Below are 56,454 nucleotides of genomic sequence, written 5' to 3' on the forward strand. Positions count from 1 at the left end.
TGACTCCCAGCTGAACAGAGACGCTTCGCCGCTGGGCGCGTTGGTCATCGCCTCGCTTCGCATCGGTGGGGTGCGGTCGGTTTGGGCTGTGCCTCGGAGGTGTTGGCGCTGGGGTTTTTTGGCTTCGCGGGTGACTCCCGGCTGAACGGAGGTGCTTCGCCGCTGGGCGTGGTGGTGGCGTTTTGCTTCGCATTGGTGGGGTGGGGTCGGTTTGGGCTGTGCCTCGGAGGTGTTGGCGCTGGGCTTTTTTCGCTTCGCGGGCGGCTTGCGGCCGGGGCGGGGACTTTCCTGTTGTGCGGCGTTGGTGTTTCGGCTCGCTTAGGCGGGCTTTCGGTGTTCGAAGCGGTCTCGGTGTGTGGTCGGGGCTCGGCCTTCAGGCGTATGGCGCAGGTGCCGGTGGGGTGGGGTTTCGGCGGCTAGCATCGGGATGTGAGTTCGGGGCAGGAGGGCGCGGTGGGGCCGGGGTTCGTTGTGTGCGGGGATAATCCGCTGGTTTATCAGTTGGCGTTGCGGCTGGTGACGCGGTTCGCGGGGGCCTCGGTGACGGTCGTGGTGCCGAATCTGGAGGGAAGTTACATCCCGCAGCTCGAACGGCTCGAGCGGGTGCGGATCCAGTGCGCGGCGCGGATCGACGAGAAGACGTTGCGGGCCGCCGGAGTCGCCGAGGCGCGGGCGTTGGCGCTGGTCGATCAGGCGGATGTGGACAACTTCCACGCCGCGCTGCGGGCGAACGAGCTGAACCCGGGGATCCGGTTGGTGATCCGGATGTTCAATACCGGCTTGGGTTTTCGCATCCGGACGTTGTTCGCCGACTGCGTGGTGCTGTCGATGTCGGAGATGGCGGCGCCCTCGTTCATCGCGGCGGCGGCCACCGAGACCGCCTTCGACTATCTGCGGCTCGCCGATCGCACGCTCTACGTGGGGAATTCGGCCGATACGCCGGCGGATCGGGTGGTGTGCGGACTTGTGGAGGGGCCCGGTTCGGAGATCGCGTTGACGCCCGTCGCGCCGGCTGCCGGACGGGTGCTGGCGCTGTCGGGGCGCGAACCGTATTCGCCAGGGGCGCCGCGAGTCTGGATGAGCCTGATCCGATATCTGGTCCGGCACGACCTGATTCGGCTGCTGATGGGATTGATCGCGCTGATCGCACTCGGCTGCTGTCTGCTGGTCTTGGTCGGAAGTGGCTGGGGCGCAGCGGTATACGAGACGATGCTGGATGCGGCGGGTTCGGCCGCGCCGGAGCCGGAGAAGACCGCCACGTTCAAGGCGGTGCAGCTGGGCATCACCTTCCTGGGCCTGGCGATGACGCCGGTCGTCACCGCGCTCGTGGTGGGCGGGGTGTTGCGGGCGCAGTTGTCCGATATCACCGTGCCCGATCCGGCTCGTTTCACCGATCACGTCATCGTGGCCGGGCTCGGCAACGTCGGCAGGCGCGTGCTCGAGCAGCTCAGCGACCTCGGTGTCCGGGTGGTCGGACTGGATCACGACGAGAACGCGCGCGGCGTCGCGCAGGCGCGGGCGCTCGGGGTGCCGGTCGTCATCGGCCAGGCCACCTGGGACGACACGCTACAGGCTGCGGGAGTTTCGCGGGCGCGCGCACTCGTGCTGGCCACCAGCAGCGATGCGGTGAATCTCGAGGCCGCCATGCTCGGCCAGTCCTATCGCGACGATCTGCGCGTGGTGCTGCGCCTTTCCGACGACGACCTCGCCGACCGGGTGCAGCGCAGTCTGCAGAAAGCGGTGGTGCGCAGTGTCTTCCAGCTCGCCGCCGACGGTTTTGCCGCGGCGATGAGCGAGCGCCGGGTGATCGCGACACTCGCGGTCGGCGCGGCCACCCTGATGGTCGCCGAGCTCCCGGTACAACCGGGTTCGGACCTGGTCGGCAAGCCGCTGGACACCGCGGACCTGCCCGAACACACCCGGGTCATCGCCATGCAGCGCAGCGGGGGCGCGGGCCTCGAGTGGCAGCCGGCCCCGGATACCGAACTCGCGGAGGGCAACCAGATCGTCGTGGTCACGACCCGCACCGGACTGGGAGAGTTGTTGCAACGCAGCGAAAGCGCCGAGGGGGATACGCCCGAGCCTGACATCCTCAGCGCGTAAACCCTTCGCGCACTGCGATATTCGGCATGTCCGGCCGGATTCGCCGACCATGATCCGCCCGGCCCCGGCTGCTGATTGTGGCCGTCCGCTGGACCCCGCCGACGGAAACGGCGAAGGTTGCTCGCCGGGTATCGCCACACGTGTGGTCCGTTTCCCATCATCCTGTCGATGGGAACAGCGCAGGTCGCTGCTCCGGCGTTTTCGCGCGGGTGGCTGGTTTTCGGTTTTCGGGTGGGCTTGTCGGTGGGGTGGTGGCGGAGGCTGGTTGTCCGACATCGTCGCAGGTGCGGGTTGTTTTCCGATTGGCCTGTCGATGGGGTGACAGCGAAGGCTGCTTGCCCGGCGTCGTCGTACGTCGGTGCGCTCGTGCCTCGGTTGGGGCCGAAGGCGCGAGCGCGCGGGAGCGGAGAGGTTGGACCGCTCGCGCGGTAGCGTGCCCGCATGGAGACTGTTCCGATTCAGGTGCCCGATGGTAGTACCGTGCCGGTGCGGTTGATCGCGGCGCGAGGGCAGCACCGGCATCCGATCACGCCGGACGCGCCTCGGGCCGTGGTGGTGATCATCCCCGGGCTCGGGGTGCCGGGGATCTATTACGGCGATTTCGCCCGTGAGCTGGCCGGGCGCGGGGTCGACGTGGCGATCGGGGAGCTGCGCGGCAACGGCGACAGCCGCCCGAAACCGGACGCGGGCAGCAGCTACGGTTACCACGAACTCGTCTCGGTGGACTTCCCGGCGATCTTCGAGGTGGTCCGCGAACGTTTCCCGGACAGCACTCCGATCCTGCTGGGGCACAGCATGGGCGGGCAACTCGGTGTGATGTACGCCGCGCGGATCCGCGGACGCCTGGGCGGGCTGATCCTGATCGCTTCGGGCACACCGTATTTCCGCGGATACAGCGGCGTGTTCCGATCCGGAATGCTACTGGGCCCGGCGGCCATCTCGCTCACCGCCAACCTCGCCGGCTTCTGGCCCGGCGACCGCATCACCGCCGGTGGATTCGGCCGCCAGTCCAAGGTGCTCATCTCCGATTGGGCCCGCCTGGCCCGCACCGGCCGCTTCGTCCCCGTCGGCGCGGATATCGACTACGAGGAACGCATCTCGCGGCTGAAACTTCCGGTGTTGTCGATCACCGTCGAGGGTGACGATCTCACCCCGCGCGGCTCGGCCGCACATCTGCTGGAGAAGTTGCCGAACGCCGCGGTGACCACCTGGCACGAGCCGAAACCGTTGGGGCACAACGGATGGATCACCGACCCGCGCAGCACGGTCGACCGGATCGAAACCTGGCTGCGGGACCGGTGATTCGGCCGCGCACGATGATCTGCGTGAAGAACTCGTAGATCAGTGCGCGACTGATGCAGTGCCATCTGCTTGTTGCTCCATGAGGATCTGCGTGAAGAACTCGTAGATCAGCGCGGCCTGGAACGCCATCTGCTTGTTGTCGGCCGCGCCGCCGTGTCCGCCCTCGATGTTCTCGTGGTACCAGACGGTGTGGCCCTGTTCCTCGAGCAGCGCGGCCATCTTGCGGGCGTGCCCGGGGTGGACGCGGTCGTCGCGGGTGGAGGTGGTCAGCAGGATCGGCGGATAGGGCCGGTCGGCGCGGGCATTCTGGTAGGGGGAGTACTCGCTGATGTACTCCCACTGCTCCGGATCGTCCGGATCGCCGTATTCGGCCACCCAGGATGCCCCGGCAAGCAGCAGGTGGTAGCGCCGCATATCCAGCAGCGGCACCTGGCAGACGATCGCGCCGAACAGTTCGGGATACCGGGTCAGCATGACGCCCATCAACAGCCCGCCATTGCTGCCGCCCACCGCGCCCAGCTGCGGCGCGGTCGTAATACCGCGTGCCACAAGGTCTTTCGCGATCGAGGAGAAATCCTCGTAGACCCGGTGCCGATCGGCCTTGAGGGCCTGGGTGTGCCACTGCGGCCCGTATTCGCCGCCGCCGCGGATATTCGTCATCACCCAGGTACCGCCGCGCTCGAGCCAGCCCATCCCGGACGCGCCGTTGTAACCCGGCGTGCGCGAGATCTCGAAGCCGCCGTAGCCGGACATCACCGTCGGCCCGGCCTGCCCGCGCCGGTCGCGATGCCGAATCACGAAGTAGGGCACCATCGTTCCGTCATCGGACCGGGCGAAGAACTGTTCGGTCTCGATGCCCTCGGCATCGAAGTAGCCGGGCTCCTGTTTGAGCAGCGTGGTCGGCCCGCCCACCGACCCGGACAGCAGCGTGGCGGGCGTGGTGAAACCGCTGGAGGTGAGCATGAATTCGTCGCCGCCCTCGAGCGGATCGAGATTCATCACGTTGGTGGTCGCCATCGGGGGGACGTCGGCGAGGGATTCGCGCGTCCAGCCGTCCTCGCTCGGCGTGAGGACGTAGAGCCTGGTCTGCACGTCCTCGAGGGTGATCAGCAGCAGATGGTTCTCGGTCCAGCCGTAGCCGTGCAGCGCGGTGTGCTCGTCGGGGGTGAAGATGGTCTCGAAATTCCTTGCCCCATCGAGGAATTCGTTCAGGCCCAGAGTGATCAGCGCGCCGGCGGGATAGGTCGTGCCGCCCACCTCCCATGGTGTCTTCAGCCGCAGCAGCAGCCAGTCCCGGTACCAGGACACCGATGCGTCGGTGGGCGTGTCCAGGCGGCGGAGTCGATGGCGGTGTTCGCGGGGCCCTTCGTGGTTACGCAGGCTGCCTCCTTCGGGCCCTGACGCGCCCACCGCGGGGGTGCCGTCGTCCTCGATCAGATAGGCGATCTCGTTGTAGAAATCCGTTGCGCGAGAGACGAAATGGCGTTCGTATCCGGGAGTCCGGTCGTATCCGGCCGAGACCGCGACATCGCTCGCCTCGCCCTCCAGGATGGTGTGCGCATCCGCCAGCGGGGTGCCGCGCCGCCAGCGCTTGGCGATTCGCGGATAGCCGGAGTCGGTGAGCGAGCCGGGACCGAAATCCGTTCCGACATAGACCGAGTCGGCATCGATCCAGCTCAGCTGCGATTTGGCCTCGGGGAGGTAGAAGCCGCCGTCCTCGGGTGCGCGGAACTGCTTGGTGCGCAGATCGAATTCCCGGACCACCTTGGCGTCCGCGCCGCCGCGGGACAGGCTGATCAGCGCCAGGGACTGCGCGGGCCGCAGCACCGCCGCGCCGGCCCATACCCAGTTCTCCTCCTCGGCCGCGGCCAGGGCGTCCAGATCGATCAGCACCTCCCAGTCCGGGCGCTCGGTCGCGTACTCGGCGAAGCTGGTTCGCCGCCACAGGCCCTTGGGATGTTCCGCATCACGCCAGAAGTTGTAGAGCCAGTGCGCGCGCCGGGTCGGATACGGGATGCGAGTGTCGGTGTCGAGCATGTCCAGGATGCGATGCTCGAGTTCGTTGAACCGGTCGGTGGTGGCGAACCGCTCCACGACCACATCGTTGTGCGCGCGGGCGAAATCCAGCGCCCGATCGCCCGTCACCTCCTCGAGCCAGAGGTAGGGATCGGTCTGCTGTTCCTGCGCGCCACTCATAGCTGACATTCTGGCAGGCAAATGGGGCGAACTTGCCCCCGGATCCCTACCAGATCCCGCTTCTTCGAGGAATCCGCGGTGCTGGGAGATCTGCTGCGCCGATTGCATCGGCTCGAACGCCCGCCCGGTGTGGACCTACCGGTGTGGACGCCGTTCGCGCATGTCGCGGCACGGCTGGCCAAGGCGCCGATCCCGGCCGCGGATGCGGAGTTCTTGCGGCACAAGGTGAGTGAACTCGAGCAGGACATCGAGCGGCTGCAGTTCCGGTGGCCTGCAGGGCCGTTGCATGGGGACGCGCACATCCAGAACGTCATGATCGCGGACGGTGAGCCGCCGGTGCTGATCGATCTGGAGGCGTTCGCGTGGGGGATCCCGGGGTGGGATCTGGCCAAGACCGCCGCCGAGGCCAGCATGGGGATGTACAGCGACCGCGACTACGCCGCGTTCACCGCCGCGTACGGATACGACCTGACCACCTGGAGCGGCTTCCCGGTCGTGCAGGCGGTGATGCAGGTGAAGATGGTGACCTGGATGGGGTAGAACGTCGACCATTCGACCATTCCCCCCACGTGCGCGCCGAGTACGACAAACGGATCCGTACCCTTCGCACCGGCGTGCTTACCGAGCCCTGGCGCCCAGTCCGACCCTCCCCCGCGGTTGACATCGAGCATCGACACTGATGCACCACAACCGATTTCGAATTGATCCGGTCAGGGGTATGTCGGCCCGCCGCCAGTGGATGTGGACGTTCATGGAACCGATTGGTCGCTCGATGCGTCCTAGGGAATGCGTGATCCACGCACAAAGGACCACCGGTCAGTTTTCGGCGGTAGCGGGCCGGCCTACCTCGAGGTTCTGGCGTGCGCATGGTCACCGTTGGCCATCCCACGCACGAACCAGGAAGCGCTTTTTGGATCTCACAGAGCGGTACCCGCATGCTGGTCGATGTCATCGGCTCCAACGAGTAGGAGGCACACCCCATGCCCGACGCGGCCGCGCCCACGTTCGCGATGGTGCCCGAAACGGTGCGCTCAGCAGGCGCATTCGTCCAGCAGACCGCCGAGGCCCTGGTATCGGGTGTGCACTCCGCAGATACCGAGGTCCAGGGCCTCACGGCAAACCTGGAAGGGTGCCGCGGCCGACGCTTATCTTGCGGCCTGGGAGGACACCCGTAAGGCCGCGGTGGAGGTGCTGGAAGCCCTGCACACCATGGCGGACCTGTTGGGCGTGACCGCCGCGAGCATCACCGGCCAGGACACCGCCCGCGCGGCGGCCACGACGGCGCGCGTTTCCTCCCTCGACCTGCCGTAAGGAGCATCCCCATGAGTGATCCCAAGCGCGGATACAGTGTCGACCTCGAGCACCTGGATGCGGTCACCGCCCGCATCGGCGGCCTGCACGGTTTCATCACCGATTCCCTGGCGGGCCTGGATTCCAGAATCGCCGCCGCACACCAGGATTGGACCGGCGCGGCGGCGGACAAGCACACCGAGGCCCACCGCGAATGGGCCAAAGCCGCCACCGAGGCCGCCGCCGGCATCGCCGCGATGCGCGCCGCCGCCCAGACCGCGCACACCGCCTACAGCGACGCCATCACCGCCAACCACAAAACCCTCGGAATCTGACGCGTGACCACGATCGACGTGCAACCGTCCATCTACTACACCGCCGCCTCGGCCCTGCACACCTCGGCGGTGAACCTGTACAACGCGTTCAACGGCCGGGCCGATGCGCTGGACGGGTGCGCGTCCATGGCTGGGTCCTACGACGAGGCCAAATCGTGGGCGGCCGGGTACGACGCCAACGCCCACCAGGCCCTCGATTCGATGTTCACTCTCGCCGAGACGATGGATGCCTACGCGGGCGCGTTGCGCACCATCGGCTATAACCACCAGCTCGCGGACTGGAACGCCACCACAGGCGACAAGGGCGCCGCGCCGGTCAAACCTGCCGATCCGCTTCCGGCGGTGCTCTCGTGCCGCAAACCCGCACCCTCGGCGGGCGGGCCCGGCAACGGCCTGTCCGACGCGATCCACCTCGCCGAGAAGGTCGGCATCACCATTCCGGACGGTGACCTGGACAAACTCGCCGCGATCGCGGGCACCTGGGCCGCCCTGCAGAACGATCGCGCCATCGGTGCCCTGGCCGATGGGATCGGCCGCGTCATCTCCTCGGTATCGCTGGTCAAGTCCCCCGAGGCCGCCCAGGTGGTCGAAGACCTGCAAGGGATGAAGCTTTCGGCGAGCACGATCGCGGGCGCGTGCGGCGAGATCGCGACGTCCTGCCAGACCCACCACGACGACCTGCACCGGCTCCGCGAACAGCTACAGAAAAAGCTCGAGGAACTGGCGAAAGAGCTGATCGAACAGGTCGGCGTCACCCTCATCCTCGGTGCCGTCGCCAACTGCCTGACCGCCGGTTTGGCCACGGTGGTGACCGCCGCGCGGATCGCGAAACTGGTGGACGAGTTCGCCGTCCCGATTCGAGACGCGGTTACCGGGTGGCTCAAGGCGCGGAAAGCGGAAAAAGAATACGACGCCACCAAAACACTCGCGGGCCTCGCCAAAAAGGACCGCGACACGGCCGCGCGATTGCAGAAAGCCGAAGCGCAGGCAAAAAAGGAAGCCGAAGACAAGGCGAAACAGAACGCCAAAACCCAGACGGCCAGCACCGGCGAACCACTCACCGCCGAAGATGTGCGGATCCTGAACCAGGGGCCCACTCACATGGGCGACGGCCAAGGGAGTACCCAAGACTTGATTGCCGCTATCCGGGAGAATCGCGTCACCCCCGAGATGCAAAAAAGTATCAATGAATACAACAAGGCGCTCGACAAGCTCCCCAACCACCAGGGTGCAGTGTTCCGGCACACGAACCTCACCCCGGAACAGCTCGCCAGGTACAAGCCTGGGCAGCCGGTCACCGAGGATGGATATACGTGTACCACCACCAACCCGGCGGGCACCAATGGTGGAGTGAACAATGGCACGAACGTACTCGAGAACGGGAACCAGAAAGTCGAATACCAGATACTCAGCAAAACCGGAAAGGACATACACAATTACGGCGGCACCAGTGACGAAATCCAATTCAAGGACCACACGGATTTCTTCGTGCACAATAAATACTGGAGCCCCGAGAAAAACAAGTGAATCATCATCATGGAAGAAATGCCAAAATAGAAGGAAAGTCATGCCGGAACATTTCGCAGGAAAAACCTTTTACACCAAGGAAGAAGCCGAAGCGCTCGGCATGAAAATCCCCGAGCACGGCCCCGAACGCACCGCCGAACTCATGGCGTACTTCGCCGCGGCCGAGGCTGCCGCCGTGCCGATGCCCGAGGGCACTCCCACCTATAAGGACAGTCCCAACTATGTAGATGACCTGGTAGGAACCGAATTCGAAGGCTGGACCGTCGACCCTGACACGGGCGAATGGCGCGATGCCCAGGGCCGCCCCGCCTACGACGCGGACGGCCAGCGGATCCACTACACCGACACCCCCGGGGAGGGCGTGTGAGCGCCGAACACGACACCAGCCCCGCCACAGGTACCGAGCGGACCGGCAAGCCTCGGACGGCCCGGTACATCTGGTGATGGATATCGGCACGTGGTACTGGTAACCACCCGTATTCAGCGACCCGCGTTGCGGCGGGCTCGACGTCCTGGGTGACCGCCCTGGCCGCGGCGGGCCTGCATGTCGATGGAGCGGCCGAGCATGTCGACCACGGTCTCGTCGCGGTTTTTCCACGGTCCGGCGGTCAGGCCAGGCACATACGGTCCCGTGCGGTCCAGCGGGCGCGGGGGCTGCCGAGCCGCGGCTCGTTGAGCAGAGCACCGGAAGGCGAGGGCTGGCAAGGAGAAATCGACGGCATCGATCTCACGCTCACCTTTCTGCGGGAAAAGCGCAACGACGCACGGAGATTCACCCAGAACTCCCAGGTCGGCCTCGGAATCTCAACGCCGAGACGGAGAAATTCATGACCTGCTCAGCCCGCCGCACGCCACTCAGGGGTCACGCAGCCTTCCTCGTAATGCCACCGACCATCCTCAGCACCTTGGACCACGAGCTGTTTCACGGCCCGCACATCAACGCTCGCCGGCACGTTCAACGCGACCAGGTTGAACCGGTTGAGTCCCTCACCTTCGACCCCCAGCCGAGCGAACGTCTCGAGCACTATCCGCCGCTTCTCCTTGGAATCGCCCTCGCCCAACGGGACGAGGCGAATTGTGCAGTTATCAGAGCACGTCACAGCATCCTTGACCCAGAAAAGTCCGTCCTCGTCGGACTCCACCCGAACCACGTCGCCAGCGGCGAACCCCCGAGCGAACAACGGAATGTTGTCCAGTTCAACGCAGCCATCGTCGCGACGAACGGCCCACACGGTCTCGACCCCGACAGGAGGCCACCCGTCTCCGTCGCTGGGCAGCTCGAAGGCCACCTTCACACGGGCTACGCCGTCGTCGGTCACCCATTTCTCCTCGCCTGCCGTCACTCGCACAGCATGCTACGGCCGTGTCTGCGGATTGACAGGTGCAGAGAAGGGACTACACCCGCGTGCAGCGGTCGTAGCGATCGGTCATGTCACCGCAACAGCTTGGACGATGGCCGGGTAGCGGGTGTTCAGCAGGTCGACGAACTCGGCGAGCGCGGGATGCCGGTCCGCGCCCGGCGGCAGCCGGTGGTAGAAGTCGTGCAGATATTGCAGGTAGCGGGCCGATCGCAGGTCCCCGCCGTTGACGACCGCGGCGGCCGCGAGGGATCCGGCTTCCTCGAGGTCGCCGGCGACCAGTGATCCGTCGGCGGCGACCATCTGGATGAACGCGCGGGTGCGGGGCGGGGTGTTGTCGGTGAGGGCTGCGGCGACGAATGTCTTTGTCTGGGGCGCGATTTGCAGGTCGCGCCAGCAGTGGCTGGCATCTCTGGCGAGTTCGTAGTAGCCGGTTCGTCGCCGTGGCGGCGTTCGAACAGCTTCTCGGCGTGATTGATCGCGGCCGCGGTGCCCGTCTCGTTGGACAGGCTGGCCAGGGCGCGGGCTTCCATCATCACGGCCATGGTCTCCACGCTGGGGCTGTTGCGACCCTGCAGCGCCGTTTGGGCGGCTCGGGTGTATATCACCGCGTCGTCGAAGCGGCGCACGAAGTTGGCCTGGTGCGACAGGTTCGCCAGCAGCCGGGCGCCCATCAGCTGGTCTTTGCCTTCTTCGGCCAGGCGCAGGGCTTGGATGAAGTAGCGGATCGCGGCGGGGTGGCGGTCGGCGATAGCGGTGCCGGACACCGGGCTCGAGCGCGGCCGCGGCCGCCGCGGCGGCGGGGGATTGGGCGAACAGGAAGCCGGTCACCACCTGGGAGACGCCCATGGTGGTGATCTCAAGGGACCACCGCCAGCAGAACGGCGGCTACTCACACAGTGAGCAGTCCGGGCGCCATGGTGGCGGCCCCCAGAGTGGGAACTTGACCACCCGGGCCTTGGGCGCATCGAGGCTAGCCTTCCGGGGATGAGCACGGTGCAGTCCGACAACGTTCCCGGGCGAGGAGGCAAGCGACCACTCCGATCACAGCTCGGCTGGCATCTGTTTCTCGCCTGCACTGCTGTGGCTTGCGTGGGCCTGCTCGTCCACAGCACCGACCCGGCCGGCGCCGGGTCGGTGCTGTGGAAATTGTTCTTGATCGTCGCTGCGGTTGCGTTTTTCTTCGGAATGATCGGTTACCTGGCCCGGGTGGTCGTATCCCGGCGGCTTCGAGTCCCCGAACTCGGTCCTCTGCTAGCGCCCGCGCTGGTGGTGGCGTGCACGGTGGTTGCATGGAGCGCGGACCTACCGATCCTTGTGCGCTGGCAGTTCTCCGAGCACAGCTTCGATGATTCCGCACGAAAGGTGCGCAACGGTGTCGATCCGCGGACGTTCGAAGGTCACCGGCTCGGCCTCTACCGCGTCGACGATACGGACCACCCGACCTCGAGCATCTACCGCGACGCCTCGGGTATCTATTTCCAGACCAGTCCCGCTGCGGGTTACTGCTCGGACGGAGCCGGGTTTGCCCAGCTCACCGGCGCAACTCGCGCAGGTCGCAAACTCCATCACCTCAGCGGTGACTGGTATTGGTATTGCTTCGACAGCGGTGATGAGAAAGCAATACTGCCGGACCATCCCATCGGGGGATGACGTTGCCTCGTGGGACGATCCGAGAGAATTCCGTATTCATCAGGCCACCGCCGGATACAGGAACTGGCAGCAGCTGGGTTGCCCTCATCGGCATTCGAGATAGAAGACCCCGATGCCCTGGGGCCAGACTTCGATCCGTATCTGGAAGCAGAGCGGCTCTTCGGAGGCAACGACTGACGTTCGAGCTGGATCAGCGGGTCTCGCCGGTGAGGCGGCGGCGAATGTCCTGGACCGCAAGCAGTTGCGCCCTCGCATCGCCGTCGTTGCGCTCGATCTCGGACAGCAACTCCAGCAGCTCGCGAATGCCCATGCGAACTCCCCACAGGCCGCAGCTTCCTGACGAGGCCGGCTCAGGTCGGGCGCACGCGCGAATACTGTAGCGACGCCTGCCGTAAACGAGCGTCTCGGCGCCGACTGGCTAGCGCTCGAACGAGCGCTCCGCCGCTACGATTCGGGCGCAACGGCTGAGTGCTCGGTCCGCCTCATCAGCCGGTGGAACGTCACCGAAAGGTACTCCGGCGAAATCTGTACGCCCATAGGGATCAGCAGGAATACCAGACAACCCCACATGGCAATGGCGAAGCTCCACAGGCCGATGACCAGTCCGATGCAGAAGTGAAGCAAGAAACCGGCGGTCAGGATCGCAAGCCGAAAGCGAGGCCGCAACAGGATGCTGATGCTAGCCGCGACCTCGATGAGAATTGGGACCCAGGTCGATATCGCTTCGAGGACCGGCTGCTCGGTAACCGAGTACACGAAGCCCCGAGACCAGGACGGAGCACCGAAGGTATCGTTCCGGGTCCAGTAGTACATGGCGGTGCCATCCAGCCAGAAACCATGGCTCAGCTTCGAGATTCCACTCTGCAGATAGACCCACGATACCTGGATCTTCACCAGTGCGATCGCGATTACCGCCACCGTAGCGCCGAACCGCCTCTCCAGACCGTTCGATTCGATATCCCCGCGATCGGGTAGCCAGTGCCACTTCCGGCTGTCCGTGAGGCAGACCGGAATGAGCAACAGCGCGACTATCGCGGATATCTGGTCACCCCCCTCTGGTGCGGCCGAATTATAGAAGAAGCTTATTGCCAAATACCAGTGCGGCAAACATGTCCATCGAGGGCGCCACCCCGAGGCCACGACCGCGAGCACCGCGACAGCGCCCCAGCGTTCGACCTCGAGGTAGCCCTGTCCCGCAAGGCAGAAGAACCCGGCACCAGATAGCCCGGAACAGTGGACCGCCGCAGCCGAGCCGTTGATCGGGAAGAAAAGGTAATTCGACGGCGTGCAGAGCAGAGTGAGCAACGGGCTCAACACGAGAATGGATCGCGCCAGTCCGTACACGTTCGACCACGGCACGGGCAGTGACAGATCGCCGCGGAATGACTGTCGAAAATACTTCGTCATTCGCAATGCACATCCAATCGGACGGCCCGACTGTTCACGGTCGGGCCGGCGACCAGGTTTCGGTACCCCCAGGGAACGATATCGCGTCCAAGTACCAATACCGGGCCGCAGTACGTGGGGTTCGGCTCTGGATTGCGCACGGCAATCGCCGCAGGGGCAACGCGCAGACAATCGTCGTCGGGTTCCAAGCAGCGGGACCAGTTGCCGGCGGCGACCTGACGGAGGATGAAAGCAAGCTCCGGGCCTTGCCTACGCGATGTGCGGTCGAGCCCGGCCACGTTGCCGAGTTGTGAGAACGGGCCGCGATCCAGGGAAACCAGACGATCTCCGCGCACGGCATAAACTCGGTGTTGTTCCTCTCGAGGTGTCCGGATGAAGAAGGCCCAACCCTGTGGAAATGCCTCGGTCAGAACTCCCGCGACACCGACGGCGTCCGCTGACGGATGCAACACATTGCCCGGAAGCTGCACACCAGCGGTGAAAAACGTCAGCAATCCGATGGGCACCAGCAAGGCGCAGAACAGTTTTTTTGGGACCGCGACTCTTGTCGGAATCATGCGCTCGAACTCCACATCGCGTAGACAAATCCTGGTCAGACGGCCTGATCGAATACGGTTACAATATCCGCGATCATATGTTCACGACTGAAGTCGCCGGAAGCGGACGAAACCACCCCGGCCGCCTTGAAAGCGTTGACGTTGACGCCGACATTTTCATTTACACCGACATTGATATTGACGTAGACGTTCTGATTGATATGAAAATTCGAATACCATCCGGGCGGCTCCGCGTCGTCACGAGCGGATACGACACCGCTATGACGCAATCGCTCGGAAATCCCGCCGATTGCAGTCGCCACGGTGAACGGATTGCCCGATCGGACCTGCTGATCGAAGTTCGTGAAATACCGAGGATCGCTCGAGGCGATATCATCGACGATTCGGTCGGCTGCGGCAACGCTGGCCGCAGTATTATGCGAGGCATATCCTGACGCATAGAAGGACGCCATGTCCGTTTTTTCTCCGAGAGCTTTGGCGTAATTCCCTTGCCCGAAGACGATCGCACGAAAGGCCTGCTGACCGTCCCCAGCATTAATCGGAGCAGCCTCAACGGTGCCGGCTGGATGTCCGGGCGACATCGCAGTGAATGCCGCTATACCACCTCCGACGATCGCGCCGGTGGCGACAACCGCAGCGACAGCAATTCTTGGATTGATCTTCATGATTACCTATCAACTCGATACCCGACCGATGCCGGGTGAGTGACTGGAAACCTATCCGCGCCACACATACTATTCAAGCGCACGCTATGTTGTCGCAGGTGCCGACACTGAATTCGCGTCCGCACCGGAAATCGATGCATATCTGCGGACATCGTTACGGCCGCCTCGATTCCACCAGTACAGTTACCCCATGCGAGTCGATCCTGCGGTTCAAAGCCTGAAGATAGTCGAAATGCTGCACGAGAGTCGGTTCGCCGATGTTTGCGCCATGTTCCCGGAGGAGCCCGGCGGGAGCCCGCCGACCGAATATCTCGGTCGCCTCTGGGCCGAGGCGGTCGACCATAACGGCCCTATCTCCACAATCGGCACCCCGAGCACTGAACCAGCCGGAATGGGAAGAACTCTGGTCAAAGTCCCCGTGCTGTGTAAAGGCGGCGGGTTCGGGGTGCTGCTGTCGCTCGATGAGGGCGGGCTGCTACAGGGCCTACGCCTGGGCACGCTCGAAGAGGCGGCGCCGCTGGGCCCGTGGACGCCGCCGGATTATTGCGATCCCACGACGTTCACCGAAAGTGATGTTCTAGTTGGCGATGGCCAGCTCGCCGTACCCGGCACATTGAGCCTGCCGAAAACCGGAAATCGGGTGCCTGCCGTTGTGCAATTGCCCGGGTCCGGGCAGATGGATCGCGACAGCTCGCTGACGCACAGCCGGAACAAACCTCTCAAAGATGTCGCGTGGGGAATCGCGAGCCGGAAAATAGCTGTGCTGCGATTCGACAAGGTCACCTACGCCCATCCCGATAAAATCGACTTCAACGATTTCACTCTCGCTGTCGAATATATGGACCACGCTGTATCAGCGATCCGGATGCTGCGCCGCCACCCCTCTATCGACCCTGCGCGGATATTCCTGCTCGGCCACAGCGCGGGCGGGACGGTAGCACCGCGTATCGCACAGATCGATACGGAACTTGCCGGTCTCATCGTTCTCGCTGGTGCGACCGTTCCGTTGCATCGCACACTGGTTCGCCAGTACCGGTATTTCGCGTCGCTGCAGCCTGGCGGTGATGTGGACGCCGACCCTGCCGTACAAGAAGCGACCCGGCAGGCCGCCCTGATCGACAGTCCCGAATTCTCGGCGACAGCTCCGGCCGGCGAGGTGCCGCCCGGCGCTCCCGCGGCGTATTGGCTGCAATTACGGGACCTCGATCCGGTCGCAACCGCTGCGCGGCTCGACAAGCCGATGCTCATACTGCAGGGCGGTCGCGACTACCAGGTCACCGTCGATGACGATCTGATCCGCTGGCGGAACGGTCTCGGGGATCGAGACGATGTCACCATCCGGGTATACGACTCCGATAATCACCAATTCTTCAGCGGGTCGGGCCCTTCCACTCCGATGGAATACATCCCGACCCAGCACGTCGATCCGGCGGTCATCGCCGATATCGCGCATTGGGTTCTCGCCCACTGAGGTGATCTCAGCAGGGTAGGCAACGATTTCGTGTGCTGCAGTGGAAGGTGTTAGGCGACACGCCAATTGGGTGTTGATGAGGACGTGGAGTCCATGGTAGACGGGTTCTCACCACAAGATCCATCTGCATAGCTTGGCTAGTGGTCGCCTATAGAGGCTGTTTGAGAAGGTCTGCTCTGGTGTGCTGTAGGGTTGTCGACGGCTGTGGGCCAGTGACGATCACCGGGCGGGTTCGTTGCTCGTTGATGCTGTGAGAATTGTTCGACAGCAACACTATTCGGCGTGTTGCGGCAGTATTGGCGGCGGGTTGCTGATATCGCTGAGTTGTCTACGCCCGCGATCACAACAACAACCCGCCGATGTCATTGGACCTTGCCGGTCCGCTCCAGCGGGCACCGGGTGCTGGCTGCACCTGCGGCTGCCTCACCCGCGCCCGCCGCTACCCGTCCGACACCACCGACGCCGAGTGGAGGGTGCTGGCCGGGCTGCTGCCGATACGCCTCGCGCTGACCAAGCTCGGTGGCAGACCGGAGAAACACGCCCGCCGCGCGATCGTCGACGCGATCTTCTACCTGGTCGACAACGGCATCAAATGGCGGGCCCTGCCTGCCGACTTCCCGCCCTGGCAGACCGTCTACGCGCTGATGCGCCGCTGGTCCGACGACGGCGCGACGGTGACCTGGTCGACCTGCTGCGCGGCGATCTCCGCACCGCATTGGGCCGCAACACTTCTGCGAGCGCGGGGTGCATCGACTCACAGTCGGTGCACAAGTCCGCCGAAGGCATCGTCGGCCGCGACACCAGCGGATTCGACCACTACAAGAAGGTCAACGGCCGCAAACGCCACATCGTCACCGACACCCTCGCCCCTGCTGGTGTCGGTACTGGTCACCCCCGCCTGCATGCAGGACCGTGACGCCGCCTGGAAGCCGCTATACTGGGCCGCCCGCCGCGGCATCCGGCACATCTTCGCTGATCACGGCTACGAAGGCCCGCTGACCGATCGTTGCGAAGACCTGCTCGGCGTCGCTGTCGAGATCGTCCACCGGCCACGCGCGAAACCCGAGGGTTTCCAAGTCCTGCCTCGCCGCTGGGGTCGTAGAGCGGTCTTTCGCCTGGATCAGCCGGCGCCGACGCTGCGCTCGCGACTACGAACGCCTACGCCGCCAGCACATCTCGATGGTCCGATGGGCCGCCATCCTGCAGATGACCCGACGCCTGGCCCGCATAACACAAACCTAAGTAATGCGAGTTCACCCCTTTTGCCTGACAGAACTGACACTCTTACCGAGGACGTCGCGGTCCTCGCGACGAACTGCTGTGCGCATTCGTGGCGGGTCACCACCCACGGCGGCGAGAGCGGGCGCGGTGACTAGACTCGTCGCCGTGACTTCCCACTACGATGTCGTCGTTCTCGGCGCCGGGCCCGGCGGTTACGTCGCCGCGATCCGTGCCGCACAGCTCGGATTGCGAACAGCGGTCGTCGAGCAGAAATACTGGGGTGGGGTGTGCCTGAACGTCGGGTGCATTCCGTCCAAGGCCCTGCTGCGCAACGCGGAGCTCGCGCATATCTTCACCAAGGAAGCCAGGACGTTCGGTATCTCGGGCGAGGCCAGTTTCGACTTCGGCGCGGCGTTCGACCGCAGCCGCAAGGTCGCCGACGGCCGCGTCAAGGGCGTGCACTTCCTGATGAAGAAGAACAAGATCGATGAGTACGACGGGGCCGGTACGTTCACCGACGCCCACACGCTCTCGGTCGCGTTGAGCAAGGGTGGCAGCGAGACGATCACGTTCGACAACGCGATCATCGCCACCGGCACCGAGACCAAGTTGCTGCCGGGTACGTCGCTGTCGCAGAACGTGGTCACCTACGAGGAGCAGATCCTCACCCGCGACCTGCCGGGGTCGATCCTGATCGTCGGCGCGGGCGCGATCGGCATGGAGTTCGCGTACGTCCTGAAGAACTACGGCGTCGACGTGCGGATCGTGGAGTTCCTGGACCGCGCGCTGCCGAACGAGGACGCCGACGTCTCCAAGGAGATCACCAAGGCGTACAAGAAGCTGGGCGTCACCATCACCACCGGCGCCTCGGTGCAGTCCATCGAGGACAACGGTTCGAAGGTCTCCGTCTCGATCAAGGACAACAAGTCCGGTTCGGTCGAGACCGTCACGGTCGACAAGGTGCTGCAGGCCGTCGGTTTCGCGCCCCGCGTGCAGGGTTACGGCCTGGAGAGCACGGGCGTGCAGCTCACCGATCGCGGCGCGATCGCGATCGACGACTACATGCGCACCAGCGTTCCGCACATCTACGCGATCGGTGACGTCACCGCGAAACTGCAGCTCGCGCATGTCGCCGAGGCGCAGGGCGTGGTCGCGGCCGAGACCATCGCCGGCGCCGAGACCCAGGCGCTGGGCGACTACCGGATGATGCCGCGCGCCACGTTCTGCCAGCCGCAGGTCGCCAGCTTCGGCCTCACCGAGGAGCAGGCCCGCGCCGAAGGCTACGACGTCAAGGTCGCCACCTTCCCGTTCACCGCCAACGGCAAGGCGCACGGCCTGGGCGACCCGACCGGTTTCGTCAAGCTGATCGCCGACACGAAGTACGGCGAACTCCTCGGCGGGCACCTGATCGGCCCCGACGTCTCCGAACTCCTGCCCGAGCTGACCCTCGCGCAGAAGTGGGATCTGACCGTCAACGAGCTGGCCCGCAACGTCCACACCCACCCGACGTTGAGCGAGGCGTTGCAGGAAGCGATCCACGGCCTCGCGGGCCACATGATCAACTTCTAGGATTCGTAACCTTCAGGTGCCCTTCGGTTTTCGGACCGGAGGGCACTTTCGCATCCGCGACCGCTATCGGAAATCGGCTGTCGCGGCGCTGATCCTTCCCGACGCGTTTCCGATACTGACCGAATATTTCTCGAATGTTCCTGTCGCCCAGCGCAATCGGTCTTTCGTCGGTGAGCGGCCGAGCCATTGGTTCGGACCGGCTGGCGGAGGGACTCTGCGGCGGTGAGATCGACGGCAACAGTATTCCGCGAGGTTTGCGGCAGCGAGCGGGCGTTGCCCGGGAATTCACTCGCGGCGGTAGGCGGCCTGGGCGGCGCGGACGACGTCCATGTTGCCTTCCAGGATGACGATCAGGTCGTGAATTTTTTCGGCTACCTGGGCACCGAGGTCGGTGAGGGTGTACTCGACGTGCGGGGGGATGGTGTGGTGGGCCTCGCGATGAACCAGGCCGTCGCGTTCGAGAGTTTGCAGGGTCTGGGAGAGCATGCGTTCGCTGACGCCGTCCACGCGGCGGCGTAGCGCGTTGAAGCGGTAGGGGCCCTCGCGCAGCGCGGCCAGGGCCAGGATGCCCCAGCGGCTCGCGACATTCTGCAGGACGGGACGCGAGGTGCAGTTCCGGGCGAAGACATCGGGTTCCAGCGAATCCAGTGCCGCGTCGGCGCTCTGGGTCGGCTGGATGTCCCGCGTGCTCATGACAGCAATACTACCCATCGGCATGGTAGTGACATGTCCCACAGTAGTTGCGGAATGCAATGTACTTACGAATAGTTAGTGCCAGACGAATCGTACCTACTGAGGAGGTAGATGTGACTGTCGCCGTCACCGGAGCAAGTGGTCAGCTGGGTCGTCTCGTGATCGAGGCGTTGTTGCGCAGGAATGCCGGACCGGTCGTCGCGATCGTCCGGAACCCGTCAAAGGTGGCCGATCTGGCCGAACGCGGAGTGGAGGTCCGGCAGGCGTCCTACGGCGATGACGAGGCGTTCGACCGCGCGCTCGCCGGGGTCGATCGGCTGCTGCTCATCTCCGGCACCGACTTCGGCGACCGGGTCGCTCAGCACACCGGCGTGATTCGCGCCGCCGAGCGCGCCGGGGTGCAACTGCTCGCATACACCAGCATTCCGCGGGCCGACGAGAATCCGATGGCGCTGGCCCGGGAACACCGCGACACCGAGGCGGTATTGGCCGAATCGACTGTGCCCCACGTGTTTCTGCGCAACAGCTGGTACTGGGAGAACTACACCGACCGCGTCGCCGCGGCGGCCGAGCACGGCGTGCTGCACGGCAGTGCGGGCGAGGGCCGGGTCTCCGCCGCTGCCCGCGCCGACTATGCCGAGGCCGCTGCCGCGGTACTCACCACCGACGGGCACGCCGGCCGCAGTTACGAACTCGGCGGCGACGGTCTCACCTATCCCGCTCTGGCCCAGGTGATTTCGGAGGTCTACGGCGAACCGGTCGGCTACTCGGACGTACCCGAGTCCGAATACGCCGCGGTGCTGGAAAACAACGGCCTGCCGACCCCGGTCGCCCAGATCCTGGCCGACGCCGACACCGGCATTCGCAACGGCTGGCTCGACGTCACCTCCGGTGACCTGGCCCGGCTCATCGGCCGCCCGGCGACGCCCGCGGCCGATGTCTTCCGCGCCGCCGCCGCGAAGTAATTCGTCACTCGCCCCGAATCCGGCTTCGGCGCAGCGGGTTCGAGGCTAGTGGTCGGTTTGGATGCGCAGGGCGGTGATGGTGCTGGCCAGGCCCTCGTATTGGTTGGTGAGCAGGACGATTTCGATGAGGCGCTGCTCGTCGTAATGGGCGGACAGCGCCGACCAGGCGACGTCGTCGATATCGCGGCTTCGCACCAGTTGGTCGACGGCGGTCAGGAGGGCGCGCTCCTTATCGGACCAACCGGAGGCCTCGGGGCCCTCGCGGAGGCGGTCGAGGATTTCGCGGGTCACTCCGGCGCGTTTACCGAGACGGATGTGGTGATCGGTCTCGTATTCGCAGTTGCGCAGGTGGGCCACGCGCAGGATGACCAGTTCGGTTTCGTACCGGCGCAGCTTGCCGCCCGGCATGAGGCGGCCGGAGAAGTGCAACCAGCCGCGGAACAGGCCCCCGGTGCGGCCCAGGGTGCTGAACAGATGGGCGTCGGGAGTGCCCGCCGCACGCGAGAGTACTTGCCAGGCAACCCAATTCACCGGACCGAGTTCACGCAGGCGGCCCGGTTCGATACGCGGCTTCGTCGTCACCATGCCTCACGCTAACAGGTGCTCGCGAGCGGAGGCCACGGTCGATGCGCGGCTCGGTACGGATATCGGGCATGAGGTGCGAGACCTCCCCTGGTTCCGCCGCGTTCGTCCGGCTCTACGTCGTGATCATCGTCGCCACGGTGGTGGCGCTGGCCGTCCTGTCGGTCACCGATGCCGCCGCGGCCACGAAAGGGGCCTGGTACATGGTGTGATCGTGATGCTGTTCGCCGTACTGCTGCCGCTGCGGTTGCGTTCCGCGCGATCGGGTAGCCGCCGGGCCTGCGGGCCGTGGGGTTGATCGCCGCGGTTCTGTTGCTGGTCAATGTCATCGAGGCGTTGGTGCCGGGAATGTTCCCCGGGTGGATGCGCGTCGAGGTGGTCCTCATCGCGGTGCTGATGGGGCGAAATCCGCAGAGCCGTCGCCGATTCGGTGGACATGTCCGCGCCGCTTCCGCTGGTACTACGGGAGACGATCCTGGGCGCTGTGGACGGCATGCTCGCCTATCTGGACGCCCACCCCTCGGTCGATCCGCGACACTACGCCGCACAGTTCGCCACGGCATTTCTCGAAGGCCTGGGAGCCGGTAACGATTCCGGATAGCCACCCGGGACGGAAACTGTTGCGGCCCGGCCGGCATCGGAAATAGTGGCTGGACAATCAGGGTGAATACCGCGATGATCGCCCGGTACTGCTGTTCGATTCCGGGGTCGATTATATGTCATTGTTGGGAAAGTCCTTGGCGGCCATGGTGCTTGCGGCCACTGGGGCCGTTGTCGTGGCCGGCGCGGGGATCGCGAATGCGGCCGGAGATCTGTACGGCGCGATCGCTACCGGAATGGATCATGCCGGTTCGGCAGTCGACTACCCGAACCAGGCTGCGGCGGATAAGGCCGCTCTGGCCGCGTGCTCCCGGACGGGCGGGCGCGCGTGCGTGGTGCTGACTCGGATGCACAACGAATGCGGCTCACTGGTCGAAACGGACGTGCAGAACGCGGTGGGGCCCTTCGTCGTCTCGCCCACGATGCGCTCCTTCTACACGGGAACCGGTCCGACGCGCGCTGCCGCGGAGCAGAAGGCGAGATACGTCCCCGACCACCAACTCGACGAGCCGTGGGCCTTGCGGGTCGTCAGGCCGGCGTTCGTGGTGGACACCGTGTGTACCGCCAACGCCGGGTGAATCGGCCGGTCGGCTAGTACGACTTCGAATGCGGGACCACCTGCGGGGCCGCGGGGGTGTAGGTGTGCTGTTGGACGGCGGGTGCCGTGGTTTGTGCTTGTTCGGTGGGGGATTCGGCGGTATCGAGCGGGGTTTCCGCGGTTGAGGTCGTCGGGGGCGGTTGCGTGGTTGTCGGTGTAACTGGTTGTGAGACAGCAGAAGTCGAGCGGGTTTCGGTGGGTGTGGTCGTGTTGTCGCGCAGCGTGTAGGCCACCCCTGCCACGCCGATGGCTGTCACCAGAACGCCCGAGCCCGCCGCGAGCGCGAGCCGCCGGTACCGGGGGGAGCGGATGGCGCCGGCGCTCGGTTCCGCCGGGGGGCGAGTGGTCGTCCGTACCTCCGCCGATTCGATGTTCGCAGGTGCGGACATCGGCTCGCCGTTCGGCGGCAGGGACCGCGGCATCGACTCGGCCACCGGTCGCGCGAGCGTGGGCACGGCGAGCGTTGGACCCGGGACCGGCCGTGCGGATTCCCAACGCACGGTCACCGCGGCCGGGGCCAGACAGCGGATTGCCGCCTCGGCGAGGGCGGTGCAGGTGGGGTAGCGGTCCTGTGGTGACTTGGCCAGGGCCGTGGCGATCACGGCATCCATTTCGGCGGGGAGTTCGGGGCGCAGCGCGCGTGGTGCGGGTGGCGGGGCGGTCAGGTGTGCGCCGATGACCGCTGCCTGGTCCTTGCGGGGGAAGGGCGGCCGGCCGGTCAGCAGCTGGTACAGGGTGCAGCCGAGGGAGTAGATGTCGGCGCGGCGGTCGGCGGGAGAATCGGTGAATCGTTCGGGAGCGGCGTAGGCGAAGCTGGCGGCGATTCCGGACATGGTCACGGTGTCGTCGAGCGTGCGGGCGATGCCGAAATCGGTGAGTACCGCGCGCTCGTTCTGCCGGTGGTCGGTCTCGATCAGCAGATTCGCCGGTTTCACGTCCCGGTGTAGCACTCCCTGATCGTGCGCGTAATCCAGTGCGCGCGCGGCATCGTCGATCAGCCGCGCACCGCGCTCGGGGGCCAGGCCGTCCGGATGTTCGCTCAGCAGTGCGGCCGCGTCACCGCCGTCGACATAACGCATCGCCAGCCACAGATCCGGATCGTCGGCGGCATTGCGGTCGTAGACGGGGACGATATTGGGATGATCGAGCCCGGCCGCGAGGTTCGCCTCGCGATCGAAGGCGGAGCGCGCCTTGGGATCCAGAGTGAAGGTGTCGGTCAGTACCTTCAGCGCCACCCGGCGGCGCAGCCGCGGGTGCCCGGCCAGATACACCGTGCCCATTCCACCGGAGCCGAGCAGGCGTTCGATGGTGAACTCGTTGAACACCGCCCCCGGCTGCAAAGCCACCACCGAACCTCCCCGACGCACACGGCGACCGCGCTGGTGAACTGTGCTGCGGCCCAGAGGGAATGTAGCGCAATCGAGGTTGTACTGTCCTCGACAATACGGTGGCCATCGCCTCGGTTGCGATGGTGCGCGAGGGCGGGAACGGTCCTACCGCAACACGTATGGGGAAATCGAGCTGCGGTGTTCGCTGATGTCGAGGGATTTGCCCAGGGGTGGGAAGGCGCGCTGCGGGCAATTGGCGCGTTCGCAGACACGGCAACCCGCGCCGATGGGGGTGACCTTGGGATCGTTGAGGTCCAGGCCGTCGGCGTAGACGACACGTCCGGCATGGCGGAGCTCGCAGCCCAGGCCGATGGCGAAGGTCTTGCTCGGCTCGCCGTAGCGGGTCGCGCGGCGTTCGACGGTGCGCGCGATCCACAGGTAGCGCCGGCCGTCGGGCATCTGCGCGATCTGGGTCATGATGCGTCCGGGATAGGCGAAGGTCTCGTAGACGTTCCACAGCGGGCAGGTGCCGCCGGAGGAGGAGAAGTGGAATCCGGTGGCGGACTGGCGTTTCGACATGTTCCCGGCACGGTCCACGCGCACGAAGGAGAACGGGACGCCGCGCAGTTTCGGGCGTTGCAGGGTGGAGAGGCGGTGACAGATGGTCTCGTAGCTCTGCGTGAAATGCGCTGAGAGGCGCTCGATGTCGTAGCGGAAGTCCTCGGCGATCTCGTGGAAATGCGAGTACGGCAGCACGGTGGCGGCGGCGAAGTAGTTGGCCAGGCCCAGCTTCGCCAGGATCCGGGTGTCCTCGGAGGCGAAATTGCCCTCCTCGACCAGTTTGTCGATCAGTTCGCCGCATTCCAGATAGGCCAGCTCGGCGGCGAGTTTGAACACCCGCTGTCCGCCCGAGAGGTGCGGAGCGATCTCGAGTCGCCCGGCCTCGGCGTCGAAACGGTGTAATACGCCCTCGCCCAAGTCGATTCGCTCGATGATCTGGACGCCGTGCACGGTGGACAGCCGGCGGGCTATCTCGCGCTTGAGATCACCGCCGTGGAAGCGCATCCGGTTGGTGAGTTCCTCTGCGGCGGTGTCCAATTCGTGGATGTAGTTCTGCCGCTGATAGAAGAAGTCGCGGACTTCCTCGTGCGGGCGGGAGATCGCGCCCGAACCGCTGCCGTCCGAGAAGCGGTCCTCGGTCGCCGCGGCGAGCTGGGCGGTGGTGTTGCGGTAGCGGCGGTGCATATTGACCATCGCGCGCGCCAGGCTCGGATGCGCCGAGACCATATCGGCGATCTCCTGCGCGTCGGCCTCGATGGCGAGCTCCTGGTCCATCACCACCTCCTGCAGCTCGGCGATCAGCCGGGTATCGTCCTGCGAGGAGAAGAAGCTGGTGTCGACGCCGAAGACCTCGCTGATGCGCAGCAGCACCGGTACCGTCAGCGGGCGCACGTCGTGTTCGATCTGATTGAGGTAGCTCGCCGAGATCTCCAGCTTCTTGGCGAGCGAGACCTGGCTCATACCTCGCTCCGCCCGCAGCTGACGAAGCCGCGACCCGACATAAGTCTTGGCCATATGTCCACTTTAGGAAGCCTTCGCAGAGTTGCCAATACTCGATTAACAAATCTGCTGAGCAATATGTCACAGCCTCGCGCTACGGTCGGATTCGTGCTGCTCTCGGACGTCGTGGAAGCCTCGCGAACCGTGCGGGCGACCGCATCGCGCAAACTCAAGATCGCCACCCTGGCCGACCTGCTCGTCCGGGCGGCCGGCGATGAGCTGGCCCCGGTCGTCGCGTGGGTTTCGGGGGAGCCGACCCAGGGGCGGCTCGGCGCGGGCTGGCGCACGTTGTCCGCGATCGACGCCGCTGCGGCCACGCAGGAGGCGCTGACCGTGGTCGAGGTGGAACATGCCCTGGACGAGTTGGCGGCCGCCGCGGGTAAGGGCTCCTCGGCCCGTCGTCAGGAATTGCTGACCGCGTTGTTGAGCGCTGCCACGGAGCCGGAACGGGAGTTTCTGGTGCGACTGCTGACCGGTGAGCTGCGCCAGGGCGCGCTGGCCGCACTCGTCGCCGAGGCGGTGGCCCGCGCGGCGCAGGTGCCGGTGGAACAGGTGCGCCGGGCGTACATGCTGTCCGGGCGGTTGCCGGTGACCGCGGTGGCGGCGATGACCGGAGGTGCGGCGGCGCTCGCGGAGTTCGGCCTCGAAGTCGGGCGCCCGATCCGGCCCATGCTCGCCTCGCCCGGTGCGACCCTGGACGGGGCGCTGGCCGCGTTCGGCGGCGAGGTGAGTGTGGAGTACAAACTCGACGGAGCGCGAATTCAGGTGCACCGCAAGGGGCCCCAGGTGTGGGTATTCACCAGGACGTTGCGCGATATCACCGCCGGAGTGCCCGAACTGGTGCGACTCGTCACCGAATTACCCTGCGAGAGTGTGGTTCTCGACGGCGAGACGCTGGCATTGGACGATTCGGGCCGGCCTCGGCCGTTCCAGCAGACGATGAGCCGATTCGCGACCTCCGATATCGCGCCGATCGTCGCGGGACAGCCGATCACCTCGACGCGCGATCTGCTGTTGCATCCCTATTTCTTCGACTGCCTGCACCTGGACGGTGCGGACCTGCTCGACGCGCCGTTGTCCGAGCGTCGCGATGCCTTGGCGAAAGTAGCTGCGGCGCATAGTATTCCGGCGTTGGTTCAGCCGGACGCCGAGGTCGCCGCGGACTATTTCGACGCCGCCCTGGCCGCCGGACACGAGGGGATCGTGATCAAATCGCTCACCGCGCCCTATGCGGCGGGACGTCGCGGCCGGGCCTGGCAGAAGATCAAACCCACGCACACGCTGGATCTGATCGTGCTCGGCGCGGAATGGGGATACGGCCGCCGCACCGGTTACCTGTCCAATCTGCACCTGGGTGCGCGCGATCCGGACGGTGGTGAACCGATCATGGTCGGCAAGACCTTCAAGGGTCTCACCGACGCCCTGCTGCGCTGGCAGACCGAGGAGTTCCCCCGTCACGAGCGCACCCGCGACGCGCACACCGTCTACCTGCGGCCCGAGCTGGTCGTGGAGATCGCCCTGGACGGAGTGCAGGTCAGCTCGCGCTATCCGGGTGGTGCGGCGTTGCGATTCGCCCGGGTCCTGCGGTACCGGCCGGACAAGGAAGCCGCCGACGCCGACACCATCGAGGCCGTGCGAGCACTGCTGTAATTCGCGCCCTTCCCGGCTGCGGCGGGTTCGCGGCCCCGAGGGGCTCACCGTTCGGTCCAGTGCCGGGTGCTCGTTGCTCGCGCCCGCCACGCGTCCGACCGGTGAGGCGGGCCGCGAGCTGCGTCGGATCGGCTTCGCTTCGCTGGGGCGGGTTAGTGGCCCGGGTCTCACTGTTCGGGGTCGTGTCGGGGTATTCGCCGGTCGCGCCCGCCACGCATTCGACCGGCGAGGCGGGTCGCGAGCTGTGTTGGATTGCCTCCGCTTCGCTCCGGCTGTTCGCGGCCGCCGAGGTCTCATCGTTCGGTCCCGTGCCGGGTGCTCGCGCTCGCGCCCGCCACGCGTCCGATCGGCGAGACGGGCAGCGAACTGGTGTCGGCGTTGTCCGGGTCGAGGGGGGTCAGGCTCGCGGAGTGTCGTTTCGGGCGCGGGGAGCCGGCGGGACGGGGTTGCCGTTCGACCTGCGGGTATTTATTGCCAGTTCATTCACAGTTTTCTCGCGGAGGTTCTCGAGGTAGCGGGCGCAGGATCGGTAGTTGTCGGGTTCGACCGGCACGGATCAACTGCCCTGATCCGTCATCCCAGCCATCGGCGGCGCTGCACTCCCTCGCCAGCGCCGTCGTTCGGCGTTCTGGCCATCTGCTGGCAACTTATCAGCGTCTTCTCAGGTGAAAGACCTGGTAGGCATGGGTGTCCACAGGCACAATCACTGGTGGGGGTTGGACCATTTTCCCGCTGCCGGCGCCGTTGAACCTTGGCCGCGGCGCCGGCAGCAACTTTTCGGTATCGTGCGGCGGATCGGGCGGGCACGTCGGTGCGCGCACCGTTTCAGGGGCCGTATTCGTGGTGGTCGCTCAGGTCCGGCAGCCGGCAACGTCCCGCGACGACCTCCGCCGCCAGATCGTCGTAGGCGACGGCCAGTTGACTCAACCGGCGCCAGGCGTCGCTGATCACCCATTCGGGTGCGGTGGTCAGGGTCAGGTAGGCCAGCGCCGAGAACTGCGCGAGCCGGTCGACGACGGTGCCCACCGTCTCGGTATGCAATCGCACACCGCGGTGGGCATGGGGTAGCTCCCGCGCGACCCAGCGATCTATCTCGTGTACCAGGTGTGCTCTGCGCCGATCGATATCGGCGGCGACCCCGGGACTCGCATCGAGCCGCTGTTCGTGCAACTCGGCCAGCCGGCATGCGGACCGCAGCACGAGATTTTCCCCGTGCGGCAGACCCCGGCAGGCGTCCAGCAGCAGGTTCTTCGGCGGGAGTGGTTCCACGCCGGATATATTGCCCGCCAAATATTTCCGTATAGCAACGGAGGATGGTACGGGGTCAGACCAGGTCCACCCGGACGCCCGCATCCCGGATCGCGGCAATTGCTTCTGCGCCGGCCGCGGTATCGATGACCAGGATGTCCACGTCCTCGATCGGGCAGATGCGGGCCAGCGCAGTGGTTTCGAGTTTCTCGGCGGTCGCCACCACGATGACGCGGTCGGCGCGGCGGACCATTTCGGCGTTGATACCGGACTCGTCCAGGTGGCGGCCCTGGGCGCCGCCCGCGGCGGTGATGGCGTTGACCCCGAGAATCAAAGTGTCCAAATGTAATTGGGACATGGCGCGCTCGGCCAGGGGGCCGTGCAGTTCGTAGGACTCGCGACGGGCCTGGCCGCCGATGCAGATGGTGCGCAGATGCGGGCGCAGCACGAGCTCGCCCGCGATATTCAGCGCATTGGTGACGATGGTCATCGGGTTGTCCGCCGAGGTCGGCAGATCCGGTCGACCGGCCAGGGCGCGGGCCACCGCCGTGGTGGTGGTGCCGCCGTTGAGGCCCACCACCTCCGTCGGTTCGACAAGTGCCGCAGCGTATTCCGCGACGCGCTGTTTGGGTTCGTCGCCGTTGCCGCGATATCGGGCGGGCAGATCGTAGGCGACCGAGGTCGCCACGATGCCACCGTGCGTGCGGGTGGCCAGCTGCTGATCGGCCAGGGAGGTGAAATCCCGCCGGATGGTGGCGGGCGAGACCGACAGGATCGCCGCGGCTTCCTCCACCGTCAGCCGTCCGGACTCGGAAAGCAGTTCCAGCAGGCGGTTCCAGCGCTGGGAACGGTCTGTCGCGGAGGTCATTTCACGCTTCCAGCGGTCAGACCCGCGACCAAACGCTTCTCGATGAACGCGAACAGGATGACAACGGGCACGACGCCGACAGTAGAGACGGCGAATACGTACTGCCAAGCCGTGTCGTACTGCCCGATGAACTTGGTCAGTGCCACCGACAGCGGCTGATTCGCCGGGGTGGTGAGAATGACCAGGCTGGCGGCGAATTCGTTCCAGCAGGAGACGAAGGCGAAGATGGTCGCGGTGACGATGCCCGGCCACACCAGCGGCAGGCTCACCCGGGTGAGGGTCTGAATTCGGTTGAGCCCGTCCAGTTGTGCGGCCTCCTCGATCTCCACCGGAACCGAGGCGAAGAAACTGTGCAGGATCCACACCGCGAAGGACAGATTGAACGCGGCGTTGACCAGAATCATCGCCAGCCAGGTGTCGTTGATGCCGAGTGCGAAGAACTCCCGGATCAGACCGGTCACCAGCACCACGGGTTGCAGCATCTGGGTCACCAGCACCAGGCCGAGGAAGGCGAGTTTGCCCGGAAAGCGCCGTCGCGCAGTGTAATACCCGGCGGGGATCGCCACCAGCAGCACGATCACGGTGGCGCACACCGAGATCACGATGGTGCTGACCATATTGAACGGCAGCGGTGTTTCCGGAGTCTGCCACATGCTGCCGTAGTTGCCCGGACTCCATTGGTGCGGCAGATAACTCGGCGGGATGTGCAGGATCTCCGAACGCGGTTTGAGTGAGCCCAGCACCATGACGATGTACGGGATCAGGAAGATCAGCGCGATCACGATGCCGACGATGGTGAGATCCCAGCGCCGGCGCGGACGTTTGGGCGGTGATTGTGCGGTCATCGCGCTTCCTCCCCGGCCGGGCGGATCAGTTTCATGTAGATCACGATGATCACCACGATCAGCACGAAGTTCAGCACGCTGAGCGCGGCGGCGGTGTTCAGCTCCTGATTCTGCTGAATCAGTTTGAAGGTCAGCGTCGTCGTGGTGTCCGCGCCGAATCCGGCGATGCTGCCGGTCAGTACCTGCAGGATGGGCAGCGAATTGAACACGTTGATGATGTTGATGATCGCCGCCACCGCGATCGCCGGACGCAGTTGCGGCAGGGTGAGATAGCGGTATCGCTGCCATGCGCTCGCGCCGTCCACCCGGCCCGCCTCGCCCAGCTCGGCCGGAATCGATTGCAGCCCGGCCAGAATCGTGTAAGTGGTGAAGGGGATGGAGACGAATACCGCGACTCCGATCGCGACCAGGAACGCCGGGCCCGCCTGTTTGGTGAACCCGAAACCTCGGTGCAGGACGCCGATATCGACCAGGAAGCGATTGGCGATTCCGACGTCCGGATCGAGCATGTACGCGAAGACCGTCGTGGTCATCACCACCGAGGCCGCCCACGGCACCAGCACCGCCAGCCGGACCGCGGTGCGGCCCGGAAAATCCTTGTTCAGGAATTGCGCCAGCGCGGCGGACAGCACCAATGTGATCAGCACGACCGCGACCACCCAGACGACGGTGTGCCCCAGCACGCTACCCAGCGCGCTGATCCCGAACAGCCTGCGGTAGTTGGCCGTTCCCGCCGGGCCCAGATCCTGCCCGTACGAGGTGAGTTTGCGGGTGGAGGTCCAGATCATGTACGCGGCGGGGAACGCCACGATCGCGGCGATCAGCACCAGCGCCGGGCCGATCCACGGCAGCGCGCGCAGCGTTGCCGTGGATCGGCGCGAAGTGGATGCCGCCGGGGCGCTGGTCAACTCGCCGCCTGCTGGATGGTTTTCAACACCGTCGCCGGATCGGCGCCCTGGGTGACGGTGCCGAGCTGCTGCTTCATCGAACCTTCCACCTTGGCCCACTGCGGATTGTTGCTCGGGTAGAACTTGGCCACGGGAAGCGTTGCGCCGAAGGCCTTCACGACCGGATCGTCGGCCATGGCCTGCGCGCCGCTGGTGGTCACCGGGATGAAATGCTCGGCCTTGACGAAGGTGGCGTAGGTCTTCGGCTGATAGAAGAAGTCCAGGAACTTCTTTATCGCCGGACGCTTGTCCACCTTCTTCTTGAACGCCATCAGATGATCGGCGACGCCGAGGGTCACCGGCGCACCGTCCTTGGTCGGTGTCGGCGCGGTGGCGTACTTCAGGCCCGGATTCTTCTGCTGGATCATGTTGATCACCGGCGGCAGGCCCTCGATCATGCCGATCTTGCCCTGGATGAAGACGTTGATCAGCGGGGTGCGGTCGGTCGCGCCCGGATTCGGTTGTGTCGCACCGGCGTCGGCGATCGCCTTGATCGCCCGCACGCCCTCGAGGTTCTGCGGGGTGTCGACGGTGAGGTTGTTACCGTCGGACCAGTTCCCGCCCGCGCCGAACGTCCACAGCGAGGTCTCGGCCTGGGTCTCCTCCTGGCCGAGTGGCAGGCCGTAGCCGGAGATGCCGCCGCCCAGGGCCTGGATCTTCTTCGCGTCGTCGGTCAGCTCGGCCCAGGTCTTCGGGGGGGCGGCGATACCCGCCTTCGCGAACAGGTCGGTGTTGTAGAACAGCGTGCGGGTGGACGCGAACAGCGGCAGCGCCCACTGCGTTCCGTTCATCGAGGCGTTCTGGACGAAGCTGTGCTGCAGATCGCCCAGCACCGACGAATCGGCGATATCGCTTGCGGGATAGAGTTTTCCGTCCGAGGCGTAGGTGGAGTAGGCGTCGATGTTGAGCAGATCGGGTGTGCTGGACTCGGATTGCAGGTCGGTGCGGACCACGTCGGGGATCTGCTTCCACGACTCCATCTGCAGATCGACCTTGATGCCCGGGTTCTGCTTCTCGAAATCGGCGATGATCGAATCCCATTCGGCCTTCGTGCCGTCGCTGTAGATCGGCGCCAGGAAGGTGATCGTGTTGGGATCGTCGGCATTGGACTTGCCGCCGCCGAACCCACAGGACGAGACGGTCAGCGCCAGGCCGGTGGCCAGCGCGAGCGCGGACAACGCGCCGCGGAGTGGACGTTTCACGAGAGAGCCTTTCAATGCTGCACACCCGGCGGGGCGAACGCGGATGATGAAGCGAACGGGTCGATTGGTCCGAATCTAGCCCAATCGGTGATCGAATGTGACCGTTTCGAATGTAAAGTTGACATGAACGATCATCGGGGTGATTCTGGTGGCGTGCCGACCTCCGCCGATCGCAACCCCGAAATCCGTTCGCATCCCGAGACCCATCTGGCCGCCGAGGTGGTCACCCAGCCCGACGACTGGACGCGCGCCGCGCGGACCGCCGCCGACCATGCCGCGCTGCTGCCGCAGCCGGGTGAGCGGGTGGCCGTGATCGGTTGCGGCACCTCGTATTTCATGTCCCGGGCGATCTCCGCGCTGCGTGAATCCGCCGGACAGGGGCTCACCGATGCCTGGCCCGCCGGGCAGGTGCGCGGCCGCGACTACGATCGCTACCTGATCATCTGCCGCTCGGGTACCACGACCGAGGTGCTCGAGGCGATGCGCGCACTGCCCGAGGGGGTGCCGCGCGCGGTGATCTGCTCGAGTCCGGGCACGCCGGTGCTCGACCTCGCCGATCCGATCCTCATCGCCGACGTGGACGAGCGGTCGGTGGTGCAGACCCGGTTCGCCACCACCGCGCTGGCGATCCTGCGGTGGCATCTGGGCGAGGATCTCGAGCCGGTGATCGCGCAGGCCCGCGAGGTACTCGCGCAGGACCCGGCCGAATCACTGGCCGCGGTCCGGTCGGCCGAGCAGATCAGTTTCGTCGGAATGGGTTTCGCGGCCGCCATCGCGGACGAGGCCGGGCTCAAATTGCGCGAGTCCTGCCAGTCCTGGACCGAGGCGTACCTGGCCACCGAATGGCGGCACGGGCCGGTCAGCATCGCCGCGCCGGGGCGCGCGGTGTGGGCGTTCGGTGCGCTGCCGTCCGGTTTGGCGCAGGACGTCGCGGCCACGGGTGCGCATTTCGAACATCGCGATATCGATCCGATGGCCGATCTGGTGCGCGTGCATCGGCTGTGCCAGGTGCGCGCGGCCGATCTGGGCCTGGACCCCGACCACCCGCGCAGCCTGAATCGCTCGGTGATCCTGGGCTGACGGGTCAGTGGTGCGCAATCTCGGACCCGCGGATGCGGTCCTGGCCGTGGATGTCGGCGGGACGACGATCAAAGCCGAGATCACCGATGCCGCAGGCGATGTGCTGAGCAGCGGTACCGTCGCGACGCCGCCCGGTGCGGCGGCCTTCGATGCCATGGGCGCGCTGGGAGATCGGCTGCTCGCGGAACTTCCTGTCACACAACGTGACCGAGTGGCGCGGGCCGCGGTGATCCTGCCCGGCATCGTGGATCCGGTCCGTTCGCTGGCGGTGTTCAGCAGTAATGTCGGGTGGCGGGATGTGCGGGTGGGCACCCGGTTCGCCGACCGCTGGGGCATGCCGGTACTGATCGAACACGATGTGGCGGTGGCGGGCTGGGCCGAATGGCGATTCGGCGCGGGCCGAGGCCGCGACGACGTCTGCGTCCTGATTCTCGGGACGGGAATCAGCGGAACCTTGTCGATCGGTGGGCGGCTGGTGCGCGGCGCGGCCGGTCAGGCCGGGGAGTACGGGCATATTCCGGTGCGCCATCGAGACGGGCTGCGCTGTCCGTGCGGCAATGTCGGATGTGTGGAGACGGTCGCCTCCGGTGCAGCCATCGCCCGCGCCTACACCGCCCGCACCGGACGTGAAATACCCGGAGCGGAAGCGGTTTTCGCCGTGCTGGACAGCGATCCCGAGGCGCGAGCGGTGGTGGCCGACGCCATCGATGCGCTGGCCGAGGGATTGTTCGGCGTCATCCACGCGACCTGCCCGGAACTGGTCGTTCTCGGCGGCGGCCTGGCCCGCGCGGGTGCGGTGCTGACCGGTGCGCTGCAGGACCGGTTGACCGAGCTGCTGTGCGTGGTCCCCGCGCCGAGGGTGGTGCTGGGTGAGTTCGGGGCGCGTGCCGGACTGGTCGGGGCCGCCCGATATGCCCGCTCGGGCACGCTGGAATGACGCACCGTCCGAACCCTCCCGGCCGAATTTGCCGAAAGGTTGCGGTGTGGCGAGGCCGGACGGGTACGGTTCGAGCGCGGGCATCGAGGCAGGTGGTGCGCGAGGGTGCGATGGACGAGGTGATGGTGTGAACCGAGAGCCGCAGACCCGGCTGCGGGGCCGTATCGTCGCGGCGTCGAATTCGCTCGAGGACGGTGTCGTCACGTTCCGAGGCGAGCGGATCGTCGCGGTGGAGTCCTTCGCGTCCTGGGCCGGCGCCAATCCGGACATTTCGCCGCCTTCCTTCGCGGGAACGGTGATTCCCGGGCTCGTGGACATCCACAACCACGGCGGATTCGGGCATCGGTTCGATACGACGGATCCGGACGAGGCGCGCGGTGCGGCCGAATATCATCTGCGGTACGGCAGTACGACAGTGCTGGCCGGGATCGTCACGGCCGCGCCGGACGATATGGTCGCCCAGACCGCCATGCTGGGCGAGTTGGCCGCCGAAGGGGTGATCGCGGGCGTGCACGCCGAGGGACCGTTCCTGTCGGAGATTCGTTGTGGTGCACAGGATCCGCGCTATCTGCTCGATCCCGATCCCGCCCTGATCGATCGGCTGCTCGAGGCGGCGGCCGGTCGGCTCCGGGTGATGACCCTCGCCCCGGAGCGCCCCGGATTCCGCGCGGCGGCCGAACGACTCGCGGACAACGGTGTCGTCGTCGCGCTCGGACACAGCGACGCGCACTACGGCGGATTTCGGGAAGCATTGTCGCCCAACGGCTTCGGGACACTGGTCACCCATCTCGCGAACGGCATGCCGCCGCTGCACCATCGCGCACCGGGGCCGGTGGCCGCCGCGCTGGTGGCCGCGGCGCACGGCGACGCGGTAGTGGAGTTGATCGGCGACGGCGTGCACCTCGACGCCGGATTCGGCGCCCTGGCCTTCGCGACCGCTCCCGGGCGCGTGGCGTTGATCACCGACGCGATGCAGGCGGCCGGGCTGCCCGACGGGGAATACCGGCTCGGCCCGCAGGCGGTGTCGGTCAGCGCCGGGGTGGCGCGGGTCGCGAGCGGGTCGATCGCCGGAGGCACCTCGACGCTGCTGGACTGCCTGCGCTGGGCGGTGCGGGAATGCGGTGTCGCACTGCCGGATGCGGTGCGCGCGGCGACCAGCACCCCGGCCGAGGCGGCAGGGCTGGACGACGTCGGCGATCTGCGCCCCGGGCTCTACGCGGACATTCTGGTTCTCGACGAGGACATGGGGTTGCGTCGAACCCTGCGACGAGGAAGGTAGTTGACGTGATCCTGACCGTGACCATGAATCCCGCCTACGACATGACCTATCGCGTGGAGCGTTTCGATCGGGGGCGCGAGCACCGTGTGCTGTCGGTGGAGCAGCGCATCGGAGGTAAGGGGATCAACGTCTCGCGAGTGCTGAACCAACTCGGGAAGTACTCGCGGGCAACCGGTTTCGCCGACCATATGTTCGCCGCGACCGCCGAGCTCGAGTTGCCGGTGGACTTCGTGCACGCGCTGCCGTGGATTCGGCGCACGGTGGTGATCAGCGAATCCGGCGACGGGACCGCCACTTCGCTGTGGGAGCCCGGCGCGCGACTGAGCGAACCGTACGCGATCGATCAGCTGAAGGTCAGGGTCGCGGGCATGCTGAACGATTCCGGGGGGATGGTGGTGTCCGGATCGCTGCCCGCCGGGGTGGCCGACGGGGTTCCCGCCGAGCTGGCGCGCACCGCGCTGGCCGCTGGAGTGCCCACGATCTGCGATGTGGACGGCCGGGCGCTGCAATTGGCCGCCGAGGTGCCGGGCATCGTGCTGATGCCGAATCGGGACGAACTCGAGCGGTTGACCGGAACGCCCGCGGGCAGTTCGGAGGAGGTGGTCGCCGCGGTGCGGCCACTGATCGAGCGTGGCGTGCGGGCGGTGGTCGCCACGCGTGGCGCGGCGGGCATCGTCGCGGTGACCGCGTCGGGAGCCTGGTCCGGGGTGTCGCCCGAGCCGATGGCGGGCAATCCGACCGGCGCCGGTGATGCCGCTGCCGCCGCCGTCATCGCCGCACTCGCCGCCACGCCCGAACCGGACTGGGCCGCGCTCGTGGCCGACGCCGTCGCGACTTCCGCTGCGGCCGTGGTCATTCCGGTCGCCGGCGAGATCGATCGCGCGCTGCGCGAGCGGTTGGCTCCGGATGTCGTCGTCACCGAACTCGACGTCGTGCCCGGAAGGAACGCATCATGAGTCCGATTCCCGTTCCGGAGTTGTTCGCCGCGGCCGAACCGGGTGGGGTCGGGGCGTTCAACGTGATCGCCCTGGAACATGCCGAAGCCATCGCCGCCGCCGCGGAAGCGGCGAAACGTCCGGCGATCCTGCAGATCTCGGAGAACACCGTCCGGTATCACGGCGGGTTGCGGCCGTTGGCGCGGGCGTGCCTGCAGATCGCCGAGGACAGTACCGCCCCGCTCGCGGTGCATCTGGATCATGCGACCTCGCACGAATTGATCCGTGCGGCGGTCGAAGTCGGCGTGCGCTCGGTCATGTACGACGGGTCGCGGCTCGAATATCACGAGAACGTCCGCAGCACAGCGGACATCGCGCGCTGGTGCCGGGAGCGCGAGGTCTTCACCGAGGCCGAACTGGGCGAGGTCGGTGGTAAGGACGGTGCGCATGCGCCGGGTGTGCGCACCGACCCGGACGAGGCGGTCGAGTTCGTCGCGGCCACCGGCGTGGACGCGCTGGCCGTCGCGGTCGGATCCGCCCATGCCATGCACACCCGCGATGCGATCCTGGACAACGATCTGATCGCTCGGCTTGCCGCGAAAGTGCCTGTGCCCCTTGTTCTGCACGGCTCATCGGGGGTGCCCGACACGGGACTGCGCTCGGCGGTGCGCGCGGGCATGCGGAAGATCAATATCGCGACTCGGCTGAATATGGTTCTGGCGCAGTCGGTCCGCGCGGAACTCGCCGCCGACCCGACGGTGTCCGATCCACGCCGATACCTCGGCCCCGGCCGCCGTGCCGTACAACAGGAGATCGAACACCTGCTGCGGGTGCTCGGTTAGCCGATCGCCACCACGCGCGCGGATCGGCGGCTCATCCCGCCCGCGTCTCGCCGGGACCGCCGCTGACCCGAATACTGTTGTCGTCGAGAGCATCTGCGCCGGAAACGGCGGTGGTCGAGCGGTTCTGCCGCAGTGCCGCCACGGCGATCAGCGCGACCATCGGGATCGTCACGGCCAGGCTCACCCATCCGGTGCCCAGGCGCAGTCCGTCCGAACGGTCGGCGGCCAGCCAGTCGGTGGCCGACGCGCCCAGCGGCCGGGTGACCACGTAGGACGCCCAGAAAGCCTGGATCGCACCGAGCCCGCCCCAGCGGTGCGCGACCGCGGGGACCGCGATGACCACCGCGAACAACACGGTCGAGGCGAGATAGCCGAGGTGCATCTTGCCCGCGGTCAGATCCCCGGCCGCGGTGCCGAGCGCGAACGTGATCATGACCGTCGCCCAGTAGAACGCCTCACGCCGCCCGTTGGTGATGCTGTGCACGGACAGCGTTTTCTCGCAGGCGTACCAAACGGCGAAGATCACGCCCAGCAGCACCAGGAAGGCGACCGTCGAGACCGGCAGCGGTATGCCGAGCTGGAAATCCACGATATCGGCCACCATCGTCCCGAAGATGCTGACCATCACCACGGCCGTCCAGTAGATCCACGCCACATAGCGCCGGCTGCGGAACTGCGCGGCCAAGGCGATGATCAACGCCAGTCCCGCACCGCCGACGGCCAGTTCCGGCGGTACATGCGAGACCAGGAAATCGGAGAACGTCTCGCCCATCCCCGTCGAGAGCACCTTGATCACCCAGAACAGCGCGGTGATCTCGGGCACCTTGGTCGCGAGTGCGCGCGCGGGCGAAATATCAACTGACACAGGATTCATCACGTATGCACGGTGCCCGAACATCGCTGAGATCCCACTGTGAGCGACCTGGCATCGGTTCCCAGCCACGCGACTTCCCGCGCCCGGCCCCGGCATCGGGTCGGTGGGAATTCGGCTGCCGGTGGCGCGCCGCCGGGGTGCCGGTGGGGTCCGGCGGTAGGGTTCGCCTCGGATTCGCTGTGCTGAATCGATCCTGCTGGATGGGAGAGATGATGTCCGACAAGGGGGTTGAGGCAGGGGAGTACGAGGCCGCGCGGATGCCGGGAACCGTGCGGGTGGCCCGGGTACTGGCGTGGGCGATGGCGCTGATCGGTCTGGTCTGTGTGGCCTCGGCGGGGTGGTTGTTCGGTGCCAGGTCGGCGGGGATCACCGCGGTGTTCTTCGTGCCGAGCTGGCTGCTGGGGTTGCTGGCACTGGCGTTCGGGGCGGTGGGCGAGGGAATTCGGGTCACCGCGGTGTTGCTGGCCGCGCTGAACATGCTGTGGACCGTGCCGTCGATCCCGGCGGGACGCCCGCCCGGATGGCTGGGGCCGGCGAGCGCGATCCTGCTGGTCGTGCTCCTTTTCCGGCGTTCGGCGCGAGCCTGGTTCGCGGGAGTGTGACGGTCAGGGCGTGGTCAGTGCGGGAAAGGGGCCGGTGTGATGCGCCGGCGCGCGCGAGCGCACGGCCAGCAGTTCGGCGGCGAGCGCGACGGCGGTCTCCATCGGGGTGCTCGCGCCCAGATCCAGGCCCGCGGGGCTGTACAGCCGGGACAGCGATTCGGCGTCGAAACCGCCGGCGTGCAGGGCCTCCATGCGCTGGGTGTGCGCTGGGCCCGCGCCGAGTGCGCCCAGATAGCCGAATTCGGGTAGCCGCAGCGCCGTGGTGAGCAGCGGAATCTCGAATTTGGGGTCCTGGGTGACCGTCACCAGGGCTGTACGGTAATCGATCAATCCGGCGGCGGCCTGCGCCTCGAGATAGCGGTGCGGCCAGTCGACGATCACCTCCGCACCCGGGAAGGACTGCTCGGCGGCGAACCGCTGCCGGGCGTCGCAGACCGTGACCCGGTAGCCCAGCAGTTTGCCCTGAGTGCACAGCGCGGCGGCGAATGCGTTGGCGCCGAAGATGATCAGCCGCGGCGCTGCGGCGTACGAACAGCAGAACACATCGGATTCCGGCAGCGCGACCAGTTCGGTGTTGTGCCGCCGGTCGGTCACCAGATGCTGGCCGATCACCGTCGGGTCCGAATGCCACACCACAGTGAACACGGTGACCGGCTTGAACCCGGCGAGATCCTGTGCGACAGCTGGGAATTCGGGAAAGTCGTCGCGCGAGAACGGTTCCACGAAGACGTCGATGGTGCCGCAGTCGGCGCTGTCCATACCGGTGCTGGGATCGAAACGCTGTAATTCCTTGCGGCCGGAGCGGGCCGAGTGAATCGCCGCGTCGTAGATGGCGCTTTCGTAGCACCCGTCGGAGACCGAACCGAAGACGCGTCCGTCGGGATCGACGAGCATCGCCGAACCGATCGGCATGGGAGCCGGACCGAACGTCCGGACCAGAGTCGCGAGGGCACCGATCCGCCCGGAGTGCCACACCCGCAGTAGATCATCGACGATGTCGCGCATCACAAGCTCCCGATCGGCGTGCGCGAGTGGGCGGATAGTCGTGGTCACGTCCCGTCGCCAGATCGTCACACGTGACGGCCACAATATCCGGTCTTTTGACCAGAAACTCCCTCGCTCCGGAATTTCCTTGTGCGGTATCGATCACCGCTGCCCAGTGCTTGTGATATAGCACAACCGGATGACCGGGGCGGCCGTGGAAAGCCGCGCGGGCCAATCCGCTCGGCGCGGTGCGCGCGGCCGCGAGCACCCGGGCCACGACGTCCGCCCCGACGTCCGGAGTGTCCACCGGCATGATCGCCGCGTACTCGGCCGGATCGGCCGCACTCGCCGCGGCGGTCAGTCCGGTGCGCAGCGACGCGGCCAATCCCACGGCCCAGTCCGCCGCCCAAACCGGTTGTGCCCCTTCGGGTATGGCGATTGCCGGGGACTCGGACAGCAGCCACCGGCCGTCCGCGTCACGCCGGGCCGGACCCGTCGCTCCCAGTACCACGTGCACTCGCACACATCCCCCTTCCAGTAGTGCGTCCACCGCGCCCCGCAGCCACGCGCCGTCCCGTGCGAGCGCCTTCGGCCGCCCGTACCGGGTGCCCGCCCCCGCGGCGAGCAGAATCCCGTCGCAGCGTCCCACATCCATTCCGCCGAGCGTAACCGCGCCGAATCGGCTTCGCCGTCCCCGAATACAACCGGAACGTGGCACGGGACCGATGCCACCGGGACCGACTGTGCGTGCCCTGACATCGGTCCTGGTCGCGGATCCGGCGTCAGGCGAAGAGTTCGCGAACGAACGGGATCGAGTCGGGTTGGGAGGCCAGGACCGTGCCGCTGTGATCGGTCGGGTAGGTGCGGAATGTGAGAGGCTGGCGGTTGGCGGTGAGGACCGCGGCGAAACGCAGGGTTTCCGGAGTGATCACATCGGTGTCGAACAGGCCCTGGCCCATGAACAGCGGCCTGTCGTAGCCGGTTTCGGGGAGGCCGAGGTAGTTGTGCAGCAGGCCGTGGAAGTCCGGGATCGCGGCCAGCGGGCGGGCGAACAGATCGCCGCCGACCACGCGGTTCGAGGTCAGGGCCGCGCCCAGCGGGCCGAGGCATTCGGTGCGGGCGCGGTCGACCCAATAGCGGCCCGCGGGAGTCAGGTAGGACTCGATGTTCAGTTCCGGATGGGCCGTGCGCAGGCCGTTCAGGATGTAGAGCGTGTAAGCGGTGGTGTCGCCGCTGAGCTTGATCGGGGGGACACCCGGGCCCAGCGCGGTCAGGACGTCCTCGATGTATGCGGGGGTTCCGGTCGCGACCGCGCCGCGGTAGTCCAGACGCGGGCCGAAGGCGGTCGCGTACCGGGCGGTGGTGACCGCCGCACCGGCGCCCTGCGATTGCCCGACGACGACCCACTTGTGCGCCAGCGTCGAGTAGTGGCTGGTCGCCGCGCGGACCGCGTCCACGACGTTGTGCGCCTCGACCCGGCCGTCCAGATAGGGGTGCTCGCCCGGCGATCCGAGCCCCGCGTAGTCGGCCGCGACGATCGCATAGCCCTGCTTCAGCCAGGTGCCCAGATAGGACCAGTCGCGTTCGACCGCGGCCGGCCCGGCGACGCTGTAGGCGCAGTCGTCGCCGATGCCGACGGTGCCGTGCGCCCAGGCGACGACCGGCCAGCCTCCGGCGGGCGGTGCGCCCGGCGGGAAGTAGACCGCCGCACTGGCCGTGGTCGGCGCGTCGCCGACGGTCGTGGTGCCGTAGAAGAATCGTTGCGAATTCACCGAGCCGGGCAGTGTTGCCGCCGCAGACAGGGGCTGGACCGATTCGAAGCCGCCCGGGACGGGGGCGGCCTGGGCGAACGGCTGCTGTAGCAGGGCGGTGGCCGCGGCGACGGCAAGGGCGGCGGCGATCGAGAGTTTCCGCATCGTGCTCCTCGGCTGCTGGATTCGGGCGGGGGATTCGGCTGGGTAAGTCTCGCAGTCCGACCCCGCTCGGGTGCGCCGGGACACGACTGTGACCGACGTCAGTGACCGCCGCCACGGAACGCGGGCCCCAAGAGCTGTGAAGGTCGTCACAGTCGGCAATGCGGGCGCCGCGATTCGGACGATGGTAGGGACCGCGCTAACAGTACGTGCGTTACGCAAATCCGCATGTCAGCCCTACCTGCGAGTAGATTATCTGCCCGCAATTCGAGCGCAAATTTTGCAGAGTTAGCAAACGGGGTGTGAAAGCTAGCCGAGATTTACATTAGCAACAGGTAGACGGCACTTTTTCTGTATGCCATCGTGTGGAAGTACACCCGATGGGCATAGCAAGCCTGCGAATTGCCGCTCCAGCAGTGTTCGGACATCGCAGGGCCCCGACCGCCTCCCCGCAGTCGGAACCCGACGAAGTCAGCACATGGGGCACCAGAGACCCGAACTAGGAAGTGGAGCAAGAGATGTCGACCACCGGCACCCCGAAAACCGCTGCGGAGATCCAGAAGGACTGGGACACCAACCCCCGCTGGAAGGGCGTCACCCGCGAGTACACGGCCGATCAGGTCGTCAAGCTGCAGGGTTCTGTCGTCGAAGAGCACACGCTCGCGCGCCGGGGAGCGGAGCTGCTGTGGGAGGGCGTCAACACCGAGGGCGACTACATCCACTCGCTCGGCGCCCTGACCGGTAACCAGGCCGTCCAGGCCGTGCGTGCCGGCCTGCGCGCCATCTACCTGTCCGGCTGGCAGGTCGCCGGTGACGCGAACCTGTCCGGGCACACCTACCCCGACCAGTCGCTGTACCCGGCCAACTCGGTGCCGTCGGTCGTGCGCCGCATCAACAACGCGCTGCTGCGCGCCGACGAGATCGCCAAGGTCGAGGGCGACACCTCCGTCGACAACTGGGTCGTGCCGATCGTGGCCGACGGCGAGGCCGGCTTCGGTGGCGCGCTGAACGTCTACGAGCTGCAGAAGGCCATGATCGCCGCGGGTGCCGCCGGTACCCACTGGGAGGACCAGCTGGCGTCGGAGAAGAAGTGCGGCCACCTCGGTGGCAAGGTGCTGATCCCCACCCAGCAGCACATCCGCACCCTGACCTCGGCTCGCCTGGCCGCCGACGTGGCCGACGTCCCGACCGTCGTCATCGCCCGCACCGACGCCGAGGCCGCCACCCTGATCACCTCCGACGTCGACGAGCGCGACCGTCCGTTCATCACCGGTGAGCGCACCTCCGAGGGCTTCTACCACGTCAAGAACGGCATCGAGCCCTCCATCGCGCGTGCCAAAGCCTACGCCCCTTACTCCGATCTGATCTGGATGGAGACCGGTATCCCGGACCTCGAGGTCGCGCGGAAGTTCGCCGAGGGCGTCAAGTCCGAGTTCCCGGACCAGCTGCTGGCCTACAACTGCTCGCCGTCCTTCAACTGGAAGGCGCACCTGGACGACGCCACCATCGCGAAGTTCCAGCGCGAGCTGGCCGCGATGGGCTTCAAGTTCCAGTTCATCACCCTGGCGGGCTTCCACTCGCTCAACTACGCCGCGTTCGACCTGGCCTACGGCTACGCCCGCGAGGGCATGACCGCCTTCGTCGACCTGCAGGAGCGCGAGTTCAAGGCGGCCGCCGAGCGTGGCTTCACCGCCGTGAAGCACCAGCGTGAGGTCGGTGCCGGCTACTTCGACACCATCGCCACCACCGTGGACCCGAACACCTCGACGGCGGCCCTGAAGGGCTCCACCGAAGAGGGCCAGTTCCACTGAATGACACGGGCACTCCTGCAATGAGTGCCCACCGACCCTTCCCGTCCGAACAGCCCCGGCGGGAAGGGTTTTTACCTATACCTTGATGATCGCCAGTCTCAGCTGCACCACAGCGTGGCTGCGCATCCAGAACCCCACCGCCACACAACCAGCAGGAGCGGGAACGTGAGCAGCGAAAAGATTCAGCGCGTTGGTGTTATCGGCGCCGGACAGATGGGCGCGGGAATCGCGGAGGTGTGCGCTCGTGCGCATGTCGACGTGCTCGTTTTCGAGCAGACTCGTGAACTCGCCGCGGCGGGGCGCGCCCGCATCCTGCGGTCACTGGATCGCGGCGTGAGCAGCGGCAAGATCACCGAGCGCGAGCGTGAGCAGGCGGCCTGGCGGCTGCGATTCACCTCCGACCTCGGCGATTTCGCGGATCGTCAGCTGGTCGTGGAGGCCGTGCTGGAGAGCGAGGAGGTCAAGACCTCGATCTTCGCCGAACTCGACAAGGTCGTCACCGACCCCGACGCGGTGCTGGCATCCAACACCTCCTCGATTCCGATCATGAAGATCGCGGTCGCCACCACCCAGCCCGAGCGCGTGGTCGGCATGCACTTCTTCAACCCGGTGCCGGTGCTGCCGCTGGTCGAGCTGGTCACCACGCTCAAGACCAGTGCCGCGGTCGCCGAACGCGCGGAATCCTTCGCCTCCGAGGTGCTCGGCAAGCAGGTCGTCCGCTCGGCCGACCGCTCCGGTTTCGTGGTCAACGCACTGTTGGTGCCGTACCTGCTCTCGGCCATCCGGATGGTCGAATCCGGTTTCGCCACAAAGGAAGACGTCGACAAGGCGATGGTGCTGGGCTGTGCGCACCCGATGGGACCGCTGGCGCTCACCGACCTGGTCGGACTGGACACGGTGAAGTCGATCGCGGATTCGATGTACACCGAGTTCAAGGAGCCGCTGTACTCGGCCCCGCCGCTGCTGATGCGCATGGTCGAAGCGGGGCTGCTCGGCAAGAAGTCCGGCGCGGGGTTCTACCAGTACAAAGCTGTGTAGCCGGCCTCCGCCTCGCTCCGGCGTCTCCGCGGGCCCGAAAGGCTCGCCGCGAGCACTCGGGACTCGGGCTGCGCCCATGCGCTTCGAGTGCTCGGCGGCGAGCCGGCTACCACGAACGTCGCTCGAAGGCTCACTGCGTGCCGGGCCGGGAGAGCGCGCGCGGTCGCGATTCGCTGACCCACAATTCCATCTCTTCGACTTTCTCGTCGACGCCGAGCGCGTCGGCATTCTGCTTCACCAGCCGTAAGCTGCAATCAGGTCGCGGGGACCGCAGCTCGGAGAGGAGTCCAGCTCATGGTCAATGTCACCGACGGCTTCGGATCCAGCATTCTCGGGTATCCGAGGATCGGGCCGCACCGTGAACTCAAGCGTGCCCTGGAGTCGTACTGGCACGGGAGCCTTTCGCGGGAGGATCTGCTGGCGGTAGGCCGCGAGATCCAGGAGTCGCAGTTCGGGGAGCTGGCCGCGGCCGGACTGACGCAGGTTCCGGGTAACACCTTCTCCTTCTATGACCACGTCTTGGACAACGCGCTGCTGTTCGGCGCGGTGCCCAAGCGGTTCCAGCCGTACCGAGAAGACTTGCACCCCTTGGACTTCTACTTCCTGATGGCCCGCGGGCGGCCGGATCTGCCGCCGCTCGAGCTGGTGCGCCTGTTCGGCACCAACTACCACTACCGCCAGCCCGAGCTCGATGCCGAGACCAAGTTCTCCCTGCATCCCGAGGCCCTGCTCGACGAATTCGACCGGGCGATGGAGCGCGGTATCGAACTGCGCCCGGTGGTGCTGGGGCCGCTGTCGCTGCTGCTGCTGTCCAAGGCCGGACACGTGCCGGGTAAGGCCGAGTTCGATCAGCTGAGTCTGCTGGACGAACTGCTGCCGGTGTACGAGGAGCTGTTCGAGATCCTCGCCAAGCGCGGATCGACCTGTGTGCAGCTGGACGAGCCGTGTTTCACCAGTGATCGCAGCCCGGCCGAGCTGGCCGCGTTCCTGCGGGCGTACCAGCGGCTGTCCACCGCGCCGCTGCGGCCGCGCATCCTGGTCACCGGTCAGTACGGTGACTTCGGTGAGGCGACCGCGATCCTGGCGCAGACCCAGGTGGAGGCGATCGGCCTGGATCTGGCCAGTCATCGAGTGCGGCCCGAGGAGCTGGCGAAGATTCCGGGGATCAGGCGCAAGCGGCTGTACGCGGGCGTGATCAGCGGGACCAATGTGTGGCGTGCGGATCGCCGCGTCACGCTCGACTACCTCAACGCGCTCGCGCAGGTGTGCCCGGATCTGGTGGTGTCCACCGGGACGACGCTGCTGCACGTGCCGTACGACCTGCTCGTCGAATACGATATCGACGGCCCGGTCGCGGATCGCCTCGCCTTCGCGAAACAGAAAGTGCTGGAAGTTGTTTCGCTGGCCAAGGCGCTCACCGAGGGCCCGTCCGAGAAGTGGCAGGGCCGACCGCGCGAAGTGCATTTCAAGCAGAAACACGCCGTGCGGCAACGGGTTTACGCGATCACGCCGGATATGCGGGAACGCGAGCCGTACGAGGTCCGCCGAGAGGCCCAGCGCGAGAGGCTGAATCTGCCGCTGGTGCCCTCGACGACGCTGGGTTCGTTCCCGCAGACCGATGCGATGCGCCAGGCGCGCTACGACCTCGGCGAGGGCAAACTGTCCTACGACGACTACCGCAAGCGGATCGAATCGGAGATCGAGGCGACCATCCGGTTGCAGGAGGACATCGGCCTGGACGTGCTGGTGCACGGTGAGCACGAGCGCAACGACATGATCCAGTACTTCGCCGAACTGCTCGACGGTTTCGCCACCACACATTTCGGCTGGGTGCAGGTCTACGGGTCGCGGTGTGTGCGTCCGCCGGTGCTGTACGGCGACGTCTCGCGGCCCGAGCCGATGTCGGTGGAATGGATCACCTATGCCCAGTCGCTCACCGACAAACCGGTGAAAGGCATTGTGACAGGCCCGGTTACGATGGTGGCGCGCTCGTTCGTGCGGCAGGACCAGCCGCTCTACGAGACCGCCGACCAAGTGGCCCTTGCCATTCGGGACGAGCTGGCCGATCTGGAGAAGGCCGGGGTGTCGATCATCCAGGTCGACGAGCCGTCCATCCGGGAGCTGTTGCCGCTGCGTGCGGGCAAGCAGAGCCGGGAGTACCTGCGCTGGGCGGTGAACGCCTTCCGCCTGGCCACCTCGGGTGTGAGTGCGCGGACCCAGATCCACACGCATATCGCCTATTCCGGCCGCGCCGAGATCGTCCAGGCCATCGAGGAGCTCGACGCGGACGTCACGGCCATCGTCGCCACCCGTTCGATCGAATGGGTGCTCAAGGCGCTGGCCGGTGACACCGAGGAGGGGCACGGCCTCTCGCACGGTGTGGGACCGGGCGTCTACGAGAGCCGTTCGGCCCGCATCCCGGACATCGACGAACTGGACGAACTCCTCACCGCCGCGGCCCGGGCCGTCACCCCCGAACGCCTCTGGGCCAATCCCGACGGCGGTCTCAAGACCCGGCACGGCTGGCAACTCGAGCCCGCCCTGCGCAATATGGTCGCCGCCGCCCGCCGTGTCCGCCGCCGCGCGGAAGCCGAGGGCTGAGCGTCGCCGACGGGCGCCGTGACGTCGCTATCGAAGAACATCGGCCGAGCGAGGCCGAAGAGGTGCCGGGCTACTTTGCTGAGGGTGCGCTACAAGCCCGAACATCGCTGTGTGCGTGGCCCGTCGGCGGTGCGGCCCGAGTTTCGCTCGCCCGTCCGGTCGGGTTAGCTGTGTGCGAAGTACCGGTTTCGGATCAGGAGATCGCATGGGAATATTCGACAAGTTCAAGGATGTCGCCGAGAAGGCCGTGGATGCGGCCGGACAGCACGCCGACAAGCTCGATCCGCTGATCGACAAGGCCGGTGACGCCGTAGACGAGAAGACCGGCGGCAAATTCTCCGGACAGGTCGACGCGGTTCAGGAGGCGGCCAAGAAGGCACTTCGCGAAAAATCCGGAGAATAACGTTCGGACCTGGGCCGTGGGCGATGCGAGACGGCTCCCCACGGCCGTTTCCCGGGGCGCCTGGATGGCGGTTCCGGCATCCGGCTCTATGATCTGACGGGTGCCCCGTGACTTCCATTTGCCGCGAGGGAGATGGCGGATGCGATCATCCGCACTTCTCCTGGCCGTTCTGGCTCTGTGTGCGACGGTCGGATTCGGTGGAACCGCCGCGGATGCGGCCCCCGTCCTCGACGGCAGCGTGCCGCCCCCGGGTGCGAACGATTGGCGCTGCAAACCTCCGGCGGCACATCCGGATCCGGTCGTACTCGTGCACGGCACCTGGGGCAATCAGGACGCCTGGAACAAGCTGGCTCCGGCGTTGAAAGCCCAGGGGTACTGCGTGTACACGCTCAACTACGGCCATGACACCACGAGTCTGCTGGGCAGGATGCCGGGCATCTACGGCACCGGCGATATCGGCAGATCGGCTGTGGAGCTGGCGGACTTCATCGGAAAGGTCCGTGCCGCGACGTCTTCGGCGCACGTGGATCTGGTGGCGCATTCCCAGGGCGGGGTGGTGGCGCGACAGTATCTGCGGTTCGAGGGCGGCGCCGACCCGGCCGACCCGCGGCGCAACGTGGTGCGCAAGCTGGTGACCTTGGGCGCCACCAACCACGGTTCGGACTCGGTGCTGCTGGGCTATCCGCTGGACACCGCCAGCGCGGCGAGCCCGGTGGCGGGTACGGTGACGAATGTGCTCGGGGTTTCCGCGGTCCAGCAGATCACCGGCAGCAAGTTCCTGGCCCGGCTGAATGCCGGGGGCGATACCGAGCCCGGCGTCGATTACACCGTCATCGCGACTCGAATGGACGATACGACGACGCCGCCGGAATCCACATTTCTGCGCGCCGGCCCGCGAGCGGTGGTCGACAATGTCTGGGTGCAGGCGGTCTGCGCCGGGGCGAATGTCACACATGTCGGATTTCCGCGTTCGCCCATTGCTATCGGGCTCGTCCTGCGGGCGTTGGATCCGTCCTATTCGGGCCAGGTCTGCGGTCGCTGATATTCCGGCGGTATTTCTCTGGTGACCGCGAATTTCCGTCCGGACCGGAAATATCGGAAAACGGGCCCGAGTAACCGGTACGCGGGCCCGTCGATTTCGCTCGATCGTCGATCAGTGGATCACGGGCGACCGGTGGCCGCGGCCTTGACCGCATCCAGGAACTGCTGGCCGCCCATGGCGTAACCGCCCGCGACGGCGCCGACCGCGATACCGATGGGGCCGGTGATGAGGCTGAAGATACCGAAGCCGAGCAGGCTCCCCAGGAAGCCGCCGAGGGCGCCGCCGATGATCACGCCAGCGAGGTTCTTCTGCACCTGGGCCCACAGGTTGCTCATCGCGTTGATGTCCTTGACCTGGCCGATCTCCCGCGGAGCGACCTGCGGTGTCAGCGTCAGGGTGTGCCCGTCGGCGCTGATCCGCTGGGCGACGGTGACGACGTGACCGCCCAGATTCGCGTGCAGCCCGACCTGATCGAGCGTGGCGCCGGTATCGGATTTCAGAGCGACCGTGGAGCCGTCCGCGGCGGCCACGAAACGGCCGGCGTCGACCGTCGCGGTGATTGTCTTGCCGACCGGCGAAACCGAGGTCCGGTAGTGAATTCCGTGATCCACACCGGAAGTCGCATCGTTGTGCACGGCCGCGGGCGCCGGTGCGGCATATGCGGTACCGGCGGTGATGCCGACGGCGCTGATCGCCATGAGAACGATGCCGGTGAACTTGCCGAATTTCATGTTGATTTCCCTCCCTGACACAGCGATCCCCCACGGATTCCCCAAGTCTCGGCTCCCCCATGCGAATCGCCGGTCAGCTGCTGTGTGCGAATCGAACGCACTAATTAGTAGTGGAGGATTCGAGTGGACGCAAACGTAGTGATAAGCGTCACATCGTAATTGATGTGCTGCGTCACGCAGGATAATCGTGCGTGTGCCGTGCTGATAGCCGCGAAATAGCGAAAAGGGTGGGAAACGGCCGAATGCCGCACCGCGGCATTCGGCCGGACCGGACGTCAGATGGTGGCGGTGTCGATCACGAAGCGATAGCGGACATCGCTGCTGAGCACCCGCTCGTAAGCTGCATCGATACCGTCGGCGGAAATGACCTCGATATCCGCGCCGATCCCGTGTTCGGCGCAGAAATTCAGCATCTCCTGGGTCTGGGCGATGCCGCCGATCATCGAACCGGCCAGCGAGCGCCGGAAATTCGCCAGGGTGAACGGCTGCACCGAGAGCGGTTTGTCGGGAAGGCCGAGAATCACCAGCGTGCCGTCGAGATTCAGTAGTCGCATGTAGTTGTCGATCGGCAGATTCGCCGACACGGTGTTGATGATCAGGTCGAAACGTCCGCGCAGGTCCTTGAAGGTTTTCTCGGCCGCGGTCGAGTGGTGGTGCCGCGCGCCGAAACGGCGGCTGTCCTCCTGTTTGCTCAGTGATTGACTGAGCACCGTGACCTCGGCCCCGAGAGCCGCGGCGATTTTCACCCCGACATGTCCTAGTCCGCCCATGCCGATGATGGCTACCTGTTTGCCGGGTCCGGCATTCCAGTGCCGCAGCGGTGAGTAGAGCGTGATGCCCGCGCACAGCAGCGGCGCGGCCACGTCGAGTTCGATACCCTCCGGGATGGCCAGCACGAAATTCTCGGTCACCACGATCTGGGTCGAGTAGCCGCCGTAGGTGGTGCCGCCGGGCTGGAACTCCTCGGAGACGCCGGAGTTGTACGTCATCGTGCCGCCACCGGTGCAGTACTGCTCCTCGCCGGCCAGGCACGATGCGCACTTGCCGCAGGAGTCGACCATGCAGCCGACGCCGACGCGGTCGCCGACCGCGTGCTTGGTCACCGCGGAGCCGACCGCCGCGACGATGCCCGCGATCTCGTGCCCGGGCACGCAGGGGTACCGGGTGCGATGCCATTCGTTGCGTGCGGTGTGGATGTCCGAGTGGCAGATGCCCGCGTACTTGATGTCGATGAGCACATCGTGCGGGCCGAGTTCACGCCGTTCGATCGAGGTCTTCTCGAACCGGCCGTCGGGAGTGGAGAGGGAGTATGCCGCAGCAGTGGTCATGAATGTATGCCTACTCTCGCATTCTTAGCTTTGCAAAACGTCGGCGAACTCGCCGGTAGCGGGTGCACCCGGGGCAGCGTCGCATGTCACATGCTGGACCGATGGCGATCCTGGTGGCATTGGTGTCGATGTGCTCGACGCTGATCGGCGGCCTCGTCGCGGTGCGGATCGGGGACCGCAGACATGCCGTCCTGGGCCTTGCGGCGGGAGTGATGCTGGGCGTGGTGCCGTTCGACCTGCTGCCCGAGGCGCTCGAGCAGGCCCCGCAATCCGTGGCCGGGGTGCCGATCGCACTGGTGGCCGCGGTGGTGGGTTTCCTGACCATCCACATCATCGAGCGCGCGGTGGCCGTGCACACCGGACACGAATACGAATTCGGTGCGCACACACACGGTTTCGAATCGGTGGGCCTGCTCGCGGCCGGCGGGCTGATCTTCCACAGCACCCTGGACGGCCTCGGCATCGGGCTGAGTTACCAGGCGGGCGCCGGGGTGGGCACTGCGGTGGCGATCGCGGTGATCTGCCACGATTTCGCGGACGGATTCAACACCTTCACCATCACCACGCTCTACGGCAACGCCCGCCGCCGCGCCCTGCTGCTCCTGGCCGCCGACGCGATAGCCCCCGTGCTCGGCGCGACGATCGGCTCACTGATTCGCGTCCCGCCCGAGGCGATCGGACTGTATCTCGGGTACTTCGCCGGATTCCTGCTCTACCTGGCGACCGCCGATATCCTGCCCGAGGCCCACGCCGGACATCCGTCCCGGCTGACCCTGCTGTGCACCCTCGCGGGCACCGCATTCATGTTCGGCGTCGCCGTGCTCAACAACCACTGACTCGTCAACCGTTCCGCCGCATCCGCCGCCGAGCCGCCGGTCGGGATCGAATTCTCCACGGACACCTCGGAAGTGGCGCGAAGGCCAAATATAATTGCACGATCGCCGACGCCTGACCAGGCGCGCACGAGGCGGGAGTGCCCATGTCCGACGAGCGGCCGCATGACGATGACGTGGCGAACCGAGCCGCCCCCGGGCAGGTCGGCAAGGTCGGCCGCACCGCGGCGGGCGTGCTGGTCGTGCTGCTCGCGGTGGTTGTCGCCCTCGGCCTGCAGGGCGGGCTGCCGCGTTGGGTGAGCGGGTCCCAGGCCACCGAGACCACCGCCGTCCCGACGTCGACTCCGCGGATGGATCCGGTCGCGATCGCCCGGGCGGTGGAACCGGAACTGGTGAACGTCAACGTCTCGATCGAGCCGACCGGCATGGGCGCGGCTGGTTCGGGCATCGTGCTGTCCGCCGACGGCCAGGTGCTGACCAGCCATCACGTGGTCAAGGGCGCCGAGGTCATCACCGTCGCCGATGTGGGCACGGGTGCGCAGTTTCCGGCGACCGTGCTGGGCTACGACAGCACCGCCGATATCGCGTTGCTGTCGCTGGAGGGGGCCGCGGGTCTGCCGAGCGTTCGCCTGGGCGCCTCGTCCACGCTGCGGCTCGGTGATCAGATCATGGCCATCGGCAATGCCGGTGGCACCGGACGTCCCACCGCGGAACCCGGCACCGTGACCTCGCTGAACACATCGATCGTCGCGCGCGACGCCGCCGATCTGAGTCGCAAGGCCCTGACCGGAATGCTCGAAGTGAACGCGCCGGTGGCCTCCGGCCAGTCCGGCGGCGCGGTGGTGGATCGCAACGGCGCGGTCGTCGGGGTGGTGACCGCGGCGTCGGGGGAGTTGGCCAAGACGGACGGCCGGGCGACCGGCTACGCGGTGCCGATCGATCGAGCGATGGCGATCGTGCGGCAGATCCGTTCCGGAACGCCGACCGATACCGTGCACATCGGCCCCACCGCGACCTTGGGCGTGCTGACCTCGGACGCGTCCACCGGCGGGGCCCGGGTGGACGTTAGTATCTACGGACTGCCCGCCTATTCCGCCGGACTCACCGCGGGCGAGGTGATCACCGCCGTGGACGGACATCCCGTCTCCTCGGCGAAAACCTTGAAATACGTGCTCAACGTCCGGAAACCGGCCGATACGGTACGGCTGGACCTGACCGAACCGGACGGCTCGCGGCGGGAGGTCGCCGTCGTCCTGGTCTCGGGACCGCCCAACTGAGTGCGGTTCGAGGCCGGGGACGGCGAACTCTCACACCAGTGACATCCAATAGCTCTGGAACCGAAGGAAAATCATCACCAGCACGATCGCGTAGAACACGATCACGAAGGTCCAGCGCCACTCCACCAGGATTCGCAGCGCCCCCTTCGCGTTACCCCAGATCTGGCTGGTGACCGCGGCCAGCAGGATCGGCGTGAACGCCCACACCACCATGCAGTACGGGCACAGCGCGCCGATCCGGTACAGGGTGTGGAAGATCAGCCAGCAGATGAACACGATGCCGGCCAGGAGCCCGAGCCACAGCCCGCCCCAGAACCACCGCGGCAGCGCCGCGCCGGCGATCGCGAGGACGGCCATGGTCACCGCGACCGAGAAACCCACCACGCCGATGATCGGATTCGGGAATCCGAAGACGTGTGCTTCCTTGGACGCCATCACCGAACCACACGCGATGATCGGGTTGATGTTGCAGGAGGGCACGTAGGCCGGGTTCATCAGCAGTTTGAAATCGTCGACCGTCAGCACGATCGAGGAGATCCAGCCCGCGAGGCTGCCGATGAGCAGCAGCCACGCGGTGCGAGGTGGTACCGAAATCACTTGAGCGCGGCCTCGATCGGAGCCTTCATCCCGCCGGGGGCGAACAGCGCGTCCTGGGTCTGCACCTTCTTGTCGTTCACGAAGACGGTCGGCGTGCCGTTGATGCCGGTGCCGAACACGTCCTGTGTGGACTTCTGCACGTAGGCGTCGAATTTGTCGTCGGTGATGCACTTGGCCACCGCCGGATCGGTGATTCCGGTCGCCGTGGCGATCTGGATGATTTTGCTGTCCGGCAGGCCGCCCGCGCCCTCCTCGGGCTGCTGCTGGTACATCGCGCTGAGCCAGGCCTGGAACTTGGACGGATCGGCGTCCGCGACGCAGTAGGCGGCGTTGGCGCCGCGCGAGGAGTAGCGCGAGCCGCCCGAATTCTGGTCCAGGAACGAGATGACGTTGTATTCGACGGCGATATTGCCGTTGTTCACCTCATCGCTGAGGGTCTGGCCGTTGGCCGCCTCGAACTGCTTGCACACCGGGCACTGCAGGTCGGCCACGACGCGCACGGTGGCCTTGGCGCCGGGCTTGCCGATGCGGATCGCGCCCTTGTCGGTGATCGAGCCGGTCAGGCCGCCGGGTGCGGCAGGTGCGGTCACCGCCGGACGGTTGGCGGCATCGCGCTTCACATTGTTCGAATGCTTGATCGCGATGCTGATCGCGATCGCGGCGATGAGCGCGAGCAGGACGACCACGACGGCCACCTGAATCAGGATCGTGCGGGTGCGGTCGCCGCCTTTCACCGCGGCGAGTGAGTTCTTACCACGCGGATTCTTGCTCACCTCGGAGTTCACCACGCCTTTCCTGTATCGGTCTCCACAGCCGTGCCGCCCCGATGGTACGGGCAGCCGACCGCCACGGGGTGTCCGGACCACATGATTGCGGGTGAACCTGAGAGCAGCCCGAGATTTACCCGCCGAGGTGTGTGAACTCTCGGTGACCCGAGGTCGGTATCCGGTGCCGAATTCAGAGCCCGGCCAGGCGGCGGCGTTGCTCCTCGATGTCGAATTGCGCGGGTGGCCAGTCCAGATCCAGTTTTTCGAGGGCATCGATGAGCAGTTCGGTGACGGCGAGCCGGGAGTACCACTTGCGGTCGGAGGGGATCACGTACCAGGGCGCGTAATCGGTGCAGGTGCGGTCCAGCATGTCCTGATACGCCTTCTGATAAGCGGGCCACCGGGCGCGCTCGTCGATATCGGCCGGATCGAACTTCCAGTGCTTGTCCCGGCGGTCGAGCCGCTGAGTGAGGCGTTTGCGCTGCTCGTCCAGGGAGACGAACATCGCCACCTTGACGATCGTGGTTCCGGCGTCGGCGATGGAGCGCTCGAATCGGTTGATCTCGTCGTAGCGCTTGCCCCATACGTCCGGCGGTACCAGTTCGTGCACCCGCACCACCAGTACGTCCTCGTAGTGCGATCGGTCGAACACGCCGATCTGCCCGCCGCGCGGCAGCCGTTGGCGGATTCGCCACAGATAGTGGTGCCGCCGTTCCTGATCGGTCGGCACGCCGAAGGCGGCGTGATCCACGCCCTGCGGATCGACCGAACCGATCACATGCCGCATGATGCCGCCCTTGCCCGCGGTATCCATCCCCTGCAGCACCAGCAGGATATTGCGCGCATCTCCGGAACGTCCGTTGGCGTAGAGCTTTTCCTGCAGTCCCGACAGCACCGTGCGGCGCTGTTCGAGCAGCAGTTCACCGGATTTCTTGTCACCGCGGAACCCGGGCGTGGCATCGGTGTCGATATCGGCGACCCGCACCCCGCGCGCATGCAGTGCCTCGGTGGCCGGAACGGACCAGGTGGATTCGGGCATGTCTGCAGTATGGCCGAGTCGTGTCGAATCGCGGGTCAGTGCAGACCGGCAAGCTGGCGTATCTGTGCGGCGAACGCGTCGTCGTCGACAGGGGTGAGGGTCAGCTGGTCGGCGGTGGTGAGCAGATAGCGGCCGTCTCCGGCGACGTCGAGCCAGGTGCGGTGCCGGGTCGGCGGCGGGGCCGAATTGTGCGGGGCGGCGGTCACCGTGACGATGCCGCGCGAATCGACCGGTGCGCGCAGGGCGCGCTGGAACCGGGCCGGACCGGCCGGAATGGGATGGCGGCCGCTCACCAGCACCGCCTGCTGCGCCTCGCGCATCGCCTCGGTGCGTCCGGCGGGGGCCGAACCGATCACCTCGACCAGATGATCGCCGATCGCCTGTGCGGGACACAGCATCACCACGATCGACTCCCCCCGCGCGATCAGGATCGCGGCATGCGTCAACGTGACGGCGGCGCAGGCCAGAATCCGTTCGGGCGCGGCGCCGGGCACCGAGCGTTCCCCGGAGACGGTGAGCGTGGTGGTGTCGGTGCGCGCGCACAGCAGCAGCGCGGCGGCCAGATCGGCATCGGTGTTGCGGGCGTACTGCTGCCGCAGACCGGGTGCGGGGTCGACCGGTATGGCCGCGTTGACCGGGTAGGGCCGGAAATCCAGGCCGGTTTCGCTGGTCCAGACGTGTGCGAACTCGCCCGGGGTGAGAATCCACCGCACTAGGCGCGGCTTTCGCGCGAACGAGTGTGGGATCGGGTGAGAGTGATGTCTGCCTCCGCGGTGCTCCGGCGGGTCCACCGCGACACTACCGGACTCCGCACCTCCCGCGGGGGTCTCGCTCGTGTGATCCGCGGCATTGCCGATCCCGCTGGCGTGGAATACTTTTCATGCCGGACGGCCGGCGTCGAGATATTGCAGCAGGCCGTGCACCCGGTGTCGCACGTCGATCAGCCCGGCCTCGGCGAACAGCTTGGGGAACTCGTCGCCGGGGAAGAACCGCAATCCGATGGTCCCGAAGATCGCCGTGACCGCCCGGCCGAACCAGTTCTCGTAGCGATGGCTGGTACTGATCGCGATCCGCCCGCCCGGGGCCAGCACCCGGATCATCTCCCGCGCCGCGGCCAGCGGATCGGGGATCAGGTACAGCGCACCGAAACAGCACACCGCGTCGAAACTGCCGTCGGGGAACGGGAGTCGCTGTGCATCGCCGCGTACATAACTCACCTCCGGGCCGGCGTTGTCGGCACGAGCCTGCCGCAGCATCGCCACCGACGTGTCGATGCCGACGGCATGGCCGCCGACGGCCAGGTGCGCGCTCAGATGGTGAGTGAAATTGCCTGGCCCGCAAGCGATATCGAGTACGGTACGGGCTCGGTCCAGCTGCAGTGTGCGGACGGCGTCGGCGCGGTCGGCCCGCATGGTCCGGCCGGAGACGAGGAAGAAACTCGTCGGGCGCCAGACTCTTTCGTAGACGAGCGCGAAGACGGGATGGTTCATCAGGCGCCGAGCGAGGTTCAACGAGGTAACTCTTTCCGAATCCGGTAGTGCGAAAGCTGTTGGTGCGAAAGCGAGTTGCGCGAGGTCAGGCGGGCGCGACCTCGATCGTGATGTCCGCGGCCCGCAGCCGGTCGGTGAGCGGATCGCCCATGGCCGAAGCGGGGGTCAGCACGCCGGCGAGTTCGGGCAGTTCGTCGAAGGCCAGGCACAAGCCGGCTTCGCCGAGCATCACCGCGGTCGCCTGATAGCCCGGATCGCCCTGTCCGGCGAAGGTGCACACGTATTTCGCGCCGGAGGTGGTGTGCGCGAAC

The 56,454-nt window shown here is 66.5% G+C and carries 57 protein-coding genes and 1 pseudogene (1 of these 58 only partly in view); 29 read left to right on the forward strand and 29 right to left on the reverse strand.

The genetic code is table 11. From position 1 onward, the window contains the following. Nucleotides 1–429: 429 nt before the first annotated feature. Both AC5WS7_RS30110 and AC5WS7_RS30115 read left to right on the forward strand, forming a co-directional pair. Nucleotides 430–2,103, forward strand: a complete 1,674-nt coding sequence (locus tag AC5WS7_RS30110) for an NAD-binding protein (RefSeq protein WP_495957986.1) — start codon at nt 430–432, stop codon at nt 2,101–2,103. Nucleotides 2,104–2,544: 441 nt separating this feature from the next. After that, a complete protein-coding gene (locus AC5WS7_RS30115) occupies nt 2,545–3,405 on the forward strand; it encodes an alpha/beta hydrolase family protein (RefSeq protein ID WP_495957987.1) in 861 nt (286 codons plus the stop codon). A 39-nt stretch (nt 3,406–3,444) separates the two neighbouring features. Here the strand turns inward: AC5WS7_RS30115 and AC5WS7_RS30120 are convergent, their stop codons facing one another. Next, nucleotides 3,445–5,601: a prolyl oligopeptidase family serine peptidase gene (locus AC5WS7_RS30120; protein ID WP_495957988.1), complete on the reverse strand. Its 2,157-nt coding sequence runs from the start codon at nt 5,599–5,601 to the stop codon at nt 3,445–3,447. A 78-nt stretch (nt 5,602–5,679) separates the two neighbouring features. Here AC5WS7_RS30120 and AC5WS7_RS30125 point away from each other — a divergent pair, with 78 nt between their 5' ends. From AC5WS7_RS30125 to AC5WS7_RS30145, 5 genes are all read left to right on the forward strand, one after another. Further along, nucleotides 5,680–6,141: a phosphotransferase family protein gene (locus AC5WS7_RS30125; RefSeq protein WP_495957989.1), complete on the forward strand. Its 462-nt coding sequence runs from the start codon at nt 5,680–5,682 to the stop codon at nt 6,139–6,141. 537 nt (nt 6,142–6,678) lie between these two features. Then, nucleotides 6,679–6,912: a WXG100 family type VII secretion target gene (locus AC5WS7_RS30130; protein WP_495957990.1), complete on the forward strand. Its 234-nt coding sequence runs from the start codon at nt 6,679–6,681 to the stop codon at nt 6,910–6,912. Between the two features lie 11 nt (nt 6,913–6,923). Next, on the forward strand, nt 6,924–7,226 hold the full coding sequence (locus AC5WS7_RS30135) for a WXG100 family type VII secretion target (RefSeq protein WP_495957991.1): 303 nt from the start codon (nt 6,924–6,926) through the stop codon (nt 7,224–7,226). 3 nt (nt 7,227–7,229) lie between these two features. Beyond that, nucleotides 7,230–8,753 carry a cell envelope integrity TolA family protein gene (locus AC5WS7_RS30140; protein WP_495957992.1) on the forward strand — a complete coding sequence of 508 codons (1,524 nt, stop codon included), beginning with the start codon at nt 7,230–7,232 and terminating at the stop codon, nt 8,751–8,753. 40 nt (nt 8,754–8,793) lie between these two features. Continuing rightward, on the forward strand, nt 8,794–9,120 hold the full coding sequence (locus tag AC5WS7_RS30145; protein ID WP_495957993.1) for a hypothetical protein: 327 nt from the start codon (nt 8,794–8,796) through the stop codon (nt 9,118–9,120). Nucleotides 9,121–9,233: 113 nt separating this feature from the next. Here the strand turns inward: AC5WS7_RS30145 and AC5WS7_RS30150 are convergent, their stop codons facing one another. The 4 genes and pseudogenes from AC5WS7_RS30150 to AC5WS7_RS30165 form a co-directional block, all read right to left on the reverse strand. Next, nucleotides 9,234–9,374 carry a hypothetical protein gene (locus tag AC5WS7_RS30150; protein WP_495957994.1) on the reverse strand — a complete coding sequence of 47 codons (141 nt, stop codon included), beginning with the start codon at nt 9,372–9,374 and terminating at the stop codon, nt 9,234–9,236. Between the two features lie 215 nt (nt 9,375–9,589). After that, the gene (locus tag AC5WS7_RS30155) at nt 9,590–10,072 is read right to left on the reverse strand and encodes a DUF4265 domain-containing protein (RefSeq protein WP_495957995.1); all 483 of its coding nucleotides are present in this window, start codon (nt 10,070–10,072) and stop codon (nt 9,590–9,592) included. 108 nt (nt 10,073–10,180) lie between these two features. Then, on the reverse strand, nt 10,181–10,414 hold the full coding sequence (locus tag AC5WS7_RS30160) for a hypothetical protein (protein WP_495958242.1): 234 nt from the start codon (nt 10,412–10,414) through the stop codon (nt 10,181–10,183). 134 nt (nt 10,415–10,548) lie between these two features. Continuing rightward, nucleotides 10,549–10,878, reverse strand: a pseudogene (locus AC5WS7_RS30165) (NsdA family TPR-like regulatory protein); the annotation flags it as partial. 388 nt (nt 10,879–11,266) lie between these two features. On the opposite strand from AC5WS7_RS30165, the gene AC5WS7_RS30170 reads away from it, so the two are divergent. Beyond that, nucleotides 11,267–11,764: a hypothetical protein gene (locus tag AC5WS7_RS30170; RefSeq protein ID WP_495957996.1), complete on the forward strand. Its 498-nt coding sequence runs from the start codon at nt 11,267–11,269 to the stop codon at nt 11,762–11,764. 444 nt (nt 11,765–12,208) lie between these two features. On the opposite strand, the gene AC5WS7_RS30175 is transcribed toward AC5WS7_RS30170, so the two are convergent. Genes AC5WS7_RS30175 through AC5WS7_RS30185 form a run of 3 tightly spaced genes read right to left on the reverse strand, consistent with a single transcriptional unit; the run spans nt 12,209 to nt 14,393 of the window. Then, nucleotides 12,209–13,171, reverse strand: coding sequence for a sporulation-delaying protein SdpB family protein (locus AC5WS7_RS30175; RefSeq protein ID WP_495957997.1), 963 nt, complete (start codon nt 13,169–13,171; stop codon nt 12,209–12,211). Next, nucleotides 13,168–13,743 (reverse strand): SdpA family antimicrobial peptide system protein, encoded by a 576-nt coding sequence (locus AC5WS7_RS30180; protein ID WP_495957998.1) that lies wholly within the window; start codon nt 13,741–13,743, stop codon nt 13,168–13,170. The genes AC5WS7_RS30175 and AC5WS7_RS30180 overlap by 4 nt, the downstream gene beginning before the upstream one ends. 20 nt (nt 13,744–13,763) lie before the next feature. Further along, complete coding sequence (locus AC5WS7_RS30185; RefSeq protein WP_495957999.1) at nt 13,764–14,393, reverse strand: sporulation delaying protein family toxin; 630 nt, start codon at nt 14,391–14,393, stop codon at nt 13,764–13,766. A 190-nt stretch (nt 14,394–14,583) separates the two neighbouring features. On the opposite strand from AC5WS7_RS30185, the gene AC5WS7_RS30190 reads away from it, so the two are divergent. The 3 genes from AC5WS7_RS30190 to lpdA all read left to right on the forward strand — a co-directional run bounded on the left by AC5WS7_RS30190 (nt 14,584) and on the right by lpdA (nt 18,654). After that, nucleotides 14,584–15,864, forward strand: a complete 1,281-nt coding sequence (locus tag AC5WS7_RS30190) for an alpha/beta hydrolase family protein (protein ID WP_495958000.1) — start codon at nt 14,584–14,586, stop codon at nt 15,862–15,864. Between the two features lie 359 nt (nt 15,865–16,223). After that, a complete protein-coding gene (locus AC5WS7_RS30195; RefSeq protein ID WP_495958001.1) occupies nt 16,224–17,240 on the forward strand; it encodes a transposase in 1,017 nt (338 codons plus the stop codon). 10 nt (nt 17,241–17,250) lie between these two features. Then, nucleotides 17,251–18,654 carry a dihydrolipoyl dehydrogenase gene (gene lpdA / locus AC5WS7_RS30200; RefSeq protein WP_495958002.1) on the forward strand — a complete coding sequence of 468 codons (1,404 nt, stop codon included), beginning with the start codon at nt 17,251–17,253 and terminating at the stop codon, nt 18,652–18,654. 285 nt (nt 18,655–18,939) lie between these two features. On the opposite strand, the gene AC5WS7_RS30205 is transcribed toward lpdA, so the two are convergent. Then, nucleotides 18,940–19,347, reverse strand: coding sequence for a winged helix-turn-helix transcriptional regulator (locus AC5WS7_RS30205; protein WP_495958003.1), 408 nt, complete (start codon nt 19,345–19,347; stop codon nt 18,940–18,942). 113 nt (nt 19,348–19,460) lie between these two features. Between AC5WS7_RS30205 and AC5WS7_RS30210 the strand changes: the two genes are divergently transcribed. After that, on the forward strand, nt 19,461–20,312 hold the full coding sequence (locus AC5WS7_RS30210) for an SDR family oxidoreductase (protein ID WP_495958004.1): 852 nt from the start codon (nt 19,461–19,463) through the stop codon (nt 20,310–20,312). A gap of 45 nt (nt 20,313–20,357) precedes the next feature. Here the strand turns inward: AC5WS7_RS30210 and AC5WS7_RS30215 are convergent, their stop codons facing one another. Beyond that, nucleotides 20,358–20,897: a carboxymuconolactone decarboxylase family protein gene (locus tag AC5WS7_RS30215; protein WP_495958005.1), complete on the reverse strand. Its 540-nt coding sequence runs from the start codon at nt 20,895–20,897 to the stop codon at nt 20,358–20,360. Between the two features lie 68 nt (nt 20,898–20,965). Between AC5WS7_RS30215 and AC5WS7_RS30220 the strand changes: the two genes are divergently transcribed. The 3 genes from AC5WS7_RS30220 (at nt 20,966) to AC5WS7_RS30230 (ending at nt 22,072) form a co-directional block, all read left to right on the forward strand. Further along, nucleotides 20,966–21,106: a hypothetical protein gene (locus AC5WS7_RS30220; RefSeq protein ID WP_495958006.1), complete on the forward strand. Its 141-nt coding sequence runs from the start codon at nt 20,966–20,968 to the stop codon at nt 21,104–21,106. 224 nt (nt 21,107–21,330) lie between these two features. Beyond that, on the forward strand, nt 21,331–21,495 hold the full coding sequence (locus AC5WS7_RS30225; RefSeq protein WP_495958007.1) for a hypothetical protein: 165 nt from the start codon (nt 21,331–21,333) through the stop codon (nt 21,493–21,495). Nucleotides 21,496–21,610: 115 nt separating this feature from the next. Further along, nucleotides 21,611–22,072: a DUF4189 domain-containing protein gene (locus AC5WS7_RS30230; protein WP_495958008.1), complete on the forward strand. Its 462-nt coding sequence runs from the start codon at nt 21,611–21,613 to the stop codon at nt 22,070–22,072. Nucleotides 22,073–22,085: 13 nt separating this feature from the next. Here AC5WS7_RS30230 and AC5WS7_RS30235 read toward each other — a convergent pair whose 3' ends face one another. Together AC5WS7_RS30235 and ramB are read right to left on the reverse strand one after the other, a co-directional pair. Next, entirely contained in the window at nt 22,086–23,438 is a 1,353-nt protein-coding gene (locus AC5WS7_RS30235; protein ID WP_495958009.1) for a serine/threonine-protein kinase, read from the reverse strand. Nucleotides 23,439–23,585: 147 nt separating this feature from the next. Beyond that, a complete protein-coding gene (gene ramB / locus AC5WS7_RS30240; RefSeq protein WP_495958010.1) occupies nt 23,586–24,995 on the reverse strand; it encodes an acetate metabolism transcriptional regulator RamB in 1,410 nt (469 codons plus the stop codon). A gap of 93 nt (nt 24,996–25,088) precedes the next feature. Between ramB and AC5WS7_RS30245 the strand changes: the two genes are divergently transcribed. After that, entirely contained in the window at nt 25,089–26,630 is a 1,542-nt protein-coding gene (locus tag AC5WS7_RS30245; RefSeq protein WP_495958223.1) for an ATP-dependent DNA ligase, read from the forward strand. A gap of 825 nt (nt 26,631–27,455) precedes the next feature. On the opposite strand, the gene AC5WS7_RS30250 is transcribed toward AC5WS7_RS30245, so the two are convergent. Genes AC5WS7_RS30250 through AC5WS7_RS30270 form a run of 5 tightly spaced genes read right to left on the reverse strand, consistent with a single transcriptional unit; the run spans nt 27,456 to nt 31,740 of the window. After that, on the reverse strand, nt 27,456–27,899 hold the full coding sequence (locus AC5WS7_RS30250; RefSeq protein ID WP_495958011.1) for a DUF4254 domain-containing protein: 444 nt from the start codon (nt 27,897–27,899) through the stop codon (nt 27,456–27,458). Nucleotides 27,900–27,954: 55 nt separating this feature from the next. Continuing rightward, on the reverse strand, nt 27,955–28,746 hold the full coding sequence (locus AC5WS7_RS30255; protein ID WP_495958012.1) for a DeoR/GlpR family DNA-binding transcription regulator: 792 nt from the start codon (nt 28,744–28,746) through the stop codon (nt 27,955–27,957). Then, entirely contained in the window at nt 28,743–29,591 is an 849-nt protein-coding gene (locus tag AC5WS7_RS30260; RefSeq protein WP_495958013.1) for a carbohydrate ABC transporter permease, read from the reverse strand. Before AC5WS7_RS30260 ends, AC5WS7_RS30255 begins: the two co-directional genes overlap by 4 nt. Further along, complete coding sequence (locus tag AC5WS7_RS30265) at nt 29,588–30,499, reverse strand: carbohydrate ABC transporter permease (RefSeq protein WP_495958014.1); 912 nt, start codon at nt 30,497–30,499, stop codon at nt 29,588–29,590. The genes AC5WS7_RS30260 and AC5WS7_RS30265 overlap by 4 nt, the downstream gene beginning before the upstream one ends. After that, a complete protein-coding gene (locus AC5WS7_RS30270) occupies nt 30,496–31,740 on the reverse strand; it encodes an extracellular solute-binding protein (RefSeq protein WP_495958015.1) in 1,245 nt (414 codons plus the stop codon). Before AC5WS7_RS30270 ends, AC5WS7_RS30265 begins: the two co-directional genes overlap by 4 nt. A 153-nt stretch (nt 31,741–31,893) precedes the next feature. Between AC5WS7_RS30270 and AC5WS7_RS30275 the strand changes: the two genes are divergently transcribed. The 5 genes from AC5WS7_RS30275 to AC5WS7_RS30295 all read left to right on the forward strand — a co-directional run bounded on the left by AC5WS7_RS30275 (nt 31,894) and on the right by AC5WS7_RS30295 (nt 36,813). Then, the gene (locus AC5WS7_RS30275; protein WP_495958016.1) at nt 31,894–32,820 is read left to right on the forward strand and encodes an SIS domain-containing protein; all 927 of its coding nucleotides are present in this window, start codon (nt 31,894–31,896) and stop codon (nt 32,818–32,820) included. A 10-nt stretch (nt 32,821–32,830) separates the two neighbouring features. Beyond that, nucleotides 32,831–33,757, forward strand: coding sequence for an ROK family protein (locus tag AC5WS7_RS30280; RefSeq protein WP_495958017.1), 927 nt, complete (start codon nt 32,831–32,833; stop codon nt 33,755–33,757). Nucleotides 33,758–33,884: 127 nt separating this feature from the next. Then, nucleotides 33,885–35,036: an N-acetylglucosamine-6-phosphate deacetylase gene (locus AC5WS7_RS30285; protein ID WP_495958018.1), complete on the forward strand. Its 1,152-nt coding sequence runs from the start codon at nt 33,885–33,887 to the stop codon at nt 35,034–35,036. 5 nt (nt 35,037–35,041) lie between these two features. Further along, nucleotides 35,042–35,992, forward strand: coding sequence for a hexose kinase (locus tag AC5WS7_RS30290; RefSeq protein WP_495958019.1), 951 nt, complete (start codon nt 35,042–35,044; stop codon nt 35,990–35,992). Then, complete coding sequence (locus AC5WS7_RS30295) at nt 35,989–36,813, forward strand: class II fructose-bisphosphate aldolase (protein ID WP_495958020.1); 825 nt, start codon at nt 35,989–35,991, stop codon at nt 36,811–36,813. Before AC5WS7_RS30290 ends, AC5WS7_RS30295 begins: the two co-directional genes overlap by 4 nt. Nucleotides 36,814–36,844: 31 nt before the next feature. Here the strand turns inward: AC5WS7_RS30295 and AC5WS7_RS30300 are convergent, their stop codons facing one another. Then, a complete protein-coding gene (locus AC5WS7_RS30300; protein ID WP_495958224.1) occupies nt 36,845–37,687 on the reverse strand; it encodes a COG4705 family protein in 843 nt (280 codons plus the stop codon). A 209-nt stretch (nt 37,688–37,896) separates the two neighbouring features. On the opposite strand from AC5WS7_RS30300, the gene AC5WS7_RS30305 reads away from it, so the two are divergent. After that, nucleotides 37,897–38,289: a hypothetical protein gene (locus tag AC5WS7_RS30305; protein ID WP_495958021.1), complete on the forward strand. Its 393-nt coding sequence runs from the start codon at nt 37,897–37,899 to the stop codon at nt 38,287–38,289. A gap of 3 nt (nt 38,290–38,292) precedes the next feature. Here AC5WS7_RS30305 and AC5WS7_RS30310 read toward each other — a convergent pair whose 3' ends face one another. From AC5WS7_RS30310 to AC5WS7_RS30320, 3 genes are all read right to left on the reverse strand, one after another. Further along, nucleotides 38,293–39,294: an XdhC family protein gene (locus AC5WS7_RS30310; protein ID WP_495958022.1), complete on the reverse strand. Its 1,002-nt coding sequence runs from the start codon at nt 39,292–39,294 to the stop codon at nt 38,293–38,295. Next, nucleotides 39,275–39,928 (reverse strand): nucleotidyltransferase family protein, encoded by a 654-nt coding sequence (locus AC5WS7_RS30315; RefSeq protein ID WP_495958023.1) that lies wholly within the window; start codon nt 39,926–39,928, stop codon nt 39,275–39,277. The genes AC5WS7_RS30310 and AC5WS7_RS30315 overlap by 20 nt, the downstream gene beginning before the upstream one ends. A 127-nt stretch (nt 39,929–40,055) precedes the next feature. After that, nucleotides 40,056–41,189: a lipase family protein gene (locus AC5WS7_RS30320; protein WP_495958024.1), complete on the reverse strand. Its 1,134-nt coding sequence runs from the start codon at nt 41,187–41,189 to the stop codon at nt 40,056–40,058. Nucleotides 41,190–41,704: 515 nt separating this feature from the next. On the opposite strand from AC5WS7_RS30320, the gene aceA reads away from it, so the two are divergent. The 5 genes from aceA to AC5WS7_RS30345 all read left to right on the forward strand — a co-directional run bounded on the left by aceA (nt 41,705) and on the right by AC5WS7_RS30345 (nt 48,081). Then, entirely contained in the window at nt 41,705–42,997 is a 1,293-nt protein-coding gene (aceA, locus tag AC5WS7_RS30325) for an isocitrate lyase (RefSeq protein WP_495958025.1), read from the forward strand. A 165-nt stretch (nt 42,998–43,162) separates the two neighbouring features. Beyond that, a complete protein-coding gene (locus tag AC5WS7_RS30330; protein WP_495958026.1) occupies nt 43,163–44,035 on the forward strand; it encodes a 3-hydroxybutyryl-CoA dehydrogenase in 873 nt (290 codons plus the stop codon). A gap of 294 nt (nt 44,036–44,329) precedes the next feature. Continuing rightward, nucleotides 44,330–46,636, forward strand: coding sequence for a 5-methyltetrahydropteroyltriglutamate--homocysteine S-methyltransferase (gene metE, locus AC5WS7_RS30335; protein ID WP_495958027.1), 2,307 nt, complete (start codon nt 44,330–44,332; stop codon nt 46,634–46,636). Nucleotides 46,637–46,841: 205 nt separating this feature from the next. Beyond that, nucleotides 46,842–47,039: an antitoxin gene (locus tag AC5WS7_RS30340; protein ID WP_495958028.1), complete on the forward strand. Its 198-nt coding sequence runs from the start codon at nt 46,842–46,844 to the stop codon at nt 47,037–47,039. Nucleotides 47,040–47,178: 139 nt separating this feature from the next. After that, entirely contained in the window at nt 47,179–48,081 is a 903-nt protein-coding gene (locus tag AC5WS7_RS30345) for an esterase/lipase family protein (RefSeq protein ID WP_495958029.1), read from the forward strand. A 119-nt stretch (nt 48,082–48,200) separates the two neighbouring features. Here the strand turns inward: AC5WS7_RS30345 and AC5WS7_RS30350 are convergent, their stop codons facing one another. Both AC5WS7_RS30350 and AC5WS7_RS30355 read right to left on the reverse strand, forming a co-directional pair. After that, nucleotides 48,201–48,812, reverse strand: a complete 612-nt coding sequence (locus AC5WS7_RS30350) for a DUF8020 domain-containing protein (RefSeq protein ID WP_495958030.1) — start codon at nt 48,810–48,812, stop codon at nt 48,201–48,203. A gap of 275 nt (nt 48,813–49,087) precedes the next feature. Further along, nucleotides 49,088–50,140 (reverse strand): NAD(P)-dependent alcohol dehydrogenase, encoded by a 1,053-nt coding sequence (locus AC5WS7_RS30355; RefSeq protein ID WP_495958031.1) that lies wholly within the window; start codon nt 50,138–50,140, stop codon nt 49,088–49,090. Between the two features lie 101 nt (nt 50,141–50,241). On the opposite strand from AC5WS7_RS30355, the gene AC5WS7_RS30360 reads away from it, so the two are divergent. Continuing rightward, nucleotides 50,242–50,976, forward strand: coding sequence for a ZIP family metal transporter (locus AC5WS7_RS30360; protein WP_495958032.1), 735 nt, complete (start codon nt 50,242–50,244; stop codon nt 50,974–50,976). A 143-nt stretch (nt 50,977–51,119) separates the two neighbouring features. Next, nucleotides 51,120–52,250: a S1C family serine protease gene (locus AC5WS7_RS30365; protein WP_495958033.1), complete on the forward strand. Its 1,131-nt coding sequence runs from the start codon at nt 51,120–51,122 to the stop codon at nt 52,248–52,250. A gap of 30 nt (nt 52,251–52,280) precedes the next feature. Here AC5WS7_RS30365 and AC5WS7_RS30370 read toward each other — a convergent pair whose 3' ends face one another. The 6 genes from AC5WS7_RS30370 to AC5WS7_RS30395 all read right to left on the reverse strand — a co-directional run. After that, nucleotides 52,281–52,847 (reverse strand): vitamin K epoxide reductase family protein, encoded by a 567-nt coding sequence (locus tag AC5WS7_RS30370; RefSeq protein ID WP_495958034.1) that lies wholly within the window; start codon nt 52,845–52,847, stop codon nt 52,281–52,283. Then, nucleotides 52,844–53,632: a DsbA family protein gene (locus tag AC5WS7_RS30375; protein WP_495958035.1), complete on the reverse strand. Its 789-nt coding sequence runs from the start codon at nt 53,630–53,632 to the stop codon at nt 52,844–52,846. The genes AC5WS7_RS30370 and AC5WS7_RS30375 overlap by 4 nt, the downstream gene beginning before the upstream one ends. Before the next feature lie 172 nt (nt 53,633–53,804). Continuing rightward, nucleotides 53,805–54,653, reverse strand: coding sequence for a polyphosphate kinase 2 family protein (locus tag AC5WS7_RS30380; protein ID WP_495958036.1), 849 nt, complete (start codon nt 54,651–54,653; stop codon nt 53,805–53,807). Between the two features lie 35 nt (nt 54,654–54,688). Then, entirely contained in the window at nt 54,689–55,366 is a 678-nt protein-coding gene (locus AC5WS7_RS30385) for an ESX secretion-associated protein EspG (RefSeq protein ID WP_495958037.1), read from the reverse strand. 165 nt (nt 55,367–55,531) lie between these two features. Continuing rightward, entirely contained in the window at nt 55,532–56,143 is a 612-nt protein-coding gene (locus tag AC5WS7_RS30390) for a class I SAM-dependent methyltransferase (RefSeq protein ID WP_495958038.1), read from the reverse strand. Nucleotides 56,144–56,228: 85 nt separating this feature from the next. Next, nucleotides 56,229–56,454 carry the final stretch of a saccharopine dehydrogenase family protein gene (locus AC5WS7_RS30395; protein WP_495958039.1) on the reverse strand. 1,052 nt of this gene lie beyond the right edge of the window, so only the last 226 of its 1,278 coding nucleotides appear in the window; its start codon lies beyond the right edge, outside the window; it ends in the stop codon at nt 56,229–56,231.

Source organism: Nocardia sp. PLKS1-43 (assembly GCF_059510335.1).

Bases quoted from the DNA above. Each gene is read 5' to 3' on its own strand.
- ramB (WP_495958010.1), bottom strand. From the start codon at position 24,995: ATGGCCAAGACTTATGTCGGGTCGCGGCTTCGTCAGCTGCGGGCGGAG.
- AC5WS7_RS30300 (WP_495958224.1), bottom strand. From the start codon at position 37,687: ATGAATCCTGTGTCAGTTGATATTTCGCCCGCGCGCGCACTCGCGACC.
- AC5WS7_RS30380 (WP_495958036.1), bottom strand. From the start codon at position 54,653: ATGCCCGAATCCACCTGGTCCGTTCCGGCCACCGAGGCACTGCATGCG.
- AC5WS7_RS30220 (WP_495958006.1), top strand. From the start codon at position 20,966: ATGAGGTGCGAGACCTCCCCTGGTTCCGCCGCGTTCGTCCGGCTCTAC.
- AC5WS7_RS30205 (WP_495958003.1), bottom strand. From the start codon at position 19,347: ATGAGCACGCGGGACATCCAGCCGACCCAGAGCGCCGACGCGGCACTG.
- AC5WS7_RS30230 (WP_495958008.1), top strand. From the start codon at position 21,611: ATGTCATTGTTGGGAAAGTCCTTGGCGGCCATGGTGCTTGCGGCCACT.
- AC5WS7_RS30360 (WP_495958032.1), top strand. From the start codon at position 50,242: ATGGCGATCCTGGTGGCATTGGTGTCGATGTGCTCGACGCTGATCGGC.
- AC5WS7_RS30355 (WP_495958031.1), bottom strand. From the start codon at position 50,140: ATGACCACTGCTGCGGCATACTCCCTCTCCACTCCCGACGGCCGGTTC.
- AC5WS7_RS30190 (WP_495958000.1), top strand. From the start codon at position 14,584: ATGCGAGTCGATCCTGCGGTTCAAAGCCTGAAGATAGTCGAAATGCTG.
- AC5WS7_RS30320 (WP_495958024.1), bottom strand. From the start codon at position 41,189: ATGCGGAAACTCTCGATCGCCGCCGCCCTTGCCGTCGCCGCGGCCACC.
- AC5WS7_RS30195 (WP_495958001.1), top strand. From the start codon at position 16,224: ATGTCATTGGACCTTGCCGGTCCGCTCCAGCGGGCACCGGGTGCTGGC.
- AC5WS7_RS30145 (WP_495957993.1), top strand. From the start codon at position 8,794: ATGCCGGAACATTTCGCAGGAAAAACCTTTTACACCAAGGAAGAAGCC.
- AC5WS7_RS30310 (WP_495958022.1), bottom strand. From the start codon at position 39,294: ATGCGCGACATCGTCGATGATCTACTGCGGGTGTGGCACTCCGGGCGG.
- AC5WS7_RS30115 (WP_495957987.1), top strand. From the start codon at position 2,545: ATGGAGACTGTTCCGATTCAGGTGCCCGATGGTAGTACCGTGCCGGTG.
- AC5WS7_RS30315 (WP_495958023.1), bottom strand. From the start codon at position 39,928: ATGGATGTGGGACGCTGCGACGGGATTCTGCTCGCCGCGGGGGCGGGC.
- aceA (WP_495958025.1), top strand. From the start codon at position 41,705: ATGTCGACCACCGGCACCCCGAAAACCGCTGCGGAGATCCAGAAGGAC.
- AC5WS7_RS30365 (WP_495958033.1), top strand. From the start codon at position 51,120: ATGTCCGACGAGCGGCCGCATGACGATGACGTGGCGAACCGAGCCGCC.
- AC5WS7_RS30175 (WP_495957997.1), bottom strand. From the start codon at position 13,171: ATGACGAAGTATTTTCGACAGTCATTCCGCGGCGATCTGTCACTGCCC.
- AC5WS7_RS30185 (WP_495957999.1), bottom strand. From the start codon at position 14,393: ATGAAGATCAATCCAAGAATTGCTGTCGCTGCGGTTGTCGCCACCGGC.
- AC5WS7_RS30345 (WP_495958029.1), top strand. From the start codon at position 47,179: ATGCGATCATCCGCACTTCTCCTGGCCGTTCTGGCTCTGTGTGCGACG.
- AC5WS7_RS30135 (WP_495957991.1), top strand. From the start codon at position 6,924: ATGAGTGATCCCAAGCGCGGATACAGTGTCGACCTCGAGCACCTGGAT.
- metE (WP_495958027.1), top strand. From the start codon at position 44,330: ATGGTCAATGTCACCGACGGCTTCGGATCCAGCATTCTCGGGTATCCG.
- AC5WS7_RS30260 (WP_495958013.1), bottom strand. From the start codon at position 29,591: ATGACCGCACAATCACCGCCCAAACGTCCGCGCCGGCGCTGGGATCTC.
- AC5WS7_RS30160 (WP_495958242.1), bottom strand. From the start codon at position 10,414: ATGGTCGCCGCCGACGGATCACTGGTCGCCGGCGACCTCGAGGAAGCC.
- AC5WS7_RS30215 (WP_495958005.1), bottom strand. From the start codon at position 20,897: ATGGTGACGACGAAGCCGCGTATCGAACCGGGCCGCCTGCGTGAACTC.
- AC5WS7_RS30120 (WP_495957988.1), bottom strand. From the start codon at position 5,601: ATGAGTGGCGCGCAGGAACAGCAGACCGATCCCTACCTCTGGCTCGAG.
- AC5WS7_RS30390 (WP_495958038.1), bottom strand. From the start codon at position 56,143: ATGAACCATCCCGTCTTCGCGCTCGTCTACGAAAGAGTCTGGCGCCCG.
- AC5WS7_RS30295 (WP_495958020.1), top strand. From the start codon at position 35,989: ATGAGTCCGATTCCCGTTCCGGAGTTGTTCGCCGCGGCCGAACCGGGT.
- AC5WS7_RS30255 (WP_495958012.1), bottom strand. From the start codon at position 28,746: ATGACCTCCGCGACAGACCGTTCCCAGCGCTGGAACCGCCTGCTGGAA.
- AC5WS7_RS30350 (WP_495958030.1), bottom strand. From the start codon at position 48,812: ATGAAATTCGGCAAGTTCACCGGCATCGTTCTCATGGCGATCAGCGCC.
- AC5WS7_RS30305 (WP_495958021.1), top strand. From the start codon at position 37,897: ATGATGTCCGACAAGGGGGTTGAGGCAGGGGAGTACGAGGCCGCGCGG.
- AC5WS7_RS30225 (WP_495958007.1), top strand. From the start codon at position 21,331: ATGTCCGCGCCGCTTCCGCTGGTACTACGGGAGACGATCCTGGGCGCT.
- AC5WS7_RS30340 (WP_495958028.1), top strand. From the start codon at position 46,842: ATGGGAATATTCGACAAGTTCAAGGATGTCGCCGAGAAGGCCGTGGAT.